This is a genomic window from Microlunatus sagamiharensis (genome assembly GCF_900105785.1).
Classification (GTDB): Bacteria; Actinomycetota; Actinomycetes; order Propionibacteriales; family Propionibacteriaceae; genus Microlunatus; species Microlunatus sagamiharensis.
Genome location: NZ_LT629799.1, coordinates 2574949 through 2632619 on the forward strand (window position 1 = coordinate 2574949; position 57671 = coordinate 2632619).

Annotated in this window: 48 protein-coding genes and 1 tRNA gene (2 of these 49 only partly in view); 24 read left to right on the forward strand and 25 right to left on the reverse strand. The window is 72.5% G+C overall.

The features are described from left to right. Together BLU42_RS11760 and BLU42_RS11765 are read left to right on the forward strand one after the other, a co-directional pair. Positions 1 to 138 carry the end of a sugar phosphate isomerase/epimerase family protein gene (locus tag BLU42_RS11760; protein ID WP_091074604.1) on the forward strand. It extends 870 nt beyond the left edge of the window, so 138 of the gene's 1008 nt are visible here — the last part of the coding sequence; the start codon falls outside the window, past its left edge; its stop codon occupies positions 136 to 138. Positions 139 to 151: 13 nt separating this feature from the next. Next, positions 152 to 829 carry an acVLRF1 family peptidyl-tRNA hydrolase gene (locus BLU42_RS11765; RefSeq protein ID WP_091074606.1) on the forward strand — a complete coding sequence of 226 codons (678 nt, stop codon included), beginning with the start codon at positions 152 to 154 and terminating at the stop codon, positions 827 to 829. Here the strand turns inward: BLU42_RS11765 and BLU42_RS11770 are convergent. Then, positions 813 to 2336, reverse strand: coding sequence for a sensor histidine kinase (locus BLU42_RS11770; RefSeq protein WP_091074608.1), 1524 nt, complete (start codon positions 2334 to 2336; stop codon positions 813 to 815). The two genes, BLU42_RS11765 and BLU42_RS11770, sit on opposite strands and share 17 nt — an antisense overlap. A 178-nt stretch (positions 2337 to 2514) precedes the next feature. Here BLU42_RS11770 and lon point away from each other — a divergent pair, with 178 nt between their 5' ends. From lon to BLU42_RS11785, 3 genes are all read left to right on the forward strand, one after another. Further along, positions 2515 to 4905: an endopeptidase La gene (lon, locus tag BLU42_RS11775; RefSeq protein ID WP_197680423.1), complete on the forward strand. Its 2391-nt coding sequence runs from the start codon at positions 2515 to 2517 to the stop codon at positions 4903 to 4905. 296 nt (positions 4906 to 5201) lie between these two features. After that, a complete protein-coding gene (locus BLU42_RS11780; protein WP_091074610.1) occupies positions 5202 to 5660 on the forward strand; it encodes a MarR family winged helix-turn-helix transcriptional regulator in 459 nt (152 codons plus the stop codon). Positions 5661 to 5894: 234 nt separating this feature from the next. Next, the gene (locus tag BLU42_RS11785; RefSeq protein ID WP_157719952.1) at positions 5895 to 6371 is read left to right on the forward strand and encodes a MarR family winged helix-turn-helix transcriptional regulator; all 477 of its coding nucleotides are present in this window, start codon (positions 5895 to 5897) and stop codon (positions 6369 to 6371) included. Between the two features lie 404 nt (positions 6372 to 6775). Here BLU42_RS11785 and BLU42_RS11790 read toward each other — a convergent pair whose 3' ends face one another. From BLU42_RS11790 to polA, 7 genes are all read right to left on the reverse strand, one after another. Continuing rightward, the gene (locus tag BLU42_RS11790; protein WP_091074614.1) at positions 6776 to 7774 is read right to left on the reverse strand and encodes a TerC family protein; all 999 of its coding nucleotides are present in this window, start codon (positions 7772 to 7774) and stop codon (positions 6776 to 6778) included. A gap of 217 nt (positions 7775 to 7991) precedes the next feature. Beyond that, entirely contained in the window at positions 7992 to 10100 is a 2109-nt protein-coding gene (gene uvrB, locus BLU42_RS11795) for an excinuclease ABC subunit UvrB (protein WP_091074616.1), read from the reverse strand. Positions 10101 to 10206: 106 nt separating this feature from the next. Beyond that, the gene (locus tag BLU42_RS21125; RefSeq protein WP_197680424.1) at positions 10207 to 11190 is read right to left on the reverse strand and encodes a hypothetical protein; all 984 of its coding nucleotides are present in this window, start codon (positions 11188 to 11190) and stop codon (positions 10207 to 10209) included. Continuing rightward, on the reverse strand, positions 11187 to 12461 hold the full coding sequence (locus BLU42_RS11805; protein ID WP_091074618.1) for a zinc-ribbon domain-containing protein: 1275 nt from the start codon (positions 12459 to 12461) through the stop codon (positions 11187 to 11189). The genes BLU42_RS21125 and BLU42_RS11805 overlap by 4 nt, the downstream gene beginning before the upstream one ends. 93 nt (positions 12462 to 12554) lie before the next feature. Then, the gene (coaE, locus tag BLU42_RS11810) at positions 12555 to 13169 is read right to left on the reverse strand and encodes a dephospho-CoA kinase (protein WP_091074620.1); all 615 of its coding nucleotides are present in this window, start codon (positions 13167 to 13169) and stop codon (positions 12555 to 12557) included. A 109-nt stretch (positions 13170 to 13278) separates the two neighbouring features. Continuing rightward, positions 13279 to 14772, reverse strand: a complete 1494-nt coding sequence (rpsA, locus tag BLU42_RS11815; protein WP_091074622.1) for a 30S ribosomal protein S1 — start codon at positions 14770 to 14772, stop codon at positions 13279 to 13281. 379 nt (positions 14773 to 15151) lie between these two features. Next, positions 15152 to 17842, reverse strand: a complete 2691-nt coding sequence (gene polA, locus BLU42_RS11820; protein ID WP_231918593.1) for a DNA polymerase I — start codon at positions 17840 to 17842, stop codon at positions 15152 to 15154. 148 nt (positions 17843 to 17990) lie between these two features. On the opposite strand from polA, the gene BLU42_RS11825 reads away from it, so the two are divergent. The 8 genes from BLU42_RS11825 (at position 17991) to BLU42_RS11860 (ending at position 26254) form a co-directional block, all read left to right on the forward strand. Further along, a complete protein-coding gene (locus BLU42_RS11825) occupies positions 17991 to 18476 on the forward strand; it encodes a PaaI family thioesterase (RefSeq protein WP_231918111.1) in 486 nt (161 codons plus the stop codon). After that, positions 18476 to 18964 (forward strand): SRPBCC family protein, encoded by a 489-nt coding sequence (locus BLU42_RS11830; protein ID WP_091074625.1) that lies wholly within the window; start codon positions 18476 to 18478, stop codon positions 18962 to 18964. The genes BLU42_RS11825 and BLU42_RS11830 overlap by 1 nt, the downstream gene beginning before the upstream one ends. 381 nt (positions 18965 to 19345) lie before the next feature. Next, positions 19346 to 20614 (forward strand): branched-chain amino acid ABC transporter substrate-binding protein, encoded by a 1269-nt coding sequence (locus BLU42_RS11835; RefSeq protein WP_091074627.1) that lies wholly within the window; start codon positions 19346 to 19348, stop codon positions 20612 to 20614. Positions 20615 to 20790: 176 nt separating this feature from the next. After that, positions 20791 to 21843 carry a branched-chain amino acid ABC transporter permease gene (locus tag BLU42_RS11840; RefSeq protein ID WP_197680425.1) on the forward strand — a complete coding sequence of 351 codons (1053 nt, stop codon included), beginning with the start codon at positions 20791 to 20793 and terminating at the stop codon, positions 21841 to 21843. Between the two features lie 3 nt (positions 21844 to 21846). Further along, positions 21847 to 23217 (forward strand): branched-chain amino acid ABC transporter permease, encoded by a 1371-nt coding sequence (locus tag BLU42_RS11845; protein WP_091074629.1) that lies wholly within the window; start codon positions 21847 to 21849, stop codon positions 23215 to 23217. Then, positions 23214 to 24281 (forward strand): ABC transporter ATP-binding protein, encoded by a 1068-nt coding sequence (locus BLU42_RS11850; protein ID WP_231918112.1) that lies wholly within the window; start codon positions 23214 to 23216, stop codon positions 24279 to 24281. Before BLU42_RS11845 ends, BLU42_RS11850 begins: the two co-directional genes overlap by 4 nt. After that, positions 24278 to 25054 carry an ABC transporter ATP-binding protein gene (locus BLU42_RS11855; protein WP_091074631.1) on the forward strand — a complete coding sequence of 259 codons (777 nt, stop codon included), beginning with the start codon at positions 24278 to 24280 and terminating at the stop codon, positions 25052 to 25054. The genes BLU42_RS11850 and BLU42_RS11855 overlap by 4 nt, the downstream gene beginning before the upstream one ends. 330 nt (positions 25055 to 25384) lie before the next feature. After that, the gene (locus BLU42_RS11860; protein WP_091074632.1) at positions 25385 to 26254 is read left to right on the forward strand and encodes an LLM class F420-dependent oxidoreductase; all 870 of its coding nucleotides are present in this window, start codon (positions 25385 to 25387) and stop codon (positions 26252 to 26254) included. Here the strand turns inward: BLU42_RS11860 and BLU42_RS11865 are convergent. From BLU42_RS11865 to BLU42_RS11875, 3 genes are all read right to left on the reverse strand, one after another. Beyond that, positions 26251 to 27660: a flavin-containing monooxygenase gene (locus tag BLU42_RS11865; protein ID WP_231918113.1), complete on the reverse strand. Its 1410-nt coding sequence runs from the start codon at positions 27658 to 27660 to the stop codon at positions 26251 to 26253. The two genes, BLU42_RS11860 and BLU42_RS11865, sit on opposite strands and share 4 nt — an antisense overlap. Further along, complete coding sequence (locus tag BLU42_RS11870; protein WP_231918114.1) at positions 27657 to 28391, reverse strand: SDR family NAD(P)-dependent oxidoreductase; 735 nt, start codon at positions 28389 to 28391, stop codon at positions 27657 to 27659. The genes BLU42_RS11865 and BLU42_RS11870 overlap by 4 nt, the downstream gene beginning before the upstream one ends. 81 nt (positions 28392 to 28472) lie before the next feature. Further along, positions 28473 to 29717, reverse strand: a complete 1245-nt coding sequence (locus tag BLU42_RS11875) for a sodium:proton exchanger (RefSeq protein ID WP_091080282.1) — start codon at positions 29715 to 29717, stop codon at positions 28473 to 28475. A 109-nt stretch (positions 29718 to 29826) separates the two neighbouring features. On the opposite strand from BLU42_RS11875, the gene BLU42_RS11880 reads away from it, so the two are divergent. Further along, positions 29827 to 30201: an ArsR/SmtB family transcription factor gene (locus BLU42_RS11880; protein WP_091074637.1), complete on the forward strand. Its 375-nt coding sequence runs from the start codon at positions 29827 to 29829 to the stop codon at positions 30199 to 30201. A 179-nt stretch (positions 30202 to 30380) separates the two neighbouring features. Beyond that, positions 30381 to 30800 carry a hypothetical protein gene (locus tag BLU42_RS11885; protein ID WP_091074639.1) on the forward strand — a complete coding sequence of 140 codons (420 nt, stop codon included), beginning with the start codon at positions 30381 to 30383 and terminating at the stop codon, positions 30798 to 30800. Positions 30801 to 30819: 19 nt separating this feature from the next. On the opposite strand, the gene BLU42_RS11890 is transcribed toward BLU42_RS11885, so the two are convergent. After that, on the reverse strand, positions 30820 to 31440 hold the full coding sequence (locus tag BLU42_RS11890) for an ANTAR domain-containing response regulator (protein ID WP_091080285.1): 621 nt from the start codon (positions 31438 to 31440) through the stop codon (positions 30820 to 30822). A 129-nt stretch (positions 31441 to 31569) separates the two neighbouring features. Here BLU42_RS11890 and BLU42_RS11895 point away from each other — a divergent pair. Beyond that, a tRNA-Leu gene (locus BLU42_RS11895) sits at positions 31570 to 31652 on the forward strand. Between the two features lie 568 nt (positions 31653 to 32220). Here the strand turns inward: BLU42_RS11895 and solA are convergent. Next, positions 32221 to 33390, reverse strand: coding sequence for an N-methyl-L-tryptophan oxidase (gene solA, locus BLU42_RS11900; RefSeq protein WP_231918116.1), 1170 nt, complete (start codon positions 33388 to 33390; stop codon positions 32221 to 32223). Further along, positions 33387 to 34475, reverse strand: coding sequence for a proline racemase family protein (locus BLU42_RS11905; RefSeq protein WP_091074641.1), 1089 nt, complete (start codon positions 34473 to 34475; stop codon positions 33387 to 33389). The genes solA and BLU42_RS11905 overlap by 4 nt, the downstream gene beginning before the upstream one ends. An 86-nt stretch (positions 34476 to 34561) precedes the next feature. Between BLU42_RS11905 and BLU42_RS11910 the strand changes: the two genes are divergently transcribed. The 3 genes from BLU42_RS11910 to BLU42_RS11920 all read left to right on the forward strand — a co-directional run bounded on the left by BLU42_RS11910 (position 34562) and on the right by BLU42_RS11920 (position 38233). Then, positions 34562 to 35785 (forward strand): MFS transporter, encoded by a 1224-nt coding sequence (locus BLU42_RS11910; protein ID WP_091074643.1) that lies wholly within the window; start codon positions 34562 to 34564, stop codon positions 35783 to 35785. A 5-nt stretch (positions 35786 to 35790) separates the two neighbouring features. Then, positions 35791 to 36729: an ornithine cyclodeaminase family protein gene (locus BLU42_RS11915; protein ID WP_091074645.1), complete on the forward strand. Its 939-nt coding sequence runs from the start codon at positions 35791 to 35793 to the stop codon at positions 36727 to 36729. Between the two features lie 97 nt (positions 36730 to 36826). Beyond that, complete coding sequence (locus BLU42_RS11920) at positions 36827 to 38233, forward strand: aspartate aminotransferase family protein (protein ID WP_091080292.1); 1407 nt, start codon at positions 36827 to 36829, stop codon at positions 38231 to 38233. A gap of 93 nt (positions 38234 to 38326) precedes the next feature. On the opposite strand, the gene BLU42_RS11925 is transcribed toward BLU42_RS11920, so the two are convergent. Beyond that, positions 38327 to 40390, reverse strand: a complete 2064-nt coding sequence (locus BLU42_RS11925; RefSeq protein ID WP_091074647.1) for an oxidoreductase — start codon at positions 40388 to 40390, stop codon at positions 38327 to 38329. 107 nt (positions 40391 to 40497) lie between these two features. Here BLU42_RS11925 and BLU42_RS11930 point away from each other — a divergent pair, with 107 nt between their 5' ends. Further along, on the forward strand, positions 40498 to 41205 hold the full coding sequence (locus tag BLU42_RS11930; protein WP_091074649.1) for a GntR family transcriptional regulator: 708 nt from the start codon (positions 40498 to 40500) through the stop codon (positions 41203 to 41205). 75 nt (positions 41206 to 41280) lie between these two features. Here the strand turns inward: BLU42_RS11930 and BLU42_RS11935 are convergent, their stop codons facing one another. From BLU42_RS11935 to BLU42_RS11970, 8 genes are all read right to left on the reverse strand, one after another. Continuing rightward, positions 41281 to 42042 (reverse strand): SDR family NAD(P)-dependent oxidoreductase, encoded by a 762-nt coding sequence (locus BLU42_RS11935; protein ID WP_091074651.1) that lies wholly within the window; start codon positions 42040 to 42042, stop codon positions 41281 to 41283. A 28-nt stretch (positions 42043 to 42070) separates the two neighbouring features. After that, positions 42071 to 42853, reverse strand: a complete 783-nt coding sequence (locus tag BLU42_RS11940; RefSeq protein WP_197680426.1) for an SDR family NAD(P)-dependent oxidoreductase — start codon at positions 42851 to 42853, stop codon at positions 42071 to 42073. Beyond that, entirely contained in the window at positions 42854 to 44335 is a 1482-nt protein-coding gene (locus BLU42_RS11945) for a gamma-aminobutyraldehyde dehydrogenase (protein ID WP_091074653.1), read from the reverse strand. It lies immediately after the preceding gene. 131 nt (positions 44336 to 44466) lie between these two features. Then, on the reverse strand, positions 44467 to 45528 hold the full coding sequence (locus BLU42_RS11950; RefSeq protein ID WP_091074655.1) for a proline racemase family protein: 1062 nt from the start codon (positions 45526 to 45528) through the stop codon (positions 44467 to 44469). A 1-nt stretch (position 45529) separates the two neighbouring features. Beyond that, positions 45530 to 46435 (reverse strand): dihydrodipicolinate synthase family protein, encoded by a 906-nt coding sequence (locus BLU42_RS11955; protein ID WP_091074656.1) that lies wholly within the window; start codon positions 46433 to 46435, stop codon positions 45530 to 45532. Between the two features lie 41 nt (positions 46436 to 46476). Next, entirely contained in the window at positions 46477 to 47766 is a 1290-nt protein-coding gene (locus BLU42_RS11960; RefSeq protein ID WP_091074659.1) for an NAD(P)/FAD-dependent oxidoreductase, read from the reverse strand. Positions 47767 to 47768: 2 nt separating this feature from the next. Continuing rightward, positions 47769 to 48380: a short chain dehydrogenase gene (locus tag BLU42_RS11965; protein WP_091074661.1), complete on the reverse strand. Its 612-nt coding sequence runs from the start codon at positions 48378 to 48380 to the stop codon at positions 47769 to 47771. Further along, complete coding sequence (locus tag BLU42_RS11970; RefSeq protein WP_091074663.1) at positions 48377 to 49120, reverse strand: GntR family transcriptional regulator; 744 nt, start codon at positions 49118 to 49120, stop codon at positions 48377 to 48379. Before BLU42_RS11970 ends, BLU42_RS11965 begins: the two co-directional genes overlap by 4 nt. Positions 49121 to 49286: 166 nt before the next feature. Here BLU42_RS11970 and BLU42_RS11975 point away from each other — a divergent pair, with 166 nt between their 5' ends. Then, positions 49287 to 50846: an MFS transporter gene (locus tag BLU42_RS11975; RefSeq protein ID WP_091074665.1), complete on the forward strand. Its 1560-nt coding sequence runs from the start codon at positions 49287 to 49289 to the stop codon at positions 50844 to 50846. Between the two features lie 693 nt (positions 50847 to 51539). Here the strand turns inward: BLU42_RS11975 and BLU42_RS11980 are convergent. Continuing rightward, on the reverse strand, positions 51540 to 52454 hold the full coding sequence (locus BLU42_RS11980) for a LysR family transcriptional regulator (protein WP_091074667.1): 915 nt from the start codon (positions 52452 to 52454) through the stop codon (positions 51540 to 51542). A gap of 89 nt (positions 52455 to 52543) precedes the next feature. Between BLU42_RS11980 and BLU42_RS11985 the strand changes: the two genes are divergently transcribed. From BLU42_RS11985 to amaB, 3 genes are all read left to right on the forward strand, one after another. After that, positions 52544 to 53743 (forward strand): NAD(P)/FAD-dependent oxidoreductase, encoded by a 1200-nt coding sequence (locus BLU42_RS11985; protein ID WP_091074669.1) that lies wholly within the window; start codon positions 52544 to 52546, stop codon positions 53741 to 53743. 80 nt (positions 53744 to 53823) lie between these two features. Beyond that, a complete protein-coding gene (gene hglS / locus BLU42_RS11990) occupies positions 53824 to 55302 on the forward strand; it encodes a 2-oxoadipate dioxygenase/decarboxylase (protein ID WP_231918117.1) in 1479 nt (492 codons plus the stop codon). Then, positions 55299 to 56855, forward strand: coding sequence for an L-piperidine-6-carboxylate dehydrogenase (gene amaB / locus BLU42_RS11995; protein ID WP_091074671.1), 1557 nt, complete (start codon positions 55299 to 55301; stop codon positions 56853 to 56855). Before hglS ends, amaB begins: the two co-directional genes overlap by 4 nt. Before the next feature lie 71 nt (positions 56856 to 56926). Here the strand turns inward: amaB and BLU42_RS20630 are convergent, their stop codons facing one another. After that, positions 56927 to 57671, reverse strand: partial view of a UvrD-helicase domain-containing protein gene (locus BLU42_RS20630; RefSeq protein WP_157719953.1) — the 3' portion only. Its footprint extends 1292 nt past the window's final position; 745 of the gene's 2037 nt are visible here — the last part of the coding sequence; its start codon lies beyond the right edge, outside the window; the stop codon is at positions 56927 to 56929.

Genomic DNA, 57671 nt, shown 5'->3' on the forward strand with positions numbered 1-57671 from the left:
GGCCCCATCTCGATCGAGTGGGAGGACGCCGGCATGGACCGCCTCGTCGGCGCGCCCGAGGCCCTGGAGTTCGTCCGCCGGCTCGCCTTCGACGCCCCGGAGGCCGCCTTCGACGCGGCCTTCAGCAGCCAGGGCTGAGGGGTCGGCCGCGATCACGACCGACACCGGCGAGGGGCGGGGCGAGGGACGGGGCGAGGGACGGGTCGTCCTCGTCCCCGCCGAGCGGCTCGCCGGCTGGCTGACGCGGTTCGCCGAGCGGCACGGTCCGCTCTCCACCGCGCCGGCGGCCGCCGAGGTCGTGGTGTCGGCGCCCGACGGCGCGGTGGCCGTCGTCGAGGTGCCCTTCCCGCCGCTGCGGGGAGCCCTCGCGGTCGCCGGCACCGGGCCGCTCGTCGAGCACGTGCTCGCCGAGCGCAGCGTCGGTGCCGTGCTCGTCCGCAAGGGCGGGTACGCCGTCGGCTGGTTCGCCGGCCGCCGGCTGCAGGCGTCCAAGGTCGGCAGCGCCTACGTCCAGGGCCGGACCAAGGCCGGCGGCTGGTCGCAGCAGCGCTACGCCCGGCGCCGGGAGAACCAGACCAACCAGGCGTACGCCGAGGCCGCCGACGTGGTCGCGACCGTGCTGCTCCCCCACGCGCACCGGCTCGCCGCCGTCGTCGGGGGCGGTGACGCCGCCGGTGTGCACGCCGTGCTGGAGGACCCACGGCTGGCCCCGCTCCGGGCGCGGCTGCTCTCCCGGGTGCTGCCCACCCCCGACCCGCGCCTGCGGGTCCTGCAGACGTTCGGCGACCAGCTGCGCGAGGTCCGGATCACCCTCAACGCGCAGGCGTGAGCCGGCCCTTCTTCGCCGTCGCCGTCACGGGTGCTGTCTCCGGCGCCGCCTCCCGCGCCGGCACCAGCAGCGAGGAGACCGCCTCGCGGCTGGTCACGCCGGGCAGCTGGAGCGTGAGCTCGGCGCCGCCCTCGGCCGAGCGGCCCGCGTGCACGCTGCCGCCGATCTCGTCCATCGTCTTGGCGACGATGGCCAGCCCGAGCCCCGTGCCCTTGGTGTGCCGACCCGACTCCCCGCGGAAGAAGCGGTCGAAGACGTAGGGCAGGTCGGCCTCGGGGATGCCCGGTCCCGCGTCGGAGACCCGCAGGCGGTTGCCCTCCAGGCGGACGCGGACCGTCGCACCGGGCGGGCTCCACTTGACCGCGTTGTCGAGCAGGTTGGTCACGGCCCGGCGCAGGGAGTCCGGGTCGGCCACGACGAAGAGCGGTTGCAGCGCCACGTCGAAGGTGATGCCCGCGGCGCGGCGCTGCACCCGCTCGACCGCGTCGCGCACCAGCTCCACGACGTCCAGCGGGGCCAGGGTGAGCGTCGAGTCGTCGCGGGCCACGTGCACGAGGTCGCCGATCATCTCGGTGAGCTCGCCTAGCTGACCCTGGACGTCGCCCAGGACCGCCGCCTTCTGCTCCTCGCTCAGGCGGTCGCGGCCGAGGTCCTCGGCCAGCAGGTCGACGTTCGTGCGGAGGCTGGTCAGGGGCGTGCGCAGCTCGTGCCCGGCGTCGGCGACGAGCCGGGACTGGCGCTCGCGCGCCTTGGTGAGGGAGGCCAGCATCAGGTTGAAGGAGCCGGCCATCGTCACGAGGTCGCCCTTGGCGTAGCGGACGGAGACGGGCTGGTAGTCCTGCGTCGCGGTGACGTGCTCCATCGCCTCGGTGAGCTGGCGCATCGGGCGGAGACCGGAGGCGCCGACCAGCACCCCGACGACCGCGGCGGCCAGCACGCCCGCCAGGCAGACGGCGCCCAGGATGAAGCGCTGCACCTCGAGGACGTGCAGCGCCGGACCGAGCGGGCGGCCGACGAGCAGGGCGTGGCCGGTGCCGGGCAGCGGGAGCGCGACCACCGCGTACCGCTGGCCGTCGACGGTGCGGCCGGTGCGCTGCACCAGCCCGCCGGCCGGTCCGGCGGCCTCGAGGTCGGACGGCTCGACCACCAGCGCGAGGTCGTCGCCCGGTGTCCGCAGCACGGTGCCCGAGGCGTCGACGGCCTGGACCACGACCTGCCCGGGTTGCTGGAGGTCGGCGGGGAGCGTCCCGGTGCCCTCGATGGCGCGCGCCGCCGGTCCGGCCAGGTCCTGGGCGATCCCGAGGGCGATCTCCTGCGAGGTGCTGACGAGCGTCGAGCACAGGGCCAGATAGCCGACGGCGCTGCACACGACGACGGCGAGGGCCACGGCGACCGTGGTCAGCAGCGACACGCGCCGCTGCATGGGGTGGTCCCACAGGAACGTGAGCATCCGCACCGTGCCGACCACCTCTCCCGGGCCCTGGGCGCGCCGCTGGTCAGCCGCCACCGGAAGCCTAAGTCGCTCCTCAACGAAGAACCGGTGTTCCCTCAGACTCCGGCCGCCAGCAGGGCCGTCGGCATCGGTGTTCGCCTGCAGCAGACGCCGGGAATGGATGCGTCCCGTCCAGCCTTGAGCGGGTGTCGCTCAACCACACCTGAGCGGCCCCGAACGGAGGCTTGACCCAGTGACGACCACCGAACTTCCCGTCCTCTTCCTCAACGACCTCGTCGTCCTGCCCGGCATGGTCGTGCCGGTGGAGCTCGACGACGCCACCCGTGCCGCGGTCGACGCGGCCCGGGCGCACAGCGACGGCACCCTGCTCGTCGCCCCCCGCCTCAGCGACCGCTACGCCTCGTACGGCGTCGTCGCCTCGATCGTCCAGCTCGGCCGCCTGCAGAGCGGCGAGCCGGCCGCCGTCCTCAAGGCCGACCGCCGCGTGCGCATCGGCTCGGGCGTGCCCGGCCCCGGCACCGCGCTGTGGATCGAGGCCGAGGAGCTCGACCCGGTCTTCGAGACCGACGAGATCCGTGCGCTTGCCGAGGAGTACCGCCACCTGCTGGTCGCGACCCTGCAGCGCCGCGACGCCTGGCAGGTCATCGACACCGTCAACAAGGTGACCGACCCCAGCAGCCTCGCCGACCTCGCCGGCTACGCCTCCTGGCTCTCCGACGAGCAGAAGCGCGAGCTCCTCGAGACCCCGTACGTGGTCGACCGCCTCCGCGTGCTCGTCGAGTGGGTCAAGAACCACATCGCCGAGACCGAGGTCAACGACAAGATCGCCGACGACGTCCGCGAGGGCATGGAGAAGAGCCAGCGCGAGTTCCTGCTGCGCCAGCAGCTCGGCGCGATCCGCAAGGAGCTCGGCGAGGACGAGCCCGAGGGGGCCGACGACTACCGCGGCCGGGTCGAGGCCGCCGACCTGCCCGACGACGTCCGCAAGGCGGCGCTGCGCGAGGTGGGCAAGCTCGAGCGGTCCAGCGACCAGAGCCCCGAGTCCGGCTGGATCCGGACCTGGCTCGACACCGTCCTCGACCTCCCGTGGAGCACCACGACGGTCGACTCCACCGACATCCGCGGCGCCCGTGCGGTGCTCGACGCCGACCACCACGGCCTCGAGGACGTCAAGGACCGGATCGTCGAGTACCTCGCCGTGCGCGCCCGGCGCTCGCAGCGCGGGCTCGAGCTCGTCGGCGGCCGTGGCTCGGGCGCCGTGATGGTGCTCGCCGGCCCTCCCGGGGTGGGCAAGACCTCGCTCGGCGAGTCCGTCGCCCGGGCGCTCGGGCGCAAGTTCGTCCGCGTCGCCCTGGGCGGCGTCCGCGACGAGGCCGAGATCCGCGGCCACCGGCGCACGTACGTCGGGGCGCTGCCCGGCCGCATCGTCCGCGCGATCAGCGAGGCGGGTTCGATGAACCCGGTCGTGCTCCTCGACGAGATCGACAAGGTCGGCTCCGACTACCGCGGCGACCCGAGCTCGGCGCTGCTCGAGGTGCTCGACCCGGCGCAGAACCACACGTTCCGCGACCACTACCTCGAGGTCGACCTCGACCTGTCCGACGTGCTCTTCCTGGCCACGGCCAACGTGGTCGAGAACATCCCCCAGCCGCTGCTGGACCGGATGGAGCTCGTCACCCTCGACGGCTACACCGAGGCCGACAAGGTGGCCATCGCGCGGGAGTACCTGCTGCCCCGTCAGCTGGAGCGCGCCGCGCTGACCGCCGACGAGGTGCAGATCGACGACGAGGCGCTGCGCGAGATCGCCGCCGACTACACCCACGAGCCCGGCGTCCGGCAGCTCGAGCGGCTCCTGGCCAAGGCGCTGCGCAAGGCGACCACGCGCCTGGCGCAGTCCGAGGGCGGCGAGGGCGACGAGGCGGCCGCGACCGGCGGGACGAGCACGCCGCTCGTCGTGACCAGGGCCAACCTGCGCGAGTTCCTCGGGCGGCCGCGCTTCACGCCCGAGGCGCACGAGCGCACGTCGGTGCCCGGGGTGGCCACGGGCCTGGCGGTCACCGGCATGGGCGGCGACACGCTGTTCATCGAGGCGAGCGTCATGCCGGCCACCGAGGGCGGCGGCAAGGGCGGCCTCACCCTCACCGGACAGCTCGGCGACGTGATGAAGGAGTCGGCGCACATCGCCCTCTCCTACGTGCGCGCCCACGCCGAGCAGCTGGGCATCACGGACCCGTCGGTGCTCGACCGGCCGATCCACGTCCACGTGCCCGCGGGCGCGGTGCCCAAGGACGGTCCGTCCGCGGGCGTCACGATGGTGACCGCGCTGACCTCGATGGCCACCGGCCGTCCGGTGCGCGGCGAGGTCGGCATGACCGGCGAGGTCACGCTGAACGGGCGGGTGCTGCCGATCGGCGGCGTCAAGCAGAAGCTGCTCGCCGCCCAGCGGGCCGGGCTCACCACCGTCTTCGTGCCCGCGCGCAACGCCCCGGACCTCGACGAGGTCCCCGGCGAGGTGACCGACGCGGTCGAGGTCGTCCTCACGACCGACGTCGCCGAGCTGGTCGTGGCGGCCCTCGAGCCCCCCGCGGACGCGGCCGCGAGCCCGGTCGCCGCGGCGGCCTGAGCCTGCTGACCCTCGGCCCGGCACCCCTGCGGGTGTCGGGCCGAGGTGCTTGACCGGCCAACAGTTGACGCTTTGTTCATCGTGTTACTCGCTCATTGCATGACACGGTGCTAAAGTCTTCTCAGCAAGCGGGTAGTACGTCGGAGGAACTACCAGGCTTCGAGACGTGGACGAGGGTCCTGCGAGCTTCCGTTGGGGGAAAGCTCTCAGGCCCCGTTCTACGATCTGGCCCTACGATGCGAGCGCATCGGACACCCCCGCTGACGAGGAGCCCCGACATCACCCAGGACGACGTCATGGGCACGGCCGTCCGCAACCTGCGCAGCCTGATCCTGGCCGGGGAGTACTACCGCCAGGCGGTGTCCGAGGCCATCGGCCTGGGCACCACGGAGACGCAGGCGCTGTCCTACCTCGCCGTCCACGGCGAGAGCGGGCAGTCGCTCCTCGCTCGCGACCTCGGGCTGACCAGCAGCGCCTCGACCTCGCTGGTGGACCGCCTGGAGCGCCAGGGCGTCGCCGAGCGCGTACGGCACCCGCACGACCGGCGCCGACTGATCGTCCGACTCACGGACCGCGGCCGTGCGGTCGTCGAGGAGAGCTACGCATGGCTGGCCTCCACGCTCGAGCAGGTGGAGCCCGACGAGCTGGAGCACGTCTCCGCGATCCTCGCCTTCCTGGCCGACGACCTGAAGACACGCACCGCGGGGCGTCAGGCCTCGGGGTGGCGCGGCCTCACCCACGCACTTCCCGTCTGAGAAGCGGACCGGCGCGGTCAAGGACTGCTCGATCGTTCGACGGCTCGACGGCCGGTCACTCCGATCATCGAGCGATCGTGCTACCGTTCTCCCCGCACGCGGGTAGTACGTCGGAGGAACTACCGCAGCAGGCTTGTCGAGGACGCTTCCCTTCCAGGACGGCGATCCGGCTGACGGGTCTCAGCCGCACCCGACCGGCACCGCACGGTGCCCCACCTGCCCCAGGAGCCATCTTTGTCGTCCCCCTCGGTGATGGCGGAAGCCGTCCGCAACCTGCGCCAGATGATCCTGGCCGGCGAGCACTACCGGCAGGCGTTCGCAAGCGCCGCCGGGCTCGGGGCGACCGAGAGCCAGGCGCTGTCCTACCTCGCGGTGCACGGCGACAGCGGGCAGACCGTGCTCGCCCGCGATCTCGGGCTCACCAGCAGCGCCTCCACCGCCCTCGTCGACCGCCTCGAGCGGCAGGGGGTGGCCGAGCGCGTCCGGCACCCGCGCGACCGGCGTCGCACGATCGTCCACCTGACGGAGCGCGGGCTCATGATCGTCGCCGAGAGCCAGCGGTGGCTCGCCGAGACCATGGCCCAGGTCGACGAGGGCGAGCTCGAGCGCGTGTCCGCCTCCCTCGGCTTCATCGCCGAGACCCTCCAGGGGCGCACCGCCACCGGCGAGGAACGCCATTGGGCGGGCCTCACCCACGCCCTTCCCGCCTAGCCACCTCGGCCTGTATGTCATGTTCCGGCCATTGCCGGTTGAGGACATCGGTATCTGAGGATGGCGCTCAGTCCGTGCCCTAAAGTAATTCATGGCGGACGGGGGTGATGAACCCCCGAGCATCATCCTCGTCCGCCGAACCGGGAAGCCCGTACCCACCTGAACCCCCGAGCAGGTGAGTGCGGGCTTCCTGTGCGTCCGGAACCGCACGCGCTCCTGCCGCTCGGCGGGCACCGCGGAATCCGCGGTCGTGGCCCGAGGTGGAGCCCCGTCAGCCCCTCGTGCCCGCGCGTCCCTGACGAGCGAGCGCCACGGGCCCGCTCGGGCACGGCCCGGAGCCCTCGCGCCCCGGATGCTTCCCCGAACCCTGACGAAGCACGGTGACGGGGCCGCCCTGCGAGCGGTCAGGCTGCGGAGCTGGTCGGCTCCGCGTGGTCCTCGTCCCAGCGCGACTTGACCAGGCTGGCCACGGCCGTGATGAGGAGCGTGCCGATGATGACCAGGAGCGAGAGCCAGATCGGGATCTCGAGGCTGAACGGGATGCCGAGCCGCTCGTCCAGGTGGTACTCGTGCAGCGCGTGGAAGACGAGCTTGACGCCGATGAAGGCGAGGATCACGGAGAGCCCCAGCGACAGGTAGACGAGCTTGCGCAGCAGTCCGCCGAGGAGGAAGTACAGCTGCCGCAGGCCCATCAGCGCGAACACGTTGGCGGTGAAGACGAGGTACGGCTCCTGCGTCAGCCCGTAGATGGCGGGGATCGAGTCCAGGGCGAAGAGCAGGTCGGTGCTGCCGAGCGCGACGATGACGATGAACATCGGCGTGATGAGACGCCGGCCGTCCCGGCGGACCGTCAGGTGCGGGCCCTCGAAGTCCTCGGTCGACGGCAGGCGACGGCGGACGAGGCGCAGCAGCGGGTTGTCGGGCGCCTCCTCCTCGTCGTCGTGGCTGCGGTAGTCGAGGACCAGCCGCACCGCGGTGTAGAGCAGGAACGCGCCGAAGATGAAGAAGACCCAGCTGAAGCGGTCGATGGCGGCCGCGCCCACGGCGATGAAGATGCCGCGGAAGACCAGGGCCAGGACGATGCCCACGAGCAGCGCGAACTGCTGGAGCTCTCTAGGCACCTTCAGCTTGGCCATGATGATGAGGAAGATGAAGAGGTTGTCGATCGAGAGGCTGTACTCGGTCAACCACCCGGCGAAGAACTCGCCCGCGTAGCGGGGGCCGGCGACACCCCACACCCCGAGCCCGAAGACCACGGCCAGCGCGACGAAGACGCCGATCGCGATGCCGGCCTCCCGCATCGAGGGCTCGTGCGGCCGGCGGCCGATGACGAAGATGTCGAAGCCGAGGATCGCGACCATGATCGCGATGGTCGCGGCCCAGGCGTAACCGTGAACGTCCAACTCAGGAGCCTCCGAGACGGGTATGAGAGCGTGCAGATACGTCTCGGAGGTCTCTTCCGCCAGGCTCGCTGACCGGCGGCACCGGGCCTAGGGGACCCGAGGTCCGGTGAGCCGTGCTGACGATGCCGTCGCGGGGGAATACTCCCCTCCAGCGGGCAAGTATGGCAGTCAGGCCGGTGGCCGCCAAAAGTGCGGCCCGGACCGGGCGGCGTCCCGGCTAGCGGTTGGCCTCCACCATCTGGCGCAGCTCCTTCTTGAGCTCGGACACCTCGTCGCGGATCCGCGCGGCGACCTCGAACTGGAGCTCGGCCGCCGCGGTGTGCATCTGCTCGGTCAGCTGCTGCACCAGGTCGGCGAGGTCGCCCGCGGGCATGCCCGCGGTCTTGCGGATCTGGTCGGCCTCGCGCCCCAGGCTGGGCACCGGCGACTTGCCCTTGCCCCGCTGCCGCCCGCCCGCACCGGTGCCGCTCGACAGGAGGGAGTCGGTGTCGGCGTCCTCGCGCGCCAGCATCTCGGTGATGTCGGCGATCTTCTTCTGCAGCGGCTTGGGGTCGATGCCGTGCTCGAGGTTGTACGCGACCTGCACCTCGCGGCGACGGTTGGTCTCGTCGATCGCGGCGGCCATCGAGTCGGTGATCGAGTCGGCGTACATGTGCACCTCGCCCGACACGTTGCGCGCCGCGCGGCCGATGGTCTGGATGAGGCTCTTGGAGCTGCGGAGGAAGCCCTCCTTGTCGGCGTCGAGGATCGCCACCAGCGACACCTCGGGCAGGTCGAGGCCCTCGCGCAGCAGGTTGATGCCGACCAGGACGTCGTACTCCCCCATCCGCAGCTCCCGCAGCAGGGCGATGCGCTGCAGGGTGTCCACCTCGGAGTGCAGGTAGCGCGTGCGCACCTTGTTCTCCAGCAGGTAGTCGGTGAGGTCCTCGGCCATCTTCTTGGTCAGGGTGGTGACGAGCACCCGCTCGCCCCGCTCCGCACGCAGCCGGATCTCCCCGATCAGGTCGTCGATCTGGCCCGAGGTCGGCTTGACCACGACCTGCGGGTCGACCAGCCCGGTCGGGCGGATCAGCTGCTCGACGTAGCCGTCCGAGCGGACGAGCTCGTAGTCGCCCGGGGTCGCCGAGAGGTAGACCGTCTGCCCGATCCGCTCGACGAACTCCTCGAAGCGCAGCGGCCGGTTGTCCATGGCGCTCGGCAGCCGGAAGCCGTGGTCGACCAGCGTCCGCTTGCGGGACATGTCGCCCTCGTACATGCCGCCGATCTGCGGGACCGTCACGTGCGACTCGTCGACGACGAGCAGGAAGTCCTCGGGGAAGTAGTCCAGCAGCGTGTTGGGCGCGGTGCCCGGGCCGCGGCCGTCCATGTGGCGCGAGTAGTTCTCGATGCCCGAGCAGGTGCCGATCTGACGCATCATCTCGATGTCGTAGCTGGTGCGCATCCGCAGCCGCTGGGCCTCGAGCAGCTTGTGCTGCGACTCGAGCTGCGCCAGGCGCTCGCCGAGCTCGGCCTCGATGTCGCGGATCGCGCGCTCCATGCGTTCCGGGCCGGCGATGTAGTGGCTGGCCGGGAAGACGTAGACCTCGGTGTCCTCGGTGACCACCTCGCCGGTCACCGGGTGCATCGTCGAGAGCTTCTCGATCTCGTCGCCGAAGAACTCGACGCGGACGGCCAGCTCCTCGTACATCGGGAAGACCTCGAGGGTGTCCCCGCGCACGCGGAAGGTCCCGCGCGTCCCCGCGAGGTCGTTGCGGGCGTACTGGATGCCGACCAGCCGGCGCAGCAGGGCGTCGCGGTCGACCTCGTCGCCGACGCGGAGCCGGACCATGCGGTCGACGTACTCCTGCGGGGTGCCCAGGCCGTAGATCGCCGACACGGTCGCCACCACGATCACGTCGCGCCGGGTCAGCAGCGAGTTGGTCGCCGAGTGCCGCAGCCGCTCGACCTCCTCGTTGAGCGAGGAGTCCTTCTCGATGTAGGTGTCGGTCTGGGGGACGTACGCCTCGGGCTGGTAGTAGTCGTAGTAGGAGACGAAGTACTCGACGGCGTTGTTCGGGAAGAACTGCCGCAGCTCGTTGGCGAACTGCGCGGCCAGCGTCTTGTTGGGCTGCATGACCAGCACCGGGCGCTGCACCTTCTCGGTCAGCCAGCCGATGGTCGCCGTCTTGCCCGTGCCGGTGGCGCCGAGCAGCACGACGTCCTGCTCGCCCGCCCGGACGCGGCGCTCGAGGTCGGCGATGGCCGTCGGCTGGTCGCCGCCGGGCTCGAAGTCGGCCTCCATCGTGAACGGGGCGACCGTGCGCTGCAGGTCGGTGATCGGACGCATGGGTCGAGCCTACGCAGGCCCTCCGACAGTTTCGTCCTCCTCGCGCCCGGGCTCCGCCCCTGCTGTCGTCCGGAAGAAGCGCCCGGCCCGGCGCGAGGAGGAACCGTCAGCCGGCCGCCTGCGACTCGAGCATGCTGGTCGACATCGAGGAGAAGTCGTCCTGCAGGCTCGCCTGGTCGGCCGACGAGGTGAAGGCGACCGTCCCGACGACCGTGACGCCGTCGGACTCCCGCACCGACACGATGCTGACGAGCAGCAGGTTGCTCGTGCCCTGGCCGCCGCTGACGGTGACCTGGGCGTTGCACGTGGCGACCTCGAGCTTGTCGGTACCGACGTCCGCGCTCTTGGGCGTGGAGAACTTCCCGCCGCCCTCGCCCTCGGCCAGCTGCTTGTGCCAGGCGGTGCAGACCTGTCCGGGGTTGCTCCCGGCGTCCAGCTCGGCGGTCTGGCCGATGTAGACGTTCTTGTCGTCGGTCAGCTGGGCCAGGGAGGTGGTCTGCTTGCGCACCTCCCACCCGTCGGCCGCGACCAGCGTGACGCCGTGGCCGAGGTCCAGGCTCTTGCCGCCCTGGCTCCCGCCGCCGCTGCCCGGCGTGGAGGAGCTGCTCGGCTCGCTCGAGGGCGAGGCGCTGGGCTCGGTGGACGGCTCGTCGGGCGGCGGGGTCTGCGGGCCGGGGGTGATGGTCGTGGCCGGGACGTCCTCGTCGCCCGAGCTGAGCCCGATGACGATGCCGCCGATCGCCACCAGGGCGACCACGGCGGCGACGACGATGCCGATCAGGACCAGCGGGCTCTTCTTCTTCGGCGCTCCCCCGCCCGGTCCTCCGGGTCCGTAGCCCTGCGGCCCGTACCCGCCCTGGCCCTGCTGCGGGTAGCCGCCCTGCGGACCGTAGCCCTGACCCTGCTGCGGGTAGCCGTACGCCTGCTGACCCTGGGGCGCGTAGCCGCCCTGGGGCCCGTAGCCGCCCTGGCCCTGGTCCGGGTAGCCGCCCTGCTGGCCGTAGCCCGGCTGCTGGCCGAACCCGCCCTGCGGCCCGTGACCCTGCCCGGAGGGCTGGCCCTGCCCGGGACGTCCCTGGGACTCGCTCATGCCTGCTCCTCCCCGTCGTGCTCGCTTCGTCCCTGCTCGGCCGACGGCACGGCGGCCGCGCCGGAGCCCCGGTGCACGGTGACCGTCTCCTCACCCGGTGCGGCGCCCGCGGTCGCGGGCACGCGGGGCCGGACCCCGTTGGCGGTGGCGGCCACGGCCGTGCCGCAGGCGGCGCAGAAGGCGGCGCCCGGCTGGAGCGGCATCTCGCACTGGGAGCAGAACTCCAGCTCGCCGTCCGGCCCCACCCCCGCCGTGCGCGCGGCGTGCTCCAGCGCGGCCTCCATGAGCCCGGTGTGCAGCACGACCCGCAGCCGCAGGATCAGGATGCCGAGGAGCAGCAGGCCCCACACGATGCTCAGCAGGACGCCGAGCGTCGCGTCGCCGAGGAAGGAGAAGAGGTACACCCCGGCCTGGTAGGCGACGTTGGCTGCCACGGCGAGCACGACCGCACGGACGTAGCGCGGGGTGAAGCCGTCGTAGCCGCGCCCGAGGCCGGAGAACTCGGCGCACGCCAGCCCGCTCGCCGTGCCGATCAGCAGCGGCTTGACGAAGCCCTCGAGGAAGACCAGCGAGACCCACAGGCCGGGGTCCGCGTCCTGCAGCCCGCCGGTGAGCAGCGCCCAGTGGCGCACGAGGGTGTCGAAGGTGGAGTAGGCGACGCCGCTGATGACGCCGAAGGTGAGCCCGTCCATGAGGTCGTCGAACTGGGGCCGGCTGGCCAGGAGGACCGGGCCCACCTGGCGGATGGCCTCGCCGACCACCGGCGCGAGCAGGGCGACGACCAGGAAGGTGCCGAGGTCGGGCGCACCGCTGCCGGAGCCCTCGAGGCTCGGCGCGGAGAAGGAGACCGGTCCCCGCAGCCACGTCCAGAGGACGGTCCAGAGGATCGCCAGGACCCCGGTGAGCGCGAAGGCGAGCCCGGTGACCGGGATCGGCTCGTCCTCCCAGAGGTTCACGTCGTACATGTAGACGATGTAGACGATCGGGACGGCGAAGGCGGCGACGAGCACCGCGATCGGCATCGCCCCGAAGATGGCGGCCACCAGCGCCACCACGAGCGCGATGGTCAGCGCGACGCGGTAGGTCTGCGGCCGCTGGCCCGACCCGCGCGGCATGATCGAGGAGACGAGCGCGAACGACGCCACGGGCTCGTCCGGGCGGGCCGCGAACGAGCGGCGCCGGCCGGCGTCGCGGCCGCGGCGGTCGTCACCGCACTGGGCGCAGAAGTGGGCGGTCTCGGGGATCTGCGCGTGGCAGCGCGGGCACTCCATGGGTCCTCCTCGGCCTGACCCTGGACCAGGGTCGTCGGGGTGGCACGGGCCGCAGCCGACCCGGTTGGGCACGGAGTATGGCAGCCCGCGGAGTCACTCAGGGCTGATTCGGCGCCACAGGTCGTCGACGTGTCGGACGAGGTCCGCCCGGCTCCCGCTGTTGTCGAGCACCACGTCCGCGGCCGCCAGCCGCTCCTCGCGCGAGGCCTGCGCGGCGATGCGGGCGTCGACCGCCGCGTCGTCCAGCCCGTCGCGGGCGAGCAGACGGGCCCGCTGCACCGCCGGGTCCACGTCGACCACGACGACGAGGTCGAACGAGCCCGCCTGCCCGGTCTCCACGAGGAGCGGGATGACGTGCACGACGACCCGGCCGGGGCCGGCGGCGGCCTCGAGCTCGGCGGCCCGCGCGCGGACGGCGGGGTGCACGATCCCCTCGAGGTCGCGCCGCGCGGCAGCCGACCCCTCGCCGCCGAAGACGAGCCGGCCGAGCGCCGGCCGGTCGAGCCGGCCGTCCGGGGCCAGCACCGACGTCCCGAACCGCTCCACGACCGCCGCGAGCCCGGGCGTGCCCGGCTCGACGACCTCGCGGGCGAGCACGTCGGAGTCGACGAGCACCGCGCCCCGAGCGGCCAGGAGGTCGGCCACCGTGGTCTTGCCCGAGGCGATGCCCCCGGTCAGCCCGACCCGCCGTACGCCCGTCGCCGTCACACTCGGAGCGTAGTGCGCCGACCGGTCCCGGGACGCGGGAAGGCCCCGCTCCGTCGTGCGGAGCGGGGCCTTCTCGGTGGTGCTGGGTGCTGCTGGTGCTGCCGGTCGATCAAGCGTTGCCGGTGAGCTTCTCCCGCAGGGCCTGCAGGGCCTCGTCCGAGGCCAGCGAACCCTCCGGAGCGGCCGACGCGGGGGACGAGCTGCCGCCCCCGGTCGACGTGCTGCTGCTCGGCGCGCTGGACGACGAGGAGTACGTGGACGGCGCCGCCGCGGCGTTGGCACCCTCCTCGGCCTCGACGACCTGCTTCTTGTGCGCCTCCCAGCGGGCGTGAGCCTCGGCGTACTGGGCCTCCCAGGCCGCGCGCTGCTCGTCGTAGCCCTCGAGCCACTCGCCCGTCTCCGGGTCGAAGCCCTCCGGGTACAGGTAGTTGCCCTGCTCGTCGTAGCTCGCCGTCATGCCGTAGAGCGTCGGGTCGAACTCCTCGGAGTTGATGTCGACGCCCTCGTTGGCCTGCTTGAGCGACAGCGAGATGCGGCGACGCTCGAGGTCGATGTCGATGATCTTGACGAGCACCGAGTCGTTGACCTGCACGACCTGCTCGGGGATCTCGACGTGACGCTCGGCGAGCTCGGAGACGTGCACCAGGCCCTCGATGCCCTCCTCGACGCGGACGAACGCACCGAAGGGCACCAGCTTGGTGACCTTGCCCGGCACGATCTGCCCGATCTGGTGGGTGCGGGCGAACGCCTGCCACGGGTCTTCCTTGGTCGCCTTCAGCGACAGCGAGACGCGCTCGCGGTCCATGTCGACGTCCAGGACCTCGACCGTGACCTCCTGGCCGACCTCGACGACCTCGGACGGGTGGTCGATGTGCTTCCAGGAGAGCTCCGAGACGTGCACGAGGCCGTCCACGCCACCCAGGTCCACGAAGGCACCGAAGTTGACGATGGAGGACACGACACCCTTGCGGATCTGGCCCTTCTGCAGCTGCGTGAGGAAGTTCTGGCGGACCTCGGACTGCGTCTGCTCGAGCCACGCGCGCCGGGACAGGACCACGTTGTTGCGGTTCTTGTCGAGCTCGATGATCTTGGCCTCGAGCTCCATGCCGACGTACGGCTGGAGGTCGCGGACGCGGCGCATCTCGACGAGCGAGGCGGGCAGGAAGCCGCGCAGGCCGATGTCGATGATCAGACCACCCTTGACGACCTCGATCACCGAACCGGTGACGACACCGTCCTCTTCCTTGATCTTCTCGATCGTGCCCCAGGCGCGCTCGTACTGAGCACGCTTCTTGGACAGGATCAGACGACCCTCCTTGTCCTCCTTCTGCTGGACGAGGGCCTCGACCTCGTCGCCGACGGAGACCACGTCGAACGGGTCCACGTCGTGCTTGATGGAGAGCTCTTTGGAGGGGATGACCCCTTCGGTCTTGTAACCGATGTCGAGCAGGACCTCGTCCCGGTCGACCTTGACGACGGTGCCGCTGACGATGTCGCCGTCGTTGAAGTACTTGATGGTCGCGTCGATGGCGGCGAGGAAGGCCTCGTCGGACTCGAAGTCGTTGATCGCAACCTGGGGAGGAGCCTCGAGAGAGGACGTCATGTAGTAGGTGCTCCGGATGGTGGATGGTGGTGGAGTTGTCCGCTGAGGCCCGGTCCGTACTGCCTGACGAAGCTCACGCGGCGCTTATTCGACAACGCCGGACGACCACCATCTGATTCCGTACGAGCGTGCCCTGCTCCCTTGGAGGTAACGCAGGCCACAGCGACTCGCAACGTTACCCGCGCACAGGAAACGGGGTCAATTCCCCGACCCGCCCGTCATCCGCCCACCCTCCGGAGCTGTGACGGCGATCGCCCGTGGGCACCTGGCGTCGTGTGCGTGAAGCACGCCCAACCGAGCCACGGCGTCGGGCCGCGCTTCACGCGGACGGCGTCAGGTGCCCACGGTGAGGCGATCGCCGTCAGAGCGACCAGACAGTTCAGTGCGCGGCGTCGTGCCAGCTCCGCCCGACGCCCACCGAGACGTCCAGCGGCACGCTCATCTCCACCGCCTGGCCCATCTTGGCTCGGACGAGCTCCTCGAGCGCCTCGCGCTCCCCCGTGCCGACCTCGAACACGAGCTCGTCGTGGACCTGGAGCAGCATCCGGCTGCTCATCCGGGCGTCGTCGAGCGCCTGCTCGACGTCGAGCATCGCCACCTTGATGATGTCGGCGGCGGAGCCCTGGATCGGCGCGTTCAGCGCCATCCGCTCGGCCATCTCGCGGCGCTGCCGGTTGTCGCTCATCAGGTCGGGCAGGTAGCGGCGCCGGCCGAGGATCGTCTCGGTGTACTCGGTGCGCCGCGCGTCGGCCACCAGCCCGTGCAGGTAGGTCCGCACGCCGCCGAAGCCCTCGAAGTACTCGTCCATGAGCGCCTTGGCCTCGGACGTCTCGATGTGCAGCTGCTGGCTCAGCCCGAAGGCGGACAGGCCGTACGCCAGCCCGTAGTTCATCGCCTTGATCTTGGCCCGCTCGCCGCCGGTGACCGCGTCGGGCTCGACCCCGAAGACGCGCGAGGCGGTGACGGTGTGGAAGTCCATGCCCGAGCGGAAGGCCTCGATCAGCGCCTGGTCGTCGCTGGCGTGGGCCATGATCCGCATCTCGATCTGGCTGTAGTCGGCCGACATCAGCGACTCGTAGCCCGGGCCGACGACGAAGGCCTGGCGGATCCGCCGGCCCTCCTCGGTGCGGATCGGGATGTTCTGCAGGTTGGGGTCGGTGCTCGAGAGCCGGCCGGTCGCGGCGATCGTCTGGACGTAGGTGGTGTGGATCCGCCCGTCGTCCGCGATCGACTTGAGCAGCCCCTCGACGGTCTGGCGCAGCCGGATGGCGTCGCGGTGGACCAGCAGGTGCTGCAGGAAGGGGTGCTCGGTCTTGGCGTAGAGGCTCTGCAGGGCCTCGGCGTCGGTGGTGTAGCCCGACTTGGTGCGCCGCGTCTTGGGCATGCCGAGCTCGTCGAAGAGCACCACCTGCAGCTGCTTGGGCGAGCCGAGGTTGATCTGCTTGCCCAGGACCTCGTACGCCTCCGCCGCGGCGCGCGAGACGGTGGCGTCGAACTCCGACTCCAGCGCCCGCAGGTGGTCGACGTCGACCGCGACGCCGGTCCGCTCCATCCGAGCGAGGGTGCGCAGCAGCGGCAGCTCGACGCCGTAGAGCAGGCTCGTGCCGCCCCGCTCCTCGATCTGGACGTCGAGGGCGTCGGCGAGGTCGATGACGGCCCGCGCCCGGACCATCGACGCGTCGGCGGCGACCTTGGCGCCGGAGTCGTCGTCGCCGAAGTCGAGGGCGTCCTGGCCGGCGTCGGTGACGTCCTGCTCGCCCTCGGGCCCCTCGACCCGAAGCTCGCGCTTGAGGTAGCGCACGGTGAGGTCGGCCAGGTCGAAGGTGCGCTGGTCGGGCCGCACCAGGTAGGCGGCGAGCTGGGTGTCCGACGTCAGGCCGGCGAGCTCCCACCCGCGGGCCCAGAGCGCGAGCAGCGGGCCCTTGGCGTCGTGCATGGCCTTGGGCCGGGCCTCGTCGGCCAGCCAGGTCGCCAGCACCTGCTCGTCCTGCGCCAGCAGCTCGGTCACGTCGACGTACGCCGCGGCGCCGTCGGCCGCGGCGAGCGAGAGCGCCCGCACGTCGCCGGAGCCCGAGCCCCAGTGCCCGATCACGTCCAGCCCGGTGCGCCCGTCGCCGGTGTGCTCGGCCAGCCACCCGGCGAGCTGGCCAGCGACGAGCTGCTCCCCCACCACGTCGAAGCCGCCCTCGGCGACCATCTCGTCGGAGTTCGGCAGGGCCTCCAGCAGGCGGTCGCGCAGCACCCGGAACTCGAGCCCGTCGAACAGCGTGTGGACCGCCTCGCGGTTCCACGGCCGCCGCTCGAGGTCGTCGATGCCCAGGGGCAGCTCGAGGTCGCGCACGAGCGCGTTGATCCGCCGGTTGAGCAGCACGTCCTCGGTGCGCTCCTGGAAGGCCTGCGCGGCCTTGCCCTTGAGCTCGCCGGCGTGCTGGACGAGGGTCTCGAGGTCGCCGTACTGGTCGAGCCACTTGGCGGCGGTCTTGGGCCCGACGCCGGGGACCCCGGGCAGGTTGTCGCTCGTCTCGCCGACCAGCGCGGCGAGGTCGGGGTAGCGCTCCGGCGTCATCAGGTAGCGCTCCTGGACCACCTCCGGCGTCATCCGGGCGAGGTCGGAGACCCCCTTGCGGGGGTAGAGGACGGTGACGTCCTCGCTGACCAGCTGGAAGGCGTCGCGGTCGCCGGTGCAGACCAGCACCTCCCAGCCGGCGTCGCGCGCCCGGGTGGTGAGGGTGCCGATGACGTCGTCGGCCTCGAAGCCGGGCTTGTCGACGAAGGCGATGTTGAGGGCGGTCAGGACCTCCTTGACCAGGTCGACCTGACCGCGGAACTCGCTGGGGCTCTCGGAGCGGTTGGCCTTGTAGTCGCTGTACATCTCGCTGCGGAACGTCTGGCGGCTGACGTCGAAGGCGACGCCCACGTGGGTCGGCGCCTCGTCGCGCAGGACGTTGATCAGCATCGAGGTGAAGCCGAAGACGCCGTTGGTGTGCTGGCCGGTGGCGGTCGAGAAGTTCTCGACCGGCAGGGCGAAGAAGGCCCGGTACGCCAGCGAGTGGCCGTCGAGCAGGAGCAGCTTGGGCCGCGCGGGCTCCTTGGCGGCCCCCGCTTCGACCCCGCAGCTCCCGGCTTCGTCCTCGTCGCGGTCGGCACGCGCCGACTCTATCCGCGCCCACCGACAAGTCGCGCGCCGCGAAGAGCCCGTCCGTGGCAGGGTGCCGGGCGTGACCGAGCCGAGCCCGACCCCCTCCCCGAGCTCCCCCACGGGCCCCGCACCGCTGCCCGCGTGGTGGGCCACGACCGCCAGCGCGCTCGACGCCAAGATGGGCCTGGAGGTGACCGAGCTGACGCCCGACCGGGTGGTCGGCTCGATGCCCGTCGAGGGCAACACCCAGCCCTTCGGGCTGTGGCACGGCGGAGCCTCGTGCGTGCTGGCCGAGACGCTCGCCTCGATCGGGTCGTTCGCCCACGCCCGGACGCTGGCCCCCGGCTCCGCGGCCGTCGGCGTCGACCTGAACGCCACCCACCACCGCTCCGTGCGGGCCGGCCGGGTGACCGGGACCGCCACCGCCCTGCGCCTGGGCCGGCGCGTGACCTCGTACGAGGTGGTGCTCACCGACGACGAGGGCCGCCGCGTCGGCACGGCCCGGGTCACCTGCCAGGTGGTGCCGGGCGAGCCCGCGCCCGCCGGCGCGGACGGAGCCGAGTAGTGCCCCAGGTCGTCGCCCGGGCCTGGGTCGGGGTCCCGCCGGCGCTCGCCTTCGCCGTCAGCCAGACCACCGGCGAGGTCCGGCTGCGCTGGGACCCCTTCATCCGCGCGCAGCACCTGCTCGACGCCGAGCGGCCGGGCAAGGACGTGCGCACCGTGACCCGGTCCAGGGTCGGGCCGGTCGGCGGCTTCCGCATGGTCACCCGCTACGTCTCCTACCGCCCACCCACCTCGGTCGGCATGACGATGGAGGAGGGCCCGTGGTTCTTCGCCTCCTTCGGGGGCGGCTGGCGCTTCGACGCCGAGGCCCGCGAGGGCGTGGAGGGCACGCTCGCCACCTGGAAGTACACGTACGCGGTGCGCCCGCGGCTGCTGCGCCCGGTCGCCGAGCCGATCGGCCAGCGGCTGCTCGGGAGGGAGATCTCCGCCCGCATCGAGGCCTTCCGGCGGGCCTGCGCCGACCCCGACGTGCTCTCCGCGGCTTCCTGAGACCGCTCTCAGCGCTCTCCGAGGACCCCTGGACAGACCGGGCCCGAGGCGCAAAGATGTTGCGCCGCTGCCGCGACCTCACGCAGGAACTATCGTTCGACAGCCGACGAATGAATTCTCGCCTGTGACGACGTCATAACAAACGGTAACAGCGGGGTCATTTTCGGTAACAAGTCGGATATAACCCTCGGTAAGGCTGCGGCAGCGGACGACGTCCGCCGGGACCCCCGGCGGGCCGAGGTCACTGCCGCGACACGTCCGGGTTCCCCTGGTCGGCTCCTCGGGACGGAGCCGGCTCCACCTCCGGACGGGTGGCCGTAGGACGAGCACTGCCCGGCCGGCGCACGGTGTGCCGACCGAGATGCACGAGGAGGAAATCCCTTGCCAGCACGATCTCTGACGCGCGTCGTGGCGCTGGGCGCGATCGCCGCCCTGTCCCTGACGGCGTGCGCCAACGGCACCGACAACGGCACCGGAGGCGGCGGGGACACCCCGACCGACCTGATCATCTCCACCGACCTGCCGCTGCAGGGCGCCAGCGCGTCGACCTCGGAGTCGACCAACAACCTGATCCAGCTCTACCTCGACCAGGTCGGGGGCAAGGCGGGCAACTACAACATCAAGCTGCAGACCTACGACGACTCCACCGCCGCCAAGGGCGCATGGGACGACGCGGCCTGCGCCAAGAACGCGACCGACCACGTGGCCAACACCAACGAGGTGGCGGTCATGGGCACGTACAACTCCGGCTGCGCCAAGATCGAGCTGCCGACCCTCAACAACGACAACCTGCTGATGGTCAGCCACGCCAACACCAACCCGGGCCTCACCAAGGAGTGGGACCCGGGCGAGCCCGGCAAGTACTACCCGAGCGGCACGCGCAACTTCGCCCGCGTGATCACCACCGACGACTACCAGGGTGTGGGCGCGGCGGCGTTCGCGGCCAACGACCTCAAGGTCAAGAAGGCCTACGTCCTCAACGACAACCAGACCTACGGCCTGGGTGTCGCGCGCGCCTTCGAGGAGAACGCGCAGAAGAACGGCATCGAGATCGTCGGCAAGGGCAGCTGGGACGCCAAGCAGCCCAACTACACCGCCCTGTTCCAGTCGATCAAGGCCTCCGGCGCCGACATCGTCTACCTCGGCGGCATCTACGACAACAACGGCGGCCAGCTCGTCAAGGACAAGGTCTCGGTCCTCGGCCCGAACGACGGCGCGGTCAAGCTGCTGGCGCCGGACGGCTTCACCGGCTACCCGGACCTGCTGGCCCTCGACCAGTCGAAGGGCATGTACCTGACCTTCGCCGGTCTGACCCAGGACCAGCTCGTCAAGGCCGGTGGCGAGGGCGCCAAGCTCCTCGAGGCCTACCAGGCCAAGTACAACAAGGCTCCGGACGGCTCGTACCCGCTGTACGGCGTCGCCGCGGTCCAGGTGATCCTGGACGCGATCGCCAAGTCCGACGGCACCCGCCAGAGCGTGACCGAGCAGGTGCTCGGCGGCTCGGGGATCACCATCCCCGCCGACCAGTCGGTGCTGGGCAAGGAGATCAAGATCGACCCGGCGACGGGCGACACCTCCGCGAAGGACCTCACGATCGAGGTCGTCAAGGACAACAAGGAGACGTTCTTCAAGTCGCAGTCCATCTCCTGACCGCAGGGACCGCCGGGTCCGGCCTCGTGCCGGGCTCGGCGGTCCTTCGTCCGGCCCCGCACCGGTCCGGGTCCCCCGGCCCCGCCGGCGGCACCACCGCACCTCGCACCACCTCCGGGTCACCCGACCCGGCTCAGCACCGGCGCCGCTGCGCCGCCCTTCCGAAAGGTTGACCCGTGGCCACAGCGTCGCTCGTCGTCGGGGGTACCCAGAGAAAGGCCAAGGTCCGGCTCGGACCACTGGTCGAGCGTGTCCTGGGTTACGCCGTCCTCGCCCTGGTCCTCGTCTGGTTCGTCGCGAACATCGTCGCCGACCCCGACCGCTTCCTCGGCTCGCTCCTCGTCGGGCTCCAGAACGGTCTGCTCTACGCCCTCGTCGCCCTCGGCTACACGATGGTGTACGGCATCGTGGAGCTCATCAACTTCGCCCACGGCGACCTCTTCATGCTCACCACGATCATCGCGGCGGGCCTCATGGTCGGCCTGCTCGGCGTGACGCAGCTGACCGCGATCAGCATCCTCGCCCTGCTCCTGGCCCTCGTGGTCTGCATGGCCGCCGGCGGCTTCATCAACATGTCGGCCGAGTTCCTCGCCTACCGCCGGCTGCGCTCCGCGCCCAAGCTGGCGCCGCTGATGACCGCCGTCGGCCTGTCCTTCATCTTCCGCGGCATCGCCCAGCAGGAGTACGTCAACGGCTCGGCCCAGAAGAACTGGCCGATCGTGTGGGGCGGCCCGGTCGTCGAGGGCGTCTACATCTACAAGCTGGTGATGGTCCTCGCGGTCACCGTGCCGCTGCTGCTCCTCATGACCTACATCGTGTCGCGCACCAAGATGGGCAAGGCCATGCGCGCGGTCGCGCAGGACCAGGACGGCGCCCGCCTGATGGGCATCAACGTCAACGGCACGATCTCGTTCGTCTTCGGCCTCGGCGGCGCCCTGGCCGGTGCGGCCGGCGTCCTGTACTTCCTGTGCCAGACGCAGACCTACTACGACACGGGCACGCAGCTCGGCCTCATCGCCTTCACCTCCGCGGTGCTCGGCGGCATCGGCAACCTGAGCGGCGCGGTCGTCGGCGGGCTGGCGATCGGCATCATCCAGGCCATCAACGAGGGAGGCGCCTACGGGCTCGGCTCGAACTGGTCGCAGAGCGTCGTCTTCATCATCCTGATCATCCTGATGGTCTTCAAGCCCGAGGGCATCTTCGGGCGTCCCACCACGGAGAAGGTGTAGGCCATGGCTGCTGCGACGCACGCGGCGCAGGGCTCCTCGGGGGCTCGGCGCTCGCTCGGGAGGTACGGCTGGCCGATCGGCTACGTCGTCGTCATCCTCTTCCTGTTCTTCCTCTACTTCCAGATCCTGCCCAGCCTGGTGAAGCCGGTCTCGGCACCGGTGCTGGCCTGGCTCCCGGTCGCCACGATCAACGAGTGCCTGATGTGGGCGATCATGGCCCTCGGCCTGAACGTCGTCGTCGGCTACGCGGGTCTGCTCGACCTCGGCTACGTGGCCTTCTGGGCGCTCGGCGGCTACACCGCCGGCTGGCTGATGGCCTACCCGTTCAACTGGACGTGGGACTTCCACCTGCTCTCCCCGGTGAAGGCCACCACCCCGGGCACGCACATCAACTTCTGGTTGGTGGCGATCGCGGCCGGCATCCTCTGCTCGATCCTCGGCCTGATCATCGGCGCCCCCACCCTGCGGCTGCGCGGTGACTACCTGGCGCTGGTGACCCTGGGCTTCGGCGAGGTCATCACCCAGTTCTTCCGCAACTCCGGCGACATCGCCGGTTTCAACCTCGCCAACGGCGACCCGGGCATCTCCCCCATCGACCCGATCGGCACCGGTCCCCTGGGCGCGGCGGGCATCGCCCCGCCGCTGCTGACCAACTCGGCGGCCGGCAACGTGTGGAAGATCCTCGTGCTCGGCCTGCTGGTCGGCATCTGCATCTTCGTCTCGCTGCGCATCCGCGAGGGCCGGCTCGGCCGGGCCTGGCTCGCGCTGCGCGAGGACGAGCTGGCGGCCTCCATGATGGGCGTCCCGCTGGTCCGGGTGAAGCTGCTCGCGTACGCGGTCGGCGCCTTCTTCGGCGGCATCGGCGGCGTGGCGAACGCCTCGGCGATCACCACGGCCGTCTCGCCGTCAGGCTTCGACTTCGGCAAGTCGGTGCTGGTGCTGCTCATGGTCGTCCTCGGCGGCATGGGCAACGTCTGGGGCGTGACGATCGGTGCCTTCCTGCTCTCCTGGCTCAACAGCAACGGGCTCAAGCAGATCGGCGTGCAGATCGACTCCTTCGCCGGCACCGACCTCGCCGCGAGCCTCCCGCGTTATAACTACGTCATCCTCGGGCTGCTGCTCGTGCTGATGATGCTGTTCCGTCGCGAGGGCCTGATCCCCGAGAGCCGGACGAAGGCCCTCATGCAGATGCCCTCGAGGACCGAGGCCGAGTCGCTCGGCGCCGACTCCCTCGAGGCCGAGGCCGAGACGGAGGCGGTCGAGCACAGCGACGCCGACGACGACGCCAGGATCGCCGCCTCGGCGGCGGCCATGGCCGGGTCCGCGACCGCGGCCGGCACCAGCAGCACCGCCCGGCGGGAGGACGAGTCGTGAGCGAGTCGAGCCGCGGGAGCGCGGAGAAGACGGCCCCGGAGACCCTGGCGGACGTGACGCAGCTCGGCGGCACGCCCAACAGCCCCGACGACCCGAGCGGCGCGGCCGGCTACGGCCGGCCGGACTCGGCCCAGAGCGGGATCGACGGCAGCCTGCAGCGTCCCAGCGGCCTGGCCGCCGGAGCGCCCGGGGTCGACCCGGTCGAGGCGAACGTCCTCTACGCCGATCGCATCACCATCCGCTTCGGCGGCCTGACCGCGGTCGACAACGTGTCGTTCGCGATCCCGCCGAGGTCGGTGGTCAGCCTCATCGGGCCGAACGGTGCGGGGAAGACGACGTTCTTCAACGTGCTCACCGGCCTCTACGAGGCGACCGAGGGCGCGGTCTACCTGGACGGGCGCGACATCACCGCGGTCAAGCCGCACAAGCGCGCGGCGATGGGCCTGGCCCGCACCTTCCAGAACATCCGGCTCTTCGGACTCATGACGGCCGAGGAGAACGTCATGGTCGCCATGCACTCCCACCTCAAGGCGGGCGTCATGTCGACGATCATCCGGACGCCCGGGCAGCGCCGCGAGGAGCGCGAGGCGCGGGAGACCGCCCGCGAGCTCCTCGACTACGTCGGGATCGGCAAGACCGTCGGCGAGCTCGCCCGCAACCTCTCCTACGGTGACCAGCGCCGCCTGGAGATCGCCCGGGCCATGGCGCTCAAGCCCAAGGTCCTGCTGCTCGACGAGCCGACCGCCGGCATGAACCCGCAGGAGTCGGCGAACTTCAACGACTTCGTCTACCGGGTCCGTGACGAGAAGGGCATCTCGGTGCTGCTGATCGAGCACGACATGAGCGTGATCATGAAGATCAGCGAGCGCATCACGGTGCTCGACCGGGGCGCGATGATCGCCGAGGGCACCCCCGACGACATCCGCAACAACCAGCAGGTGATCGAGGCGTACCTCGGCAAGACCGGCACCCGGGAGGGCAAGCGCCTCCCCAAGCCGGGCGCCGCGGCGGCCCTGGGCACCGAGACCGGCACGACCACCACCACGGACGGGGAGCAGGCATGAGCGCGCCCACGCAGGACTCGGTCGCGGCCCAGGGGGCCCGCTCCCGGGAGGCGGGCAAGGAGGTCATCCTCGAGCTCAAGGACCTCTCGGTCAGCTACGGCAACATCGCCGCGGTCCAGAACCTCTCGATGACCGTGCACAAGGGCGAGATCGTCACCCTGATCGGCTCCAACGGCGCCGGCAAGTCCACCACGCTGCGCACCATCTCGGGCCTGCTGCGGCCCAAGAGCGGCGACGTCGTCTTCGAGGGCGACAAGATCAACGGCATCCCCGGCCACGAGGTGGTCAAGCTCGGGATCTCGCAGTCCCCCGAGGGCCGCAAGATCTTCCAGCGGATGACCGTGTCGGAGAACCTCGACCTCGGCGCCTTCACCCGCAAGGACACGACCAAGATCGCCGAGGACCGCGAGAACGTCCTCGAGCTCTTCCCGCGCCTGCGCGAGCGGATCAACCAGAAGGCCGGGACCATGTCCGGCGGCGAGCAGCAGATGCTCGCCGTCGCCCGCGCCCTGCTGGGCAACCCGCGCCTGCTGCTCCTGGACGAGCCCTCCATGGGCCTCGCCCCGGTGCTCGTCGACGTGATCTTCGAGACCATCGAGAAGATCCGTTCGCAGGGCGTCACCGTCCTGCTCGTCGAGCAGAACGCGCTGGCGGCGCTGGAGATCGCCGACTACGCGTACGTGCTCGAGTCGGGCCGGCTGAACACCCAGGGCGAGGCCGCCACGCTCCTCGACGACCCGTCGGTCACGGCGGCGTACCTCGGCGGGCACTAGCCCTTCGTGTCCGGTCTCGCGCACGCCGGCTGATCGCGGCGTCTTCCTCCCGAACGCGGACGGCGCACGGATCGCGGAGCCTCACAGCTCTGCGATCCGTGCGCCGTTCGCGTTCGCTCGTCCAGACGTCGCGGCCGGGGAACGCTCCCTGAGCCTGCCGAAGGGCCTCGACGAGGTTGGCGTCCTCGCGCTGTCGTGGAGCTGGCCGCTGAGCGCCCTTCGACAGGCTCAGGGGGCGTACCCCGGCCCTTCGACAGGCTGAAGGAGCGTCCGCGGAGCCGGGTGGCAGGCTGATGGCGAACCTCTCCCCCGCCGACGATCGGAGCCCTCGTGCAGCTCGGTGTCCACTTCGCGAACTTCACTCTGCCGGGCCAGCCCGGGACGCTGGCCACGCTGCTCGGCGACACCGCCGAGGCGGCCGAGGAGTCGGGGGCCGCGTGGTTCACGCTCATGGACCACTGGTTCCAGATGGAGCAGCTCGGCGGGCCCGACGAGCCGATGCTCGAGGGCTACACCAGCCTGGGGTTCGTCGCCGCCCGCACGCGGACGATGAAGCTCGGCCTGCTCGTCACCGGCGTCACCTACCGCCACCCGGGATTGCTGGCCAAGACCGTCACCACGCTCGACGTGCTGTCGCAGGGCCGCGGCATGCTCGGCATCGGCGCCGCCTGGTACGAGCGCGAGCACCTGGGGCTGGGCGTCCCCTTCCCCGGCACCGCCGAGCGCTTCGAGCGCCTCGAGGAGGCGCTCGAGATCTGCGCGCAGATGTGGAGCGACGACGACGGGCCGTACGAGGGGAAGCACTACCGACTGGCCTCCACGCTGTGCAACCCGCGGCCGGTCAGCACCCCGCGCCCGTACGTGGTCGTCGGTGGCGTGGGCGAGCGCAAGACGCTGCGGCTCGTGACCAGGCACGCCGACGCGACGAACATGTTCGCGATGGAGCCGGCCGACCTCGCCCACAAGGTCGAGGTGCTGCACCGCCACTGCGAGACCGAGGGGCGCGACCCCGCCGAGATCCAGCTGACGCTGGTCGGCGGACCCGACCCGGTGACCGAGACCGATGCCTTCCTGCGGGCCATGGAGGCGTACGCGGCGCTCGGCTTCAGCCACGTGCAGACCGGGCCGGCCGGGCCCGACCCGGTCGGCTGGGCGCGGGACCTCGCCCCGGTCGTCGCCCGCCTGGGCGGGATCGGCTAGCCGACCGCGGCCGCCTCGTCGTAGGAGCCCTCCTCGGGCACGGGCTCGTGCGGCGGGTGCGGCGGCTCCGTGGTGAGCCGGGCCCCGAGCTCGGCGGCGAGGCGCTGCACGAGGTCGCGGCTGGCCTCCATCTGGGTCTCCCAGTCGGGCCTGACCATGTCGATGCGCCGTTCGAGGGGCTGCTCGGCCTCCAGCGCCGCCGCGAGCGAGCGGTCGAGCCCGTCCTCCCACAGCTCCGCCATCGACAGCGCCAGCTGGGACTGCACGGGGTAGAGGGCGATCTGCGGACCGCGCGGCGCCGCCAGGCCGATCAGGTAGAGCCGGTCCAGACCCGCGGGCACGACGCCCCCGGCCGTCCGCAACGGGACGCCGCCGTCGGTCTGCAGCAGGTCGTCGGCGAGGAAGGGCAGCGACGGGTGGAAGCCGGTCGCCCACAGGATCGTGTCGAACTCGCCCGCGGAGCCGTCGGCGAAGTGCACCGTGCGCCCCTCGAAGCGCTCAATGCCCGGCACGACGGTGACCCGGCCGTGCTGGATCCAGTAGAGGAGCAGCTCGTTGACGATCGGCGCGCCCTCGGCGAGCGTGCGGAACGGCGGCTCCGGCAGCCCGGGGTAGTTCTCGTAGGTGCCCTTGCTGGCCGTGATCAGCAGCCGGGTGAGGAGGTCCTGCTCCTCGAACGTGAACTGCTTGAGCCAGCCGAGCTCGGAGCGCGGCACGCCGAAGAAGGTCTTCGGCTGGAAGTAGTGCCCCGACCGGATGCAGATCGACACCTCGAGGCGGTGCTGCGCGGCGTCCACCGCGAGGTCGCAGCCCGAGTTGCCGGACCCGACGACGAGGACGCGCCGGCCCTCGACGTCGGCCGTGCTGGAGTAGGAGCCGGAGTGGACCTGCGTCCCGGTGAACTCCCCCGGCACCTGCGGCACCCGCTGGTCGTGCAGGTGGCCGTTCGCGACGAACACCCCGTCGTACGCCCGCTGCGCGCCGTCGGAGGTCCGCACCACCCAGCCGGCCGACCCGGTCGAGCCCGGCCCCCCGTTCAGCAGGGGCACGGGCTCGACCGACTCCACCCGCACGCCGAAGGTGATGCGGGGACGCAGGTCGTGGGCGTCCGCGTACGCGTTGAGGTACGCGGTCACCTGGTCGCGGGAGGGGAAGAGCGGGTAGTCGGCGGGCATCGGGAAGCCGGCGTAGCCCGTCACGTCGCGCGAGGTGATGAGGTGCAGGGCCTCGTAGTCGGTGTTCCAGTGGCCGCCGACGCGGTCGGACGCCTCGAAGCAGTCGACCGTGCGTCCGGCGCCCAGCAGGGTCTGCAGCGCGGCGAGGCCGGCCGCGCCGGCGCCGATCACGCAGTAGCGGGGTGCGGCCTCGACCATGGCGGTTCCTCCCGGGGTGTGGCGGCGCGTCATCGGATCAGGCTCCCGCCGCTGATCACGAGGGTCTCGCCGGTGACGTAGCTGCCGCCGCCGGCGAGCTGGACGACCCAGCCGGCGATCTCCTCGGGCTGAGCGACGCGGCCCAGCGGGATCGTGGCGGCGGCCCTGGTGATCCGGTCGCTGGCCGCCGTCCCCGGGGTGGCGACCCACCCCGGCGCGACGCCGTTGACCGTGATCTCGGGGGCCAGCTCGACGGCCAGGGAGCGGGTCAGCGCGGACACCGCGGCCTTGGAGGCGCAGTAGACGAGCTGGCCCGGGGAGACGGCGAGGGCGTCGACGGAGGAGAAGTTCACGATCCCGCCGCCGCCCGCGGCGCGGAGCAGCGGCACCGTCGCGCGGCAGACGTTGAGCACGCCGAGGACGTTGACGTCGAAGACGCGGTGGAACAGCAGGTCGGTGTAGTCGTCCAGGGTGCTCGGCGGGTAGATGCCGGCCGCGTTGACGACCGCACGCAGCCGGAGGCCGTCCGCCGCGCGGACGACCGCGCCGGTCAGCGCGACCTCGTCGGTGACGTCGGCGACCACCGGCACGTAACGCTCCCCCAGGTCGGTCGCCGACGCCCGCAGCGCCTCGCCCGAGGAGTCGAGCGCGAGCACCGTCCAGCCGTCGTCCACGTAGCGCCGGGCGGTCGCCAGCCCCATGCCGCTCCCCGCCCCGGTCACGAGGGCGGCGTACGACGGTGCGGTGCGGTGGTCCTCGGTCACCCCTCCAGCCTGGCGGAGCCGCTGCTCAAGGTGAAGGGCCAAACGACGTCACCAGCCCAAGGAGGAGCCTTGGGCGAGGGGTCAGCGACGCCCGCTGAGCTCCCGCTCGGGCAGCACCCGGGTGACGTCGTCGAGGACCGGACCACGGCGGAAGGGGGCGGTGAGCGCGGGCAGGATCCCCTGGCGGTTCACGACCAGGGCCACCGCGGCGAGCGCCGCGTAGACGGCGGTCAGCACGAGCCGGCCACCCGTCCCCGGGACCGCGAACTGCACGGCGAAGAGGGCCAGCAGCGTCCACGCCGCCCACCGCGGGAAGCGCAGCGTCATCAGCACCGCGACCGCCATCAGGGTCTGGGCGATGGTCAGGCCGAACTCCTCGACCTGGCGCCCGTCGAGCACCAGCGCCGTCGAGCCGCCGCCCAGCAGGTAGGCGACCGGCAGGCTGCCGACCAGCAGCGTCCACTGGTTGACCTTGGCCGCGACCAGCAGGCCCAGCGCCGCCGCACCCTTGCCCCGGAGGGCGAAGATCACCGCGACGATCAGCTCGGGCGCCTCGGAGGCGAGCGGGGCCAGCCACTGCACGAGCAGGAACTGGTCGACCCCGAGCGCCTGGCCGCTGGCGATGAGCGCCTCGGCGAAGGGTTCGGCGCTGGCTAGGATGACGCCCGCGGCGAGCACGAACATCGCGGCGACGACGGTGCGCCGGACGCGGCCCGGCAGGGCGCCGATGCGGGCGGCGGGGCCGACGAGGTCGGGCTCCTCGTCATCGCCGGTGGTGGCGACCCGGACGAGGTAGAAGACGAAGACGCCGAGCAGCACGAGCCCGAGGAGCAGCGGGATCCGCCCGGTCGCCGGCACGACCAAGGCGAGCAGCGAGGCGAGGGCGAGGAACCCGATCTCGACGCGGTAGGCGGGGTCGAGCACGAGCGCGCGCACCGTGCGCCCCGTACGGCGGCGGGCGACGGCCAGCGACAGGATCACCACGACCGACCACCCCACGCCGAGGAGCAGGCGGTTGGAGCCGGTCATGTTGGCCGCCGCGAACTGCACGTACTCCGGGCGCGACCCGGCCGTGTAGGCGAAGTACAGGTCGACCGCGTACTCGGGCAGCACCGCGATCACGGCGAGGACCGCGATGGCGAGCCCCCCGGCGATGTCCACCTCGGCCGCCTCGGCCGCCCAGGCCAGCACGAAGGAGGCCGCGACGACCGCGGCACCGAAGACGAGCAGCGCCAGCCCGGGGGCGAGCTCCACGTGCCCGACCCGAACGGCGACGGCCGGCAGGGCCACCGCCAGGCAGAGCAGGACGGGTCGGAGCGTGCGCATCACGACGGTCAGCCTGCCAACGTTTCGTCGTTCGCGCAAATGACGAACTGGAAGGTGACACGGACCACCCGGCCGTCCGCGGCCTCGCCGGTGGCCCTGCGCAGGCAGAATGCGGGGCGTGACGCCGGAGCCGACGGACCAGCAGCTGGACGTGGCGGCGCGGACCTTCGCGCTGCTCTCCGCGCCGGTGCGACTGCACCTGGTCACCCTGGCCGCCGCGGGCGAGCACGACGTCGGCACGCTGTCGGAGAAGGCCGGCGTGAGCATCGCGACGGCGAGCCAGCACCTGAGCAAGCTCCGGCTGGCCGGGCTGGTGAGCGCACGCCGCGACGGCCGGCGGCAGATCTACACCGTCGACGACCCGCACGTGCTGACGATGATCCACCAGATCTTCGACCACGTCGCGCCCGACGGAACCCTCGCCCCCGACCCGCCGTTCCCGTTGGCAGACCCCCGAGACCGGGAGCCGGGCCCACCGGCCTAGGTCGGGACCCGGCCTGGTGCTACGACCTTGGTCCACTGCCGTCGGGCCCTGCCGCTGACCTAGCGTCGCCGTCGAGGGCGGCGTACGGCGCGGTGCGCCCGGCGACGGTCCTCCGCAGGAAGACTGGAGGGGCGGCGCCGCCGGTCCCCGCACCCCTGACAGACAGAAGGAACCGCCTGATGAGCACCACCACCTCGAACGCCCGTCCCACGAGCGGGAGCACCACGTCCGCCGGCCCGCTGCTCCTGGCGCTGAAGGTCTTCGCCGCGCTCGCGGTGGTCGCCGTGCTGTGGCAGTTCGTCACCGCGGGGCAGCTGCTGCCCCGCGGCTCCGAGGGCGCGGAGACCGGCCACGCAGCCGGCGCCATCGTCCTGCACGTCGTCAGCGGGCTGGCCGCCATCGCCGCCGTCGTGCTGTGGCGCCAGCGCGTCGTGAGCCTCGCGCTGGCCGCGCTGGCCGTCGTCGTGTTCGCCTTCGGCTTCCTGCAGGCAGCGCTGGGCGGCTACAGCTCGCTCTACGTCCACATCCCCGGCGCGATGCTGCTGACCGCCGGGGTGGTCTGGCTGCTGGTCGCCGCGGTCCGCTCCCGCCGGGCCTGAGCCCGGACCGTCGGGGGCGCTACTTCTTCTTCGCGCCCCCGGCGCCGTGCTCGATGACGCCCTCGGCGACCTCGCGCATCGACTTGCGCAGGTCCATGGCCGTCTTCTGGATCCAGCGGAACGCCTCGGGCTCGCTCAGCCCGAGCCCGGTCTGGAGCATGCCCTTGGCCCGGTCGACCGCCTTGCGGGACTCGAGCCGCTCCGTCAGGTCGCTGACCTCGGCCTCGACGGCGCTGATCTCGGCGAACCGGGCCCGCGCGATCTCGATCGCCGGGATCAGGTCGGCCTTGCCGAAGGGCTTCACCACGTACGCCATCGCCCCGGCCGCCCGCGCCCGGTCGACCAGCTCGCGCTGGCTGAACGCGGTCAGCATCACCACGGGGGCGATGCGCTCCGTCGCGATCTTCTCGGCCGCGCTGATGCCGTCGAGCTTGGGCATCTTGACGTCCATGACCACCAGGTCGGGACGCAGCTCGGTGGTCAGCTCGACCGCGGCCTCGCCGTCGCCGGCCTGGCCGACGACGTCGTAGCCCTCCTCCGTCAGCATCTCGACGAGGTCGAGACGGATGAGCGCCTCGTCCTCGGCCACGACGACACGGGTGGGTGCGGTCTCCGACGCTGGAGTGTCTGCGCTCGTCACGCCGAACACTCTATCGATCCTGTGTAACGAACGGGGTCCTCGACCACCGCGGTCGGTCGCGCGGACCGGAAGCGCGCGGGAGGGCGTGTGGGACACTGGCGCCGCCCCGCGGCGCTGACGGTGGGGCGTGCCGGGGTGGCGGAAAGGCATACGCGGACGGCTCAAACCCGTCTGTCCGAAAGGACTTGGGGGTTCGAATCCCCTCCCCGGCACTGGTTCTGCGGTCTGGCCCCGCTACGAGGGCTCGACGGCGCGCGGCGCCTCGTCCCGCCCTCGCCGCTGTGCTCCGCACGCTCCGCACGGCGGCAAACGCCCGACCCACCCGGACGAGGCGCCGGACGCCGCCGAGCCCTCTCCGCTCCTTCTCCGCCGGCCGACCGGGCGGGCGGCTTAGGCTCCCCCGCCCTCTCGGACTCCGACGACGGGTTGCTCCCGGGGTCTCGCGCAGAGCGCGCCTGCGGCCGATCTCCCGCGCTCCTCCCCGGACCACCGCTCGGACCGGTTCTGGCTCCTTGCACCCGGTGTCGCTCCTCGCACCGGGCAGACCCGGTGCGAGGAGCGGTAGAGGGTGCGAGGACTGCGCTGCGCGATGCCCGGTCCCGTGGGGCGGTGCCCGCCGCCTCCCGCCCGGCAGCAGTCAGCTCGCTCCCCTGACCCGAACGCCGCTCGGAACGCTTCCCGCTCCCCGCACCCCTTCTCGGGCCCTGCACCCCTTGTCGCTCCTCGCACCGGGCAGACCAGGTGCGAGGAGCGGCAGAGGGTGCGAGGAGCTCGGGTGCCTCAGGCGGGGAGGCGGAGGGAGGGTCTCGTGGGGTCGAAGAGGGCGATGTCGTGGGCCGTACGGCCGTCGATCGTCAGGTCGGCGAGGATCTCGCCCATCACGGGGACGAACTTGAAGCCGTGGCCGGAGCAGACCGAGGCGACGACGACCTCGGGGTGCTCGGGGAGGGCGCCGACGACGAAGTCGTGGTCGGGCGAGGTCGTGTAGAGGCAGGTCATCGCCTTGACCAGCGGCCCGGTCAGGTGCGGGAAGAGCCCGCGGGCGCGGGCGCGGGTGGCCTCGGTCTCCGCCTCGGTCGTCTGCCGGTCGACGGCGTCGGGGTCCGTGCGCTGGAAGGTGTTGAAGAAGGCGAGCTTGAGCCCGCCGGCGGGGCCGTCGACCATCGGGAAGCCGTAGATGTCGCGGTTGTGGTCGGTCTCCTCGATGTAGACCGGCAGGTCGCGCCAGGCCTCGTACGGCACGGTCGAGAAGTCCGGCGTGAACCAGCACACGACCTGCCGCTCCACCCGCAGGTCGAGGCCGAGGTCGGCGAGCATGCCCGGCGCCCAGGCGCCGGTGGCGACCACGAGCCGGTCGGCGCCGTACGTGCCGGCGTCGGTGGTCACCTCGACCCCGCCGCCCGGGGTGGAGCGCCAGGAGCGGACGGGCTCGTCGTAGCGGAGCTCGGCGCCGTGGCGCACGGCCAGGTCGAGGTTGGCGAGGATCGACTCCTCGGGGCGGACGTAGCCGGCGTTCTCCTCGAAGAGCCCGAGCGCGTGGTCGGCCGGGTCCATCGCCGGGAAGCGCTCGCGGATGGCGGCGGCGTCCAGCACCTCGTGCGCGAGCCCGTACGCCTCGGCCGAGCGCTTGGCGCCGGCGAAGATCTTCGAGTCCGGGTCGCCGACGTAGATCCCGCCGCACAGCGTCAGCAGGTCGCGGCCGCTGTCGGCCTCCAGCTGGCGCCAGCCCTCGTACGCGCGCCGCAGCAGCGGGACGTACGCCGGCCCCTCGAAGTAGGACTGCCGCACGATGCGCGTCTCGCCGTGCCCCGAGCCCTGGTCGTGGGCGGGCCAGAAGCGCTCGAGGCCGAGCACCGACAGGCCGCGGGCAGCGAGCTGGTGGGCGGCGGCGGAGCCCATCGAGCCGAGGCCGGCGACGATCACGTCGACGTGGCGGGCGGCGGCGTTCACGGGCGGGCTCTTTCGGCGGCGGCGACCAGGCGGGCCGCGAGCGGCGACGGTGGGGCGGCACCCCACGTGTCGGCGAGGGCGTAGCCCGCGGGGAACGGGTCGGTGGGGTCGACGCCGACCTGGCAGAGCTGGGTGATCCAGGCCTGACCGGCGACGCTCGGCACGACGGCGGGGACACCGCCGACGCTGGTGAGCGACTCGATCCGGCTGTCGAAGCGCGAGCCGATGATCGAGGTGTGGACGAAGTCCTCGCCCGCGCCGATCTCGCCACGGGCGTGCATGACGGCGAGGCGGGCCGAGGTGCCGGTGCCGCAGGGCGAGCGGTCGAGCCGGCCGGGGCTGACGACGACCGCGTTCGCCGCGGTCAGGAGGCCGTCCGCGCCGCGCGAGACCGGCCCGGTCCACTCGAAGTTCGTGATGCCGGGGAAGTCGGGGTTCTCGGGGTGCACCGCGTCGAGCTGCTCGGCCGCGGCGAGCTTGATCACCTCGCCGACCACGCAGAGGTCGCGGCCCTCGTCGGGCGTGATGCCGAAGCCCAGCAAGGCGGCGTCGAGGAGCACGTACGCCATCCCGCCCCAGGCGACGTCGACCGTGACGGTGCCGAGGCCGGGGACCTCGACCGGCGCGGCGAGGTGGTAGACGAAGGCGGGCTGGTTCGTGAACCGCACCGAGGTGACCTTGCCGTCGGCGCAGGTGCACTCGACGCGGATCAGCCCCGCGGCCGACTCGAGCGTCAGGTGGGTGACGGGCTCGACCATCGGCAGCATCCCGGTCTCCAGCAGCGCGGTCGTCACGCAGATGGTGTTGCTGCCCGACATCACCGGGTACTCGGTTGACTCGGCGATGACGTAGCCGAGCTGCGCCTCCGGGTGCCGCGTCGGGAGCACGAAGTCGGCGCTGTTGATCACGTTGCCGCGCGGCTCCTGCAGCAGCCGCAGGCGCAGCTCGTCGCGGTGCTCGGTGAGGTACGCCCGCTTGTCGAGCATCGTCTCGCCGGGCACGTCGCCGAGACCGCCCGTCACCACCCGCGCGTTCTCACCGCCGCAGTGCACGTCGACCACGTTCAGCACCTGGCTCCAGCGCATGGACCCCTCCTCGTGGGCACGTCCGTCCCGTCACCCGGGCCGGACGCTACCGGCCTCCGCCCCGATCTGGGGTGGAGGATGCAGCGGTGACCACGGCCGCCCCTGCCCCGACCCGCGGCCTGTCGGCCCTCGCGCTGGGCCTGAGCCTGCTCGTCGTGGCCGCGAACCTGCGCCCCACGCTCACCGCCCTCGGCCCCGTGCTCGGCCTCGTCGCGACCGACACCGGCCTGAGCCCGTCCACGCTCGGGCTGCTGGGATCGGTGCCGCTGCTGGCCTTCGCCGGGGTGTCGCCCTTCGTGCAGCTGCTGAGCCGCCGCTGGGGCCCGGACCGGACGGTCTTCACCGCGACGGCGGTGATGCTCGCCGCCACGGTGGTCCGCTCGCTCCCCGGCCAGAGCGTCACCCTCTGGGCCGGCACCATCGCCCTCGGCGCCGGCATCGCGGTCTGCAACGTCCTCGTCCCGGCCCTGGTCAAGCGCGACTTCCCGCGCGAGGTGCCCCTGATGACGGGCGCGTACACGGCGACGCTCAGTCTGTCCGCCGCCCTGGCCTCCGGCCTCGCGCTGCCCATCGGCGAGCGCGGCGGCTGGCGCGTCGGGATCGGGGTCTGGGCCGTCGTCGGCGTGCTGGCCCTGCTCGCCTGGCTCCCCCGCCTGCGGAGCCACGAGCGCGACCTGCCCGTGCCGGTCGGAGCCGCGCTGCCGGGTGCCGGGCCGGTCCCGGCCGCCCGCGGCAACCGCTCGATGTGGCGCTCGCCCCTGGCCTGGCAGGTGACCGCCTTCATGGGGACGCAGGCGATCTTCTTCTACCTGCTCGTCACCTGGCTGCCGAGCATCGAGGTGTCGCGCGGGGTCGACCCGGTCCACGCGGGCTGGCACCTCTTCCTCTTCCAGGCCACCGGCATCGTCGGCGGGCTCGTGGTGTCGCTGGCCATGCGCGGGCGCCGCGACCACCGCCTCGCCGGCGCCGGCCTCAGCGCCGGCATGGCGGTCTCGATGCTCGGCCTGCTGCTGCTGCCGTCGCTCGACCTCCTCTGGCTCGTCGTCGCCGGGCTGAGCAGCGGGGCCTCCCTGGTCGTGGCCCTCTCGCTCGTCGCCGAGCGCAGCCGGACCACGCGCGACGCGGCCAGGCTCTCGGGGATGGTGCAGAGCATCGGCTACCTGCTCGGGATCATCGGCCCGATCGGCGCCGGGGCGCTGTTCGAGGCCACGGGCTCGTGGGCCCCGGTGCTCTTCGGCGTCGTCGTCGTCAACCTCGTCCAGCTCGTCGTGTCGCTCCTCGCGGGCCGGGACGCGTACGTGGAAGTCTGACGCCCGTGACGCTGCCCCACCTCGACGAAGCCGCCGTCCTCGCGCTCGGGCCGCGGGGTGCGGCCGACGCCCTGGAGCGGGCGCTGCGCGACGGTCTCGACCCCTCTGCGGGCGCACCGCGGACGTTCATGGACGTGCCCGCCGGCGAGCTGATCATCATGCCGGCCGCCGGGCCGCGGCACGTCGGCACCAAGCTCGTCGGCGTCGCCCCGCGCAACGCCGAGCGCGGCCTCCCCCGCATCGGCGCGGTCTACGTCCTCTTCGACGCGCGGACCATGCAGCCGGTGGCCACCCTCGACGGGACCGCGCTCACGACCCTGCGCACCCCGGCCACGAGCGTCGTCGGGCTGCGGCCGTGGCTGCGCGCTCGGTCGGCCGACGGGTCGGTGACCCGCGTCGTCGTGTTCGGCGCGGGCCCGCAGGGCGTGGGCCACGTCGACGCGCTCGCCGCCGAGGTGGCGCTGGGCGACGTCACCGTCGTCGTCCGCCACCCCGACGCGGTCACGCTGCCCCGGACGGGCGCCGCGGCGGGTGCCGGGCTCCTGGCGGCCGACGACCCGCGGGTCCCGGACGCCCTGCGCACGGCGGACGTGGTCGTCTGCGCCACCACCGCACGGACGCCGGTGTTCGACTCGAGCCTGCTCGGTGCGGGCACGCTCGTCGCCGCGGTGGGGTCGCACGAGGCGGAGGCGGCCGAGGTGGACGTGGCCTTCGTACGCTCCGCGACGGTCGTGGTCGAGGACGTCGCGACGGCGCTGCGCGAGTGCGGCGACGTGGTCCAGGCCGTCGACGTCGGCGCCGTCGTCGAGCGCGACCTGGTGCCCCTGAGCCGGGTCGCCCGCGGCGAGGCACCGGTCGGTCCGGGCCGGGTCCTGTTCAAGGGCAGCGGGATGGCCTGGCAGGACCTGGTCGTCGCCGAGGCCGTCCTGGATGCGGAGCACTGAGCCGGTAGCGCGAGCATTGCCCTCCTGCTGATTGTCTGACAACCTTGCTCCGAGCCCGGGTGCGACCGCGCCGGCACCGAGGTCGAGGATGGACGACATGAGCCTGACGAGCACCGCGAACGAGACCCTGGTCGAGCACGCCGACGCCGCGGTGACCGACCCGCAGCAGCCCGACGAGCCCACGACCGGGACGCCCTCCGACGGCCGCTCCAACGCCGAGGTCGGCGCCGACGACGCGTCGGTGGTCTTCCACTCCTGGTCCAAGCAGGGCGGGCTCAAGCCGCTCCCCCTCGCGGGCGGACGCGGCACCGAGGTCTGGGACCACGACGGCAACCACTACCTCGACTTCTCCACCCAGCTGGTCTTCACCAACATGGGCCACCAGCACCCCAAGATCATCGCGGGCATCACCGAGCAGCTGAACACGCTCGCCACCGTCGCCCCGGCCCACGGCAACGCGACGCGCGCCGAGGCGGCCCGGCTGATCCTGAAGCGTGCGCCGGAGGGCTTCGAGAAGGTCTTCTTCACCGCCGGCGGCGCCGACGCCAACGAGAACGCCATCCGGATGGCCCGCCTCGTCACCGGCCGCGACAAGGTGCTCTCGCGCTACCGCTCGTACCACGGCAACACGGGTGCGGCGATCGTCGCCACCGGCGACTGGCGCCGCATCCCCAACGAGTACGCGACCGGCCACGTCCACTTCTTCGGCCCGTTCCTCTACCGCAGCGAGTTCTGGGCGAGCAGTCCCGAGGAGGAGTGCGCCCGCGCGCTGCACCACCTCGAGCGGACCGTCCAGGCCGAGGGCCCGGAGTCGATCGCCGCCGTCCTGCTGGAGTCGGTGCCCGGCACCGCCGGGATCATGGTGCCGCCGCCCGGGTACCTCTCCGGCGTCCGGGCCATCTGCGACCGCTACGGGATCACGCTGATCCTCGACGAGGTGATGGCCGGCTTCGGGCGTACGGGTGAGTGGTTCGCCTTCGACGCGCACGACGTCAGGCCCGACCTGATCACCTTCGCCAAGGGCGTCAACTCCGGCTACGTCCCGGTCGGCGGCGTGATCATCTCCTCCGAGATCGCGCACGCCTTCGACGACCGCGTCTTCCCCGGCGGGCTCACCTACTCCGGGCACCCGCTCGCCGCGGGCAGCATCGTCGCGACGCAGCGCGCGATGGCCGAGGAGGGCGCGGTCGAGAACGCGAAGCGCATCGGCGCCGACGTCCTCGGGCCCGGGCTGGCCGAGCTCGGCGCCAAGCACGACGTCATCGGCGAGGTCCGTGGCACCGGCGTCTTCTGGGCGCTCGAGCTCGTGGCCGACCGCGAGACCCGCGAGCCGCTGCCCGCGACGACCGTCGCGCGGCTCAAGTCCGACATCATCGGTCGCGGGCTGCTCCCCTTCGCCACCGACAACCGGATCCACGTCGTGCCGCCGATCAACGTCAGCGACGACGAGGTCGCCCGCGCCCTCGCGATCTACGACGAGGCGTTCACGGCCTTCCGCCCCTGAGCCTCGCCCGTCCCGCTCGCACCCACCGCCCGCCCCAGCCACCCGGCTCGGGCGGGCGGTTCCGTCTCTCGCCTGACCAGGGGTGTCGGGTGACTAGCCGGCGGCGACGGTCGCCGGCGGCTCGGCGGAGACCTCGGGCTTGGGCCAGCCGGCGCCGGCGCGGGCGCCCTCGGCCGCGGCGTCGAGCAGGTGGCGGGGCGCCAGGGCGTCACCGACCTTCACGATCTCCAGGCCCGGCCGCTCCCGGCGCAGCAGCTCGCTCAGCCGGTCGGCGGAGCGGCGTACGCCGGCGAGCACGACCAGGTCCACCCGGCCGGCGGGACGGACGAGGTCGGACTCGAGGTCGAGCAGCGACCAGGACGCGCCGTCGTGGGTCGGCACGACCGTGTCGACCAGCTCGATCCCGTGCTGCTTGAGGCGGCGGCGGACCCACCAGACCTGCGTGTCGTCGACCTCGGCCGCGACGGACGACAGGCTCGTGGCGATCCGTACGGTCCAGCCCACGTCCTCCAGGGCCTCGGCGGCCGTCGGGGCGACGAACCCGCCCTCGTCGTCCACGACCAGCGCGACCTGCCCCGGGCCGTCGGGCAGCGGTGTCTTGGCCACCACTGTGTCGGCGTCCACGACGGGCGTTGGCGCGCCCTCGACCCAGTCGGGCCAGCGCGGCACCGAACCCGTCGCCACCACGACGGCGTCGGGCTCGAGGGCGAGGACGTCGTCGACGCCCGGGTCCACGCCGAGGCGCACGTCGACCCCGGTGGCGACCAGCCGGCGCTCCAGCCACCGCAGGTAGAGGTCCCAGCGCTCGCGGCCCCTACGGGTCCCGGCGAGCGCCGCACGACCGCCGATCCGGTCACCGCGCTCGATCAGCGTGACCCGACGGCCCCGCTCGGCGGCCCGGTACGCCGCCTCGGCGCCCGCGACGCCGCCGCCGAGGACGACCATCCGCGGGGCGGTCGGCGCGTCGTCGGCCACGGCGGCCGACAGCTCGTCGACGTCGGGCTCGCGGATGCCGGGGTTGACCGAGCACCACATGGGCCGGCCCTGGTAGAGCCGTCCGATGCAGCCCTCGTTGAGGCTGATGCACGGTCGTGGGTCGCCGCCGGTGGCGGCGGTGACGGGCATCGTCGGGTCCGCGATGAGTGCACGCGTCATGGCGACCAGGTCGACGCCGTTCTCGGTCAGCACCCGCTCGGCGGCGTCGACGTCGAGGACCCGCCCCGCGACCACGACGGGCACCCCGGTCTCGCGGCGCATCCGCCCGGCGTGCGCGCCGTTGGCGTTCTCGGGCACCGCATCGCCAGGGACGAAGACGGCGCTGGAGCGCATCGAGTAGCCGGTGCCGCCGGAGATGCTGAGCAGGTCCACCGCGCCGTCGGCGGTCAGCGCCCGCGCGACCTCCACCAGGTCGTCGTCGGTCATGCCGGTGCCCTCGCCCAGGCCGTGGTAGGCCGACATCCGGAACCCGACGACGAACTCCTCCGACGTCCACGCCCGCACCGAGGCCAGCACCTCCCGGCCGAACCGCAGCCGGTTGTCGAGGCTGCCGCCGTAGCGGTCGGTGCGGTCGTTGACGTTCGGGTCGTAGAACTGCTCGATCAGGTGGCCGCCGTGCGACGTCACCTCGGCGCCGTCCCAGCCCAGCTCCATGAGCCGGCGGGCGGCGTGGCCGAAGCGGTCGACGAGGACGCCGATCTCGGCCTCGGTCAGCACGGCCGGGACCTCGCGGTGCACCCCCTCGGGGAGGTCGGACGCCCCCTTCAGCGCGACGCCGGAGTAGAACGAGTTGCCCCGGCGGCCCATGTGGGTCATCTGCGACATGATCAGCGCACCGTGCTCGTGGACCCGGTCGGCGAGCTGGCGCAGCAGGTCGTCGTTGCGCGGGTCCCAGAGCGAGATGGAGCCGTACGACGCCGCGCTCTCGGGGTCGACCGACGCGGAGCCGAAGGTCATCACCAGCCCGACGCCGCCGGCCGCCTTGCGCACGTGGTAGTCCACCTCGGCCTGGGTCAGCAGCCCGTCGTGGCCCCACCCGGTGGAGTGCGGGGTCGAGGTGATCCGGTTGCGGACGGTCCGGCGCCCGAGCCGGACCGGGGAGAACAGGGTCGGCCAGCGCGTGGCACCGGGCGAGGTGGCGATGAGGTCGTGGACGGTCACGGGCGGGCCCTTCGGACGCGGCGGGTCAGGACGAGCAGCAGGAGCAGCACCCCAACTCTAGATGTGATCACATATCAGAAGCAAGAGCGTCGGGGTACGCTGCGCACATGACCGCCCTGGCGCCACTCGGCGAGCCCACGCTCGTGACCGACCGTGTCTACGGGGCGATCCGCGAGGCGATCCGGTCCGGTGAGATCGGGGCCGGCGAGCGCTTGCGGCTGCGTGACCTCGCCGCGCGGCTGGGCACCAGCCCGATGCCGGTGCGCGAGGCGATCGGCCGCCTCGAGCAGAACGGACTCGTGGTGCGGGTCCCCCACCGCGGCGCGGTGGTCGCCGACCTCACGCCGACCGAGCTCGCCCACGTCTACGCCACGCGGCTGCTGCTCGAGGTCGAGGCGACCCGGCTCGGCTGCGCGGCCGTGACGCCCGAGGACGTGGGCCGGATGCGCGCCGCGTACGACCGGATGCGTGAGGCGGTCGAGGACGGCCGTACCGGCGAGGCGCTGGACGCGGACGAGGAGCTGCTGTCGGTCCTCTACGCCGCGGGGGGCAACCCGGTGCTGCTCGGTCTCGTGGCGGACCTGTGGCAGCGCTGCCGCGCCTTCAAGCTGCTGGGCGCCGACGGCGCGGCCTCGGGCGGTCCGGACGACGGCGCGTGGGCGACCCAGCGCCGCCTGCTCGAGGCGGTCGAGGCGCACGACGTGGAGGCCGCCGTGGCCGTCACCCGCGAGTCGCTCGAGTCGGCCCGGCGCCGGATCCGCGCCCTGCTCGCCGGTGCCGACGTCGAGCCGCTCACCCCACCCGCCGAGCGGTAGGTTGCCGCGACTTCTGGGGCGAGAAACGCGCCGCAACCTACCGCTCGGCGGTCTTGGAGTCGGCGCTTCGGGCCGTCAGCGCACGTAGTCGGCGCCGGTCACGTCGATCGTCGCGCCGCTGGTGTGCGGCACGCGACCGGAGGCGAGGAAGGCGATCACCTCGGCGACGTCCTCCGGCGGGGTGATCTCGCCCATGGGCATCGACGCGGCCAGCGCGGCCGCGTCGGTCTCCGCCATCATGTCGGTGAGCACCCAGCCCGGCGCGACGTCGTAGGCGAGGATCCGGTCGCCCGCGAAGGCCCGCGCGATGCCCTTGGTCAGCGACTGCAGCCCGCCCTTCGCCGCCCCGTACGCGAGGTGGTCGGCGTCGTCGCCGCGGTGCGCGGCGCGGCTGGTGACGTTGACGACGATCCCGCCGGTGCCGGCCTCCCGCCAGGTGCGCACGGCGAGGCGGCACAGCTCGGCCGGCGCGAGCAGGTTGACCGTGAGGTTGTCGGCCCACCCGGAGGTCCAGGCGTCGTCGTCGTCCATCGGGGAGGCGAGGTAGATCCCGGCGTTGTTGACGAGCACGTCGACGTGGCCGCGCCAGGCGAGCGCCTGCTCCCACAGCCGCGCGGGCTCGCCCGGCTGGGCCAGGTCGGCGGCGACCACGTGGACGCGGCCCTCCTCCGACGCGCTGCCCAGCTCCTCGGCCAGCCGGTCGGCGGCCTCGGCCGACGCGCGGTGGTGCAGCACGACGTGCGCGCCCTCGCGGTGCAGCGCCTGGACGGCGGCGCGGCCGATGCCCCGCGACCCTCCGGTGACCAGGACGACACGCTCGGCGGTGGGGGTGCTCATGGACGCTCCTCGGGGTGGTGGTGCGGGCTCAGGCGACGGCCTGGGCGCCGGTGATCTCGACGGCCGCGCCGCAGAGGTAGGGCACCTCGTCGGAGGCGAGGAAGGCCACGAGGGCCGCGACCTCCTCGGGGTAGCCGACGCGGCCGTACGGCACGAGGGCGTCGAGGTCGGCCTTGGTGCGACCCGAGCGGGCCAGGTTGTCGGCCAGCATCGGGGTCCAGACCTCGCCCGGGCAGACGGCGTTGACCCGGACGCCGGCCGGCGCGTAGTCGCGCGCCAGGCCCTGGGTGAGGGCGACCACCGCGGCCTTCGAGGTGTTGTAGGCGACGTGACCGGGCGCCGGGTGCAGGCCCCACTGCGACGCGGTGTTGACGATCGACCCGCGTCCGGCGGCGACCATGACCGGCAGCGCGGCCCGGCAGAGGTGGGCGATCGCGTCGACGTTCACGGCGAAGGTGAGGTCCCACTCCTCCGGGCTGACGTCGAGCAGCGCACCCCGCTTGTTGATCCCGGCGTTGTTGACGACGACGTCGAGCCGGTCGTGGTCGTTCACGACATCGTCCACCGCGGCCGCGCAGGCGGCCGCGTCGGTGAGGTCGAAGACCCGCGGCACCGCGCGACCGCCGGCCAGGACCAGGTCCTCGACCACGCGGCCCACGGCACCGGCGTCGAGGTCGGCGACCTGCACGACCGCGCCCTCGGCGGCCAGGCGGCGGGCGATGGCGGACCCGATCCCGCCGGCAGCACCGGTCACCAGGCAGACGCGGTCGACGAAGCGGCGGGCGGTCGAGGGCTGGGGTTCGAGGATCACTCAGTGCTCCGGCGGCGTGAAGACGGTCCGGTGCCACGGCTTCGCCGCGACGCCGGTGAGGTCGAACATCACGTGCTTGACCACGGTGTAGTCCTCGAAGGAGTAGGTCGACATGTCCTTGCCGAAGCCCGACTCCTTCATCCCGCCGTGCGGCATCTCGCTGATGATCGGGATGTGGTCGTTGACCCACACGCAGCCGGCCCTGATCTCGCGGGTCGCCCGCAGCCCGCGGTAGAGGTCGCGGGTCCAGGCCGAGGCGGCGAGGCCGTACGGGGTGTCGTTGGCGAGCGTGATCGCCTCGTCGTCGGTGTCGAAGGGCAGCACCACGAGGACGGGACCGAAGATCTCGTCGCGCACGACCTCGCTCTGCGGGTCGGCGCCGGTGACCAGCGTCGGGGCGTAGTACGAGCCCCGGGCCAGCTCTCCGCCAGGAACCGTGCCGCCGACCACGACCTTCGCGTACGCACGGGAGCGCTCGACGACCGCGGCGATCCGGTCGCGGTGCGCCGTGCTGATCACCGGACCGAGGTCGGTCGCCGGGTCGGCGGTCGGGCCGAGCCGGACGGCGGCGAACAGGTCGGCGACGCCGGCCACGAAGGCGTCGTGCAGCGAGCGGTGGACGATCGCCCGGGTCGCGGCCGTGCAGTCCTGCCCGGTGTTGATCAGGCTCGCCGCCACTGCGCCCTGGACCGCCGCGTCGAGGTCGGCGTCGTCGAACACCACGAACGGAGCCTTGCCCCCGAGCTCGAGGTGCACGCGCTTGGCGCTGGTCGCCGCGGCCTCGAGCACCGTGCGACCGACCTTGGTCGAGCCCGTGAACGACACCATGTCGACCTGGGGGTGGCGCAGCAGGGGTGCGCCGCAGTCGGCGCCGGTCCCGGTGACGACGTTGAGCACCCCGTCGGGCATGCCGGCCTGGGTGGCGAGCTCGGCGAGGCGGAGCGTGGTCAGCGGGGTGAGCTCGGACGGCTTGAGCACGATGGTGTTGCCCGCCGCGACGGCGGGCAGGACCTTCCACCCGGCCATCTGCAGCGGGTAGTTCCAGGGCGCGATCGAGCCGACGACGCCGACCGCCTCGCGGCGGATCGAGCTCGTGTGGTCGGGCGAGTACTCCGCGGTGGCCTGGCCCTCGAGCGTCCGCGCGGCACCGGCGAAGAACGCCGCGTTGTCGACCGTGCCCGGCACGTCGAACTCGCGCGCCAGCCGGATCGGCTTGCCCGCCTGCCGGCTCTCGGTCTGCGCCAGGTCCTCGGCCTCGGCCTCGAGGAGGCCGGCGAGCCGCTGCAGCACGGCCGAGCGCTCCCCCGGCGTCGCGCCCGACCAGGCCGGGAACGCCGCCCGCGCCGCAGCCACGGCCGCATCGACGTCCTCGGCCCCGGCGAGGCTGATCTCGGCGACGACTTCGCCGTTCGAGGGGTCGCGGACGAGGTCGCGCGCCGTGCCGAGCGCCTCGCGGCGCTTCCCGTCGATGTACTGGCTCACTGCTGCTCGCTCTCTCGTGATCGATCATCAGCGCCAACCCCTTCGGGGCCCTTCGACAAGCTCAGGGAGCGCTTCCTGAGCCAGCGCTCCCTGAGCTTGTCGAAGGGCCCGCAACGGGTTGGCGCAACGCCCTACAACCCCGGCGCCCAGATGTCGCCGACGCTGAAGCCGGCGGGGAACGGGTCGGTGGGGTCGAGGACCCAGGTCGAGCGCCCGGTGATCCAGCCGCTGCCGGTGATCGTCGGCAGCACGGCGTCGTACGGCCCGAGGGTCGTGGTCCCGCGCAGCTCACCGACGAACTCGGTGCCGATGACGCTGCGGTGGCTGAACTTCTCCCCGACCCCCAGCTCCCCGCGCGCGTGCAGCGCGGCCATCCGCGCGCAGGTCCCGGTGCCGCACGGCGAGCGGTCGAGCGCCCCGGTCCACGTGCTCGGGTCGTCGACCCGCAGCGGGCCCTGGGTCAGGACGACCGCGTTGCGGTCCTGCACGCCGGGCTGCCGGTCGCCGGAGTGCAGCATGATGTTGCCGACCGCGGCGATGTCGGGGTTGAGCGGGTGGCGCACGTCGAGCTGCTCGAGCGCCGCGAGCTTGAGCAGCGCACCCGCCCGGGTGAGCTCCCGACCCCGGTCCGGATCGATCTCCAGCCCGAGCGCCGCGGCAGGGGCCTGGACGAAGAAGCCGCCGCCGAACACCACGTCGACCGCGACGGTGCCGTAGGTCGGGACCTCGAGCGGCACGTCGAGCCCGACCACGAAGGACGGCACGTTCGCCACGGTGACGCTGAGGACCTTGCCGCCCGACACGGCCGCCTCGGCCTCGACCAGGCCCACGGCCGTGTCGATGCGGACGCGGGTGAGCGGCTCGACCATCGGCACGAGCCCGCTCTCCAGCACCGCCGTGACCGTGCAGATCGTGTTGCTGCCCGACATGGCGGTGAACCCGCCCTGCTCGAGCACGACGATGCCGAGGTCGGAGCCCGGTTCGACCGGCGGGAGCACGAGCACGGCGCACAGCCCCGGGAAGCCGCGCGGCTCCCGCAGCAGGAAGCGGCGGAGGTCGTCGAGGTGGTCGCGGCAGTACGCGAACCGCTCGGCCATGGTCTCGCCGTGCACGAGGTCGGCTGCGTTGACCACCACGCGCCCGGCCTCGCCCTCGGCGTGGGCCTCGATCGTCTGGAGCTCGAGGAGCGGCATCTCAGGCCCGCACCGCGACGAAGGGCTCGAGGACGGCGACCAGGCCGGCGCGCTGCTCCGCCGAGAGCGGCTGCACGGGCGCTCGCGCCGGCCCCACGGGGTGGCCCAGGACCTCGAGCGCCGCCTTCACACCGGCGACGTAGTTCACCGACTCCAGGTAGGAGCTCAGCGCCCACAGGTCGCGCCACTGCTCGCGCGCCGCGCCGAGGTCGCCCTTCACCGCGAGCGTCTCCCACAGCGCGACGGCCTGCTCGGGCACGAGCCCGGCGACCCCCCACACCGAGGCCTCGGCGCCGAGCGCCAGGGCCGCGAAGGTGAGGGTGTCCCAGCCGTTGAAGGCCTTGATCGTCGCGCCGCGGCTGACGAGGAGGTCGGTCAGCGCGACCGCGTCCCCGGAGGTGTCCTTGAGGTAGTCGACGCCGTCGATCTCGCCGAGCTCGGCGACCTGGGCGGCGTCGAGCCGGATGCCGGTGGCGCCGGGGACGTTGTAGTACACGATCGGCAGGCTCGTCGACGCGGCGACGGCGCCGAGGAAGACCTTGAGCGTCGCGAGGTCGAGCGGGTCGTAGAACGGCGGCACGAGCATGATCGCATCGGCCCCGACCTGCTCGGCGTGCTGCACGAGGTCGATCGCGCCCTGCGTCGTCAGCGAACCCACCCCCGCCACGACGGGCACCCGCCCGGCAGCGGCGGACACGTACAGCTCAATGACCCGGCGGTGCTCGGCCGGGCTGAGGCTGGTGAACTCCCCCGTCGTGCCGCAGGGCACGAGGCCGTGGATCCCGGCGCCGACGAGGCGCTCGACCAGCGCGACGAGGGCGTCCTCGTCGACGGCGGAGCCGTCGGCGGTGAAGGGCGTGGCGACGGCGGCGAGGATGCCGCTGAGGTGGACCTGCTTGCGAGGCATGGTGCTCCAGGTTCGGGTTCGGGTGGCTCAGAGGGGCGCGGTCAGGCGGAGACGAGGTCGCGCGTCGGGGTACGGCGGACGAGGGCCCGCGTGAAGCGCTGCGGCGCGAAAGGCAGGATCACGTCGGACGTCTCCCCCGTCAGGACGAGCCGGCTCAGGGACAGCGCGCTGCCCGGGCCGAGGGTGATGCCCTGCATGCCGTGCCCGCTGGACACGTAGGTGTTGGTGAGGTCGCCGAGCCGGCCGATCACGGGGATGCCGTCGGGGGTCATCGGGCGGATGCCGGCCTTCGGCGTCACCGGACCGGTGGGCGGCGCCCAGTCGCGGAAGTAGGCCGTGGGCGCCCGGAGGATCGCGCCGATGCGCACCTGGTTGAGCTCCTCGTCCAGCCCGGCGAACTCCATCGTCCCGGCGAGGCGGAGGTTCCGGGACAGCGGGGTGACGGCGACCTTGGCGTCGGAGAGGTTGACCGAGCTGCGCAGCGCGTACGGCTCCACGTCGATGCTGTAGCCCTTGCCCGGACGGATCGGCAGCGGGACGCCCAGGAGCCGCGAGATGGGACCGGTCCACGCACCGGCGGCGAGCACGTACGCGTCCCCGCCGACCTGCTCGGTCCCGGCGGTGATGCTCTCCAGCCCGCCCTGCCCGTGCCGGGCGCCGCTGATCGGGGCGCCCTCGACGATGGTCACGCCGAGCTCGAGCAGGCGCGCGTGCAGCGCCCGCATCAGCGCCGGCGGGTCGAGGTGGTCCTCCCGGGGCAGGTAGATGGCGCCGTGGACCCGGTCGGTGAGCTGGGGCTCCTGCACGCGTGCGTCGTCGCCGAGCAGGACCTGCGGGTCGCGGTCGTAGCGACGGGCCAGCTCGAGCAGCGGCCGGTGGTGGTCGAGGTTGTGCTCCTCGAGGAAGGCCATCAGCAGCCCGTCGTGACGCAGCTCGAAGTCGAGGCCGTCGGCGCGGTAGCGGTCGTACGCCTCCCCGCTGCTCTGCGCGAGGCGCAGGTGGGCCTCGAAGCCGGCCTGCTGGGCGGGCGCGTTGCAGCTGCGCCACATGCCGAGCATGAAGCGCACGAACTGGGGGTCGAGCGACGGGCGGATGTAGAGCGGGCTGTCGCGCCGGAACATCCACTTCAGCGAGGTGCTGATCATGCCCGGGCCGGGGACCGGCGCCGACTCGGCCGGGCAGACCCAGCCGGCGTTGACCTCCGCCGCGCCGCGTCCGGTCCGGCGGGCGTCGACGAGGGTGACGCGCGCTCCGTCGACCGCGAGCTGGTACGCCGCGGTCAGGCCGATGACACCGCCGCCGATCACCACGACGTGCTTGGGAGCCACCATGATCAGCGCCCGTCCAGCGCGATGATCATGCCGGTCCGGACGCCGTGCACGGCCTTGACGAACGCCTGCCCGACCTCCGCCGCGCTCACCTGGGCAAAGCCCGGGAAGAAGGCGTGGTAGCCGGTGGCCTCGACCAGCACGGTCGGGCTGACCGCGTTGATCCGCAGGCCGCGCGGCAGCTCGGCCGCGGCGCTGACCACGTACGACTCGACGGCCCCGTTGGCCAGGGCGGCGGCCGCCCCGGTGCGGATCGGCTCACGGGCCAGGACGCCGGTGGTGAGCGTGATCGAACCGCCGTCGACCAGGTGCGGGGTGGCCAGGCGGGCCACGTCGACCTGGCTCGCGACCTTGCCCCGGAAGGCGGCGAGGTAGTCCTCGGCAGCCAGGTCGGCCAGCGGCTTGAACGGCACCGACCCGACCGCGCACACGACGGCGTCGAGCGGGCCGTCGGTGCTCACGCGGTCCAGCAGCGCGGCGATCGAGGCGGGCTCGGTGACGTCGACCGCGAGCTCGGAGCTCTTCGAGGCCCGTAGGACCTCGTCGCCGTACGCCTCCAGCGCGTCGGCCGCCGCACCTCCGACCAGTCCGGTCGCGCCGATGACGAGCGTTCTCATGCGGTGGTCCTCTGCTCCTGCCCGGGGGTCGCCCGGTCGCCTCGGCGGGTGGGGTCCGGCTGACGCAGCGCGATCAGCTCGTCGACGCTGGTGATGCTGTGGGCGCGGAAGGTCTGCTCGACCCGGGTCGCGTCGCCGCTCTCCAGGGCGTCGACGAGCTCGCGGTGCAGCCGGTGCGAGCGCTCCGGGTCGTGGCGGACGGCCTGGTCCTGCGCGAGCGCGATGGTCAGGTGCGCCTCGATGACCGGCCACAGCTGGTCGAGGACGACGTTCTCGGCGGCCGCCCACACGGCGCGGTGGAAGGCGAGGTGGCCCTCGTGGCGCACGACCGGGTCGGCGTCGAAGGCGGTCGTCTCGAAGTCCGCCCACGCCCGGCGGACGTGGTCGAGCCGCCGACCGGTCGCGTCGGACAGCACGTCGGAGCCGGCCAGCACGTCGAGAGCGGCCCGGGTGCGGGCGAGGTCGCGCAGCGCGTCCTCGTCGAGGTCGGCGACGCGGAGGCCGCGGTAGGGCTCGGAGACGACGAGGCCCTCGCGAGCCAGCTGGCCGAGGGCCTCGCGCACGGTCGCCCGGCTGACCTGCAGGTCGGCGGCCAGGGCGAGCTCGGTGAGCTTGTCCCCCGGCCGGAGCACGCCCGCGACGATCCCACGTCGGATCTGGGCGACCACCGCCGCGCGCCGCGAGACCGACGCCACCGGGGCGAGCGGGCGCCGCTCCCCGGTCGTGCCCGCTGCGCTCATGCCCGGAGGCTAGCAGCCTGATTGTCTGACAATCAACCGTCTAGGTGGGTCTTCGGACCCGACGAGGAGGGAGGGCCGGATGCTCCCTCGTCATCCTCTCCCGGCCGCGTCGTAGCGTGGGCGGACGGAACGGGAGGCGTACGGACCCCCGGCCGGAGAGGTGCGGATGGGGGACAGCCACGCGGACCTCGCCGGCACGCCCCGGGCGGCGGCACCGAGCGTCGGTCCGCCCTCCGCGACCGACCAGCTGGACCCCCGCCGCTGGCGCGCCCTCTTCGTCATGCTCATGGGCCAGTTCTGCGCCCTGCTCGACGTCAGCGTCACCAACGTCGCCCTGCCGTCGATCGGTCGCTCGACCGGCGCGGGGCCGACGGAGCTGCAGTGGGTGGTGAGCGGCTACATCCTCGCCTTCGGGCTGATGCCCGTGATCGGCGGCCGGCTCGGCGACGCGACCGGGCGACGGCGGATGTTCGTCATCGGGGTGCTGGGCTTCGTCGTGGCCAGCGCCGCGGCGGGGCTCGCGCCCTCGCCGGGGGCGCTGATCGCGGTCCGCGTGGTGCAGGGCCTGTTCGGCGGGGTGATCGGGCCGCAGGTGTCCGGCTTCATCCAGAACACGTTCCCGCGGGCCGAACGCGGCCGTGCGTTCGGGCGGCTGGGTCTCACGGTCGGCGTCGGCACCGCCCTCGGCCCGGTCGTCGGCGGGCTGCTGATCGCCGCGGGCGGGCCCGAGTACGGCTGGCGGCTCGTCTTCTTCATCAACGTGCCGATCGGCCTGGTCGCGGTGCTGCTGGCCCGGGCCTGGGTACCGGTCGTCCGCCCGCGCGCCGTCTCGAACGCGCGGCTCGACCTCCTCGGGGCGGTGCTCCTGGGGACCGGCCTGCTCTGCGTGCTGTTCCCGGTCGTGGAGATCAACCAGCTGCACGACCTCCGGCTGTTCCTGCTGCTCGTGCCGGCCGCGGGCCTCCTGCTGCTGTTCGTCCGGCGCGAGGCGCGCCTGACGGCTGCTGACGCGGGGCCGCTGCTCGACCTGCGGCTGTTCCGGGTCCCGACCTTCGTGATCGGCGTGGTCTTCGCCGTCGTCTTCTTCTGCAGCAACACCGGGATCCCGCTGGTGCTCTCGCTCTATTACCAGGACGGGCTGGGGTTCACGGCGCTGCACTCCGGGCTCGGGGTCACCGCCCTCGCCCTCGGGTCGGTCCTCGGCGCGCCCCTGGCCGGCCGGCTGGTCCAGCGGGTCGGGCGTCCGCTCGTCGTCGGGGCGGTCCTCGTCTTCTTCCTGGCCACGATGACGATCGGTCTCGTCCTCCTGCTGGACCCGGTGACCACCCCGCTGCAGGTCGGCCTGCGGCTCGCCCTGCCGCTCTTCGTGCTCGGCATCGCCGGCGGGTCGATCGTCACGCCCAACCAGACGCTCACGCTCGCCGAGGTCGACCCGGCCCGGGGCGGGGCCGCCGGCGGGGTGCTGCAGACCGCGCAGCGGGTGGGTTCGGCGACGGGCCAGACCGTGCTCGGCACGGTCTTCGTCGCCGCGCTGGGGGCCGGCGTCGCGGCGGGAGGCGCGGGCCGACCCGGCCCGTACACCGGGGCCGTCACCTCGGCGCTCGCCGTGTCCCTGCTGTTCTCCGGCTCCGCGCTCGTGCTCAGCGTGGTCGAGCTCCGCCGCGCGAGGCGGGCGCGGGCGGCGGCCGGCCACGGGGACGGAGCAGACGGGCGAGACCCCTCGTAGGTCGCCGCTCGTGAGCGCGACGAAGGAGGAGTCCGACCCGCTCGCAGGCGGGCGCAGCGCCCGCGTCCAGGCATGACGAGAGGCAGCGAATGCCTGCTCGGGGGTTCAGGTAGTCGCTGCCTCTCGGCGGTCCTATCGCCCTCCGCGGGCCGAGCGTTACAGGTGGCCCCTCGACAGCCTCAAAGAGCGTCCCCGGACCACGATCCCTGAGCTTGTCGAAGGGCACCCCGGCGCCACTCGCGCCGAGAGCCGACCACTTCGTGGCCCTTCGACAGGCTCAGGGGGCGTCGACGGACACCAGCACGCACCGACGCAGCACCCGGGTCCGGGCATGACAAGAGGCAGCGAATGCCTGCTCGGGGGTTCAGGTACTCGCTGCCTCTCGACCCTTCTATCGCCCTCCGCAGGTCGAGCGTTACAGCTGGCCCTTCGACAGGCTCGACGAGCGTCCCCGACCACGATCCCTGAGCTTGTCGACGGGCACCTCCGCGCCACTCACGCTGAACGCCGACCACTTCGTGGCCCTTCGACAGGGCTCAGGGGGCGTCGACGGCCGTCGACCTTGTCAACGGGTACCGGCACGCACCGGGGCGACATCCGGGTCCGGGCATGACAAGAGGCAGCGAATGCCTGCTCGGGGGTTCAGGTAGTCGCTGCCTCTCGACGGACCTATCGCCCGTCGCACGGCCGGCGTTACACCTCAGCCGAGAAGTTTTCGCGGGCGAAGCCCTCGACCAGTGCCGAGCGGACGCGGACGACGCCAGGACGCTCCAGCGCGGAGGTCCGGGTCAGGGCCACGACGTCGCGGGTCGAGGGTCCGGGCAGCGGCACGGTCGGTGCGGTGGCGGCGCGCATCGCCAGCATCAGCGGGGTGACCAGGGTGATGCCCAGCCCCGACTCGGCCAGGGCGATCGACACCGCCGTGTCGGTGACGAGGTGCCGCTCGCGCGGCGCGATCCCGGCCCGGGCGCAGGCGGTGCGCACCGCCCGGCCGAACGTCGAGGTCGGCGGCGGCAGGATCCAGTCGGTCGCGTCGGCGTACGCGCGGACCTCCTCGTCCGAGGCCGGGTCCGGCGTCGCGCCGGGCGGCAGCACGAGCAGGAAGCGCTCGCGGTGCAGCCGGGCCACGTCCAGCCCGCGCCGCGGCGGGAGCGGGGCGTCGGAGTAGTCGAGGCCGAGGGCGAGGTCGATCTCGTCGCGCAGGACCGCGTCGGGCATCGCCTCGACGTCGACCTCGACGGCCTGCAGCGCGACGGTCGCGTCGTCGAGGAGCAGGGCCCGGGCCGCCGGCAGCCCGACCACGGCGGCCGAGCCGAACACGCCGAGCCGGACGGCGGCGGCCGGCGACGGCCCGCGCACGACGGCGGCGGCGCGGCTCTCCGCCTCGAGCACGAGCCGCGCCTGCGCGAGGAGCACCCGCCCGTCGTCGGACAGCACCAGGCGTGAACCGTCGCGCAGGAAGAGCGTCCGCCCCACCGCCCGACCGAGGGCCGCCATCTGCTGGGAGACCGCACCCGTCGTGTAGCCGAGCATGGCGGCGGCGCCGCTCATCGTGCCCTCGTCGGCGACGGCGACAAGGGTGCGCAGCTGGTCGAGCGTCCACCTCATCCGACCAGTGTCGTGCAGGAGAGCTCAACGGAACGTCGAGCAGGTGTCGATTGTCCTGAACACCGACCGCACGCGAGACTGAGGGGGCCATGACCTCGCCCGCCACCTCCCGCGCCCCGCTGCCCGCCCACGCCGAGGTCGTCGTCGTCGGCGGCGGCGTGATGGGCACGAGCATCGCCTTCCACCTGGCCGAGGCCGGCGTGCGCGACGTCGTCGTGCTCGAGCAGGGCACGCTCGGCTCCGGCTCGTCGGCCAAGCCGCTCGGCGGCGTGCGCGCCACCTTCTCCGACCCGGGCAACGTGCTGCTCGGGAAGCGGAGCCTCGAGACCTACGAGGGCTTCGCCGAGCGCTTCTCCACCGACATCGGCCTGCGCCAGGTGGGCTACCTCTTCCTGTGCCGCAGCGACGCCGAGGTCGCGGCGGTCGAGGCGAGCACGGACATGCAGCAGAGCCTCGGCGCGAGCGGACGGATGATCGACCTCGAGGAGGTCGCCCGGCTCAACCCGCTCGTCGACACCAGCGTCCTCACCGGCGCGTCCTTCTCCCCGCGCGACGGCTACGCCGAACCCGCCCGGGTCGTCGCCGCGTACGCGACCGCCCTCACGAGCCTCGGCGGCCGGGTCCACGAGGGCGTGACGGTCACGGGGATCGACACGTCCGGCGGCGCGGTCGAGGCCGTGGAGACCGACCGGGGAACCATCCGGACGGGCGCGGTCGTCGTCGCGGCGGGCGCGTGGTCGGCGCAGCTCGGCGCGATGGCCGGCGTCCCGCTGCCGGTGGTGCCGGTGCGGCGTCAGATCGGGTTCACGCCGGACAGCGCCAACCCGGGCGGCCGGCCGTACCCGACGGTGCCCTTCACCCTCGACCTGTCGACGACGCTCTACTTCCACAACTACGCCGGCGGCATGCTGCTCGGCATCTCCAACGCCGACGAGCCCGAGGGCTTCGGCCGGATGTTCGACGACGCGTGGGTGCCGGCCTTCGACGAGGCCGCGGGGGTCGTCGCCCCGGCGCTGGCGGGACGCCCGCTGGAGGGCGGCTGGGCCGGCCTCTACGAGAACACCCCTGACCACAACGCAATCATTGGCGCGTCGCGGCACCTCGACGGCTTTTTCTACGCCACGGGCTTCTCCGGGCACGGATTCTTGCAGGCACCCGCGGTTGGAGAAGTCGTCCGCGACCTCTACCGTGGTGTCGAACCGTTCCTGGACGTCACGCCCTTCGACGTGGCGCGGTTCGACCCCGACCCGGAGGGGCACGCGCTGCTCGCCGAGGTCCACATCATCTGAGTCGATCGACCATCACAGGAGTGACCGTGGGTAGCAGCCCTTCGACAGGCTCAGGGGGCGTCGAGACAGGCTCAGGGCGCGTGGAGCCCGGCTCAGGGGGCGTCAAGACGGGCTCGGGGCACGTGGAGCAGTGGGAGCTGCGGGCGCGGTTCGCCGTGTCGCTCGCGACCCTGTACGGCGAGGAGGTCCCGGCGTACACGACGCTGGTCGACGTCTCCCGCGCGGTGAACGAGGACTTCGTCGCCGCCCACGGCGCCGACGCCGAGCGCCTCGGCTCGATCGGCCGGGTCACCGCCGAGCGCCACGGCGCCATCCGCGTGGGCTCGCCGACGGAGATGGCCCAGGTGGCGCGGCTGTTCGCCGGCTTCGGCATGCACCCGGTCGGCTTCTACGACCTGCGCGACGCCTCGTCGAGCTCGGTGCCCGTCGTCTCGACGGCCTTCCGCCCGGTGGCCACCGACGAGCTGGCCCGCAACCCGTTCCGCGTCTTCACCTCGATGCTCGTCACCGACGACCGCCGCTTCTTCGACGCGGCGACGCAGGAGCGGCTGGAGGCGTTCGTCGCCGCCCGCGAGCTCTTCTCCCCCGAGGCGCTGGCCCTGGCCGACCGGGCCGTCGCCGAGGGCGGGCTGCCCGCCGCGGACGCCGACCGCCTCCTCGAGCTGGCGACCGCGTCCTTCGCGCTCTCCACCGAGCCGATCGAGCGCGCCTGGTACGACCACCTCGAGGCGATCTCGGCCGTCGCCGCCGACATCGGCGGCGTGCCGGCCACGCACATCAACCACCTGACGCCGCGCGTGCTCGACATCGACGACCTGTACGCACGCATGACCGCCCGCGGCATCACGATGATCGCCGAGATCCAGGGCCCGCCCGGCTGGGAGGGCCCCGACGTCCTGCTGCGCCAGACGTCGTTCAAGGCTCTCGCCGAGCCCCGGACGTTCCGCGAGGCCGACGGCAGCGTCACCACCGGCGAGCTGCGCGTGCGCTTCGGCGAGGTCGAGCAGCGCGGCATCGCGCTGACCGTCGCCGGGCGCGACCTCTACGACGACCTGACGATCGAGGTCGATCGCCGCCTCGCCGACGCGCCGAGGGGCACCACCCGCGTCGAGGTCGCCGCCGAGGTCTGGCGCGAGAACCTCCCCGTGACCGAGACCGGCCTGGCCGTCGCCGGGCTGGGGCTCTTCCGGTTCCGGGTGGGCGACCCGGCCGCCGTGCGCCCTTCGACAGGCTCAGGGAGCGTCCCGCTCGCGGAGCTGCTGGACAGCGGTGCGCTGGTCGCCGAGCCGATCGTCTACGAGGACTTCCTCCCCCGCTCCGCCGCCGGCATCTTCCAGTCCAACCTCACCGACGAGGGCTCGCGCGACGACGAGCAGCTCGGCACCCCGTACGACCTCGAGCGCCTCAGCGAGGTCGTGGGCATCGCCATCGCCGACCCGAACGACCTCTACGCCGCCCAGCAGGCCGCCTCGCTCGCCGAGGCGGAGGCCGCGCTGGGCAGCCGCATCGACACCACGCCCGTCCCGCTCAGCCAGACCCAGGAGAACGCACCCGCATGACCGAGACCCTCGCCCGCAGCAGCGCCCCGATCTCGGGCAGCCTCAGCGCCGACGTCCGCGCCGCCCTCGAGGCCTGCGGCGTCGACCTGGGCGCCGTCGGCGGCGACCCGGAGACCAGCACGGCCGTGGCCAGCCCGATCACCGGCGAGCAGCTCGTCGGCACTCGCCTCGACCGCGCCGAGGACATCGACGCCGCCATCGGTCGGGCCGCTGCCGCCTTCCCCGCGTGGCGCGACACCCCGGCGCCCGTGCGCGGCCAGCTGGTCAAGCGCTGGGGCGAGCTGCTCACCGAGCACAAGACGCACCTCGCGACCCTGGTGACCGCCGAGGTCGGCAAGACGCCGTCCGAGGCGCTCGGCGAGGTCCAGGAGATGATCGACATCGCCGACCTGGCCGTCGGCCAGTCGCGCCAGCTGTACGGCAAGACGATGCCCTCGGAGCGTCCCGGCCACCGCCTCCAGGAGGTCTGGCACCCGCTCGGCGTCGTCGGCGTCATCTCCGCCTTCAACTTCCCGGTCGCGGTCTACGCCTGGAACACCGCCCTCGCCCTGGTCTGCGGCGACACCGTCGTGTGGAAGCCGGCCGACGTCACCCGCCTCTCGGCGATCGCCGTCGACGCGCTGCTCGCCCGCGCGGTCGCCGAGTCCGGCGCCCCCGAGGGCATCCACCAGCTGCTGCTCACCGACGCCGAGGGCAGCAAGCGCCTCGTCGCCGACCGCCGCGTCGCCCTCGTGTCGGCCACCGGCTCGGTGCGGATGGGCCGCGAGGTCGGCCCCGTCGTCGCGGAGCGCTTCGGGCGCACCCTGCTCGAGCTCGGCGGCAACAACGGCGCCATCGTCGCCCCGTCGGCCGACCTCGACCTCGCGCTGCGCGGCGTCGTCTTCGCCGCGGCCGGCACCGCCGGCCAGCGCTGCACCACGCTGCGCCGCCTGTTCGTGCACTCCTCCGTGGCCGACCAGCTGACCAAGCGTGTCGTCGCCGCGTACGAGTCGCTGGCCGTGGGCGACCCGCGCGAGGAGGGCGTGCTCGTCGGCCCGCTGGTCAACCAGCGCTCCTTCGAGGCGCAGCAGGCCGCGCTCGCCGCCGCGCAGGAGCAGGGCGGAACCGTCCTCGTCGGCGGTGACCGTGAGCTCGCCGAGGAGCACCCGGACGCCTACTACGTGCGCCCGGCCGTCGTCTCGATGCCGTCGCAGACCGCGATCGTGCACGAGGAGACCTTCGCGCCGATCCTCTACGTGATGACCTACGACGACCTCGACGAGGTGGTCGCCGAGCACAACGCTGTGCCGCAGGGACTCTCGTCGGCGATCTTCACCACCGACCAGGGCGAGGCGGAGCGGTTCCTGTCCGCGGCCGGCTCCGACTGCGGCATCGCCAACGTCAACATCGGCACCTCGGGCGCGGAGATCGGCGGCGCCTTCGGTGGTGAGAAGGAGACCGGCGGCGGGCGCGAGTCGGGCTCGGACGCGTGGAAGGCGTACATGCGCCCCTCCACCCAGACCGTGAACTACTCCGGCCAGCTCCCGCTGGCGCAGGGCGTCACGTTCATCTGAGTATTCGACATGGAGCCAGTCCGCTCGGCACTAGGAGATGCCGAGCGGACGGGCAGCACACATCAACGACGTCAAACTTGAGAGCCTTGCTCCTTCTTAAGTAGCCCGTTGGCTACGGCTCGGTCAAGAACGCTCACGGCGCCGCCGTCGTCATTGTTCGTGAATACACGTACGTCGCGTTCGGCTCGGCTTAAGGCGAGATATAGCAATGAGAGAAGCCGACTCTTTTCACTCAGGGCCGTGAAATTGTCGCCCATGTCAGGAATTCCAGCCACAAGCACTGTGTCAAACTGCAGGCCGGCCAGGTATTCAGCCGGACCAACCACAAGCCCGCGGGCACGACTGGCTAGCGCTTCGACGTCTCCTCGACTCGTGATTGTCGATACATGGTGCTTCTTCGATTCGCCGAGTCGTGCGGCAAGCGCGCTGTATCTGCGCCACTGCTTACTCTCGACGATGGCGAGCGCGAGTCGACCTCGGGGGTATAACTCCTGCACCGCCCGCGCGATATCGCTTTCCTCACCCGCGGCCGTTCCTGCGCAGATCAGACGAGGAACGGCTCCACTCTCCTTTGAGGATTCAACATTCGAGAAATCGATCTCCCAATCGTGGCCAAGGTCTAGCGTCGGGAACTCGTGGTGGACATGTTTCACCAACCGAAGAATCTCAGGTGTGAAGCGGTGAACTGTCGTAAGTTCATACTGAGCAACGTCGTCTAATAGCTCATCGCTTGCGGAGGAAGACCGAGTTTCGTCCGCCGCCACCCCGATGAAGGCTTCAGATGGTGATTGACGAGGATCAACAGCCATGAATACA

Excerpts from the sequence above, each read along its gene's own strand:
- BLU42_RS11780 (WP_091074610.1), top strand. The coding sequence starts at position 5,202 with ATGGGCACGGCCGTCCGCAACCTGCGCAGCCTGATCCTGGCCGGGGAG.
- uvrB (WP_091074616.1), bottom strand. The coding sequence starts at position 10,100 with ATGCGTCCGATCACCGACCTGCAGCGCACGGTCGCCCCGTTCACGATG.
- BLU42_RS21125 (WP_197680424.1), bottom strand. The coding sequence starts at position 11,190 with ATGAGCGAGTCCCAGGGACGTCCCGGGCAGGGCCAGCCCTCCGGGCAG.
- BLU42_RS11805 (WP_091074618.1), bottom strand. The coding sequence starts at position 12,461 with ATGGAGTGCCCGCGCTGCCACGCGCAGATCCCCGAGACCGCCCACTTC.
- rpsA (WP_091074622.1), bottom strand. The coding sequence starts at position 14,772 with ATGACGTCCTCTCTCGAGGCTCCTCCCCAGGTTGCGATCAACGACTTC.
- BLU42_RS11845 (WP_091074629.1), top strand. The coding sequence starts at position 21,847 with ATGGCTGCTGCGACGCACGCGGCGCAGGGCTCCTCGGGGGCTCGGCGC.
- BLU42_RS11855 (WP_091074631.1), top strand. The coding sequence starts at position 24,278 with ATGAGCGCGCCCACGCAGGACTCGGTCGCGGCCCAGGGGGCCCGCTCC.
- BLU42_RS11865 (WP_231918113.1), bottom strand. The coding sequence starts at position 27,660 with ATGACGCGCCGCCACACCCCGGGAGGAACCGCCATGGTCGAGGCCGCA.
- BLU42_RS11875 (WP_091080282.1), bottom strand. The coding sequence starts at position 29,717 with ATGCGCACGCTCCGACCCGTCCTGCTCTGCCTGGCGGTGGCCCTGCCG.
- BLU42_RS11880 (WP_091074637.1), top strand. The coding sequence starts at position 29,827 with ATGCGGGGCGTGACGCCGGAGCCGACGGACCAGCAGCTGGACGTGGCG.
- BLU42_RS11885 (WP_091074639.1), top strand. The coding sequence starts at position 30,381 with ATGAGCACCACCACCTCGAACGCCCGTCCCACGAGCGGGAGCACCACG.
- BLU42_RS11905 (WP_091074641.1), bottom strand. The coding sequence starts at position 34,475 with ATGCGCTGGAGCCAGGTGCTGAACGTGGTCGACGTGCACTGCGGCGGT.
- BLU42_RS11920 (WP_091080292.1), top strand. The coding sequence starts at position 36,827 with ATGAGCCTGACGAGCACCGCGAACGAGACCCTGGTCGAGCACGCCGAC.
- BLU42_RS11930 (WP_091074649.1), top strand. The coding sequence starts at position 40,498 with ATGACCGCCCTGGCGCCACTCGGCGAGCCCACGCTCGTGACCGACCGT.
- BLU42_RS11935 (WP_091074651.1), bottom strand. The coding sequence starts at position 42,042 with ATGAGCACCCCCACCGCCGAGCGTGTCGTCCTGGTCACCGGAGGGTCG.
- BLU42_RS11950 (WP_091074655.1), bottom strand. The coding sequence starts at position 45,528 with ATGCCGCTCCTCGAGCTCCAGACGATCGAGGCCCACGCCGAGGGCGAG.
- BLU42_RS11955 (WP_091074656.1), bottom strand. The coding sequence starts at position 46,435 with ATGCCTCGCAAGCAGGTCCACCTCAGCGGCATCCTCGCCGCCGTCGCC.
- BLU42_RS11960 (WP_091074659.1), bottom strand. The coding sequence starts at position 47,766 with ATGGTGGCTCCCAAGCACGTCGTGGTGATCGGCGGCGGTGTCATCGGC.
- BLU42_RS11965 (WP_091074661.1), bottom strand. The coding sequence starts at position 48,380 with ATGAGAACGCTCGTCATCGGCGCGACCGGACTGGTCGGAGGTGCGGCG.
- BLU42_RS11970 (WP_091074663.1), bottom strand. The coding sequence starts at position 49,120 with ATGAGCGCAGCGGGCACGACCGGGGAGCGGCGCCCGCTCGCCCCGGTG.
- BLU42_RS11975 (WP_091074665.1), top strand. The coding sequence starts at position 49,287 with ATGGGGGACAGCCACGCGGACCTCGCCGGCACGCCCCGGGCGGCGGCA.
- BLU42_RS11980 (WP_091074667.1), bottom strand. The coding sequence starts at position 52,454 with ATGAGGTGGACGCTCGACCAGCTGCGCACCCTTGTCGCCGTCGCCGAC.
- BLU42_RS11985 (WP_091074669.1), top strand. The coding sequence starts at position 52,544 with ATGACCTCGCCCGCCACCTCCCGCGCCCCGCTGCCCGCCCACGCCGAG.
- amaB (WP_091074671.1), top strand. The coding sequence starts at position 55,299 with ATGACCGAGACCCTCGCCCGCAGCAGCGCCCCGATCTCGGGCAGCCTC.